At 65.6% G+C, this 41,530-nt stretch carries 43 protein-coding genes, 1 tRNA gene, 2 pseudogenes and 1 other annotated feature (1 of these 47 cut by a window edge); of the genes and pseudogenes, 18 read left to right on the top strand and 28 right to left on the bottom strand.

What is annotated here, in order from left to right; translation table 11 throughout:
• The 13 genes and pseudogenes from CZ674_RS12245 to CZ674_RS12185 form a co-directional block, all read right to left on the bottom strand.
• A partial coding sequence (locus CZ674_RS12245) for an IS3 family transposase (protein WP_143244744.1) occupies positions 1–763 on the bottom strand: 763 nt, incomplete at its 3' end.
• Positions 671–798, bottom strand: a sequence feature (AL1L pseudoknot). (Overlaps the previous gene by 93 nt.)
• Positions 757–1,083 carry a transposase gene (locus CZ674_RS12240; protein ID WP_268802405.1) on the bottom strand — a complete coding sequence of 109 codons (327 nt, stop codon included), beginning with the start codon at positions 1,081–1,083 and terminating at the stop codon, positions 757–759. It overlaps the preceding feature by 42 nt. The genes CZ674_RS12245 and CZ674_RS12240, both read right to left, overlap by 7 nt.
• 53 nt (positions 1,084–1,136) lie before the next feature.
• Positions 1,137–1,553, bottom strand: a pseudogene (locus tag CZ674_RS14640) (IS3 family transposase); the annotation flags it as partial.
• Complete coding sequence (locus tag CZ674_RS14635) at positions 1,544–1,834, bottom strand: transposase (RefSeq protein ID WP_086992805.1); 291 nt, start codon at positions 1,832–1,834, stop codon at positions 1,544–1,546. The gene CZ674_RS14635 and the pseudogene CZ674_RS14640, both read right to left, overlap by 10 nt.
• Entirely contained in the window at positions 1,834–2,835 is a 1,002-nt protein-coding gene (locus CZ674_RS12225; RefSeq protein ID WP_086992793.1) for an AraC family transcriptional regulator, read from the bottom strand. Before CZ674_RS12225 ends, CZ674_RS14635 begins: the two co-directional genes overlap by 1 nt.
• A gap of 79 nt (positions 2,836–2,914) precedes the next feature.
• Positions 2,915–4,681, bottom strand: a complete 1,767-nt coding sequence (locus tag CZ674_RS12220; RefSeq protein ID WP_029153868.1) for an ABC transporter ATP-binding protein — start codon at positions 4,679–4,681, stop codon at positions 2,915–2,917.
• Positions 4,678–6,279 (bottom strand): ABC transporter transmembrane domain-containing protein, encoded by a 1,602-nt coding sequence (locus CZ674_RS12215; protein WP_159456992.1) that lies wholly within the window; start codon positions 6,277–6,279, stop codon positions 4,678–4,680. The genes CZ674_RS12220 and CZ674_RS12215 overlap by 4 nt, the downstream gene beginning before the upstream one ends.
• Positions 6,280–6,443: 164 nt before the next feature.
• Entirely contained in the window at positions 6,444–8,288 is a 1,845-nt protein-coding gene (locus CZ674_RS12210) for a siderophore-interacting protein (RefSeq protein WP_086992792.1), read from the bottom strand.
• A gap of 4 nt (positions 8,289–8,292) precedes the next feature.
• Positions 8,293–9,165 carry an ABC transporter ATP-binding protein gene (locus tag CZ674_RS12205; protein ID WP_051216742.1) on the bottom strand — a complete coding sequence of 291 codons (873 nt, stop codon included), beginning with the start codon at positions 9,163–9,165 and terminating at the stop codon, positions 8,293–8,295.
• A 29-nt stretch (positions 9,166–9,194) separates the two neighbouring features.
• Entirely contained in the window at positions 9,195–10,301 is a 1,107-nt protein-coding gene (locus CZ674_RS12200) for a FecCD family ABC transporter permease (protein ID WP_051216741.1), read from the bottom strand.
• Complete coding sequence (locus CZ674_RS12195) at positions 10,298–11,236, bottom strand: FecCD family ABC transporter permease (protein ID WP_234988573.1); 939 nt, start codon at positions 11,234–11,236, stop codon at positions 10,298–10,300. Before CZ674_RS12195 ends, CZ674_RS12200 begins: the two co-directional genes overlap by 4 nt.
• A 127-nt stretch (positions 11,237–11,363) precedes the next feature.
• Complete coding sequence (locus CZ674_RS12190) at positions 11,364–12,674, bottom strand: NtaA/DmoA family FMN-dependent monooxygenase (protein ID WP_086992790.1); 1,311 nt, start codon at positions 12,672–12,674, stop codon at positions 11,364–11,366.
• A gap of 382 nt (positions 12,675–13,056) precedes the next feature.
• Positions 13,057–14,100, bottom strand: a complete 1,044-nt coding sequence (locus CZ674_RS12185; protein WP_086992789.1) for an ABC transporter substrate-binding protein — start codon at positions 14,098–14,100, stop codon at positions 13,057–13,059.
• Between the two features lie 229 nt (positions 14,101–14,329).
• Between CZ674_RS12185 and CZ674_RS12180 the strand changes: the two genes are divergently transcribed.
• Complete coding sequence (locus CZ674_RS12180; RefSeq protein ID WP_051216739.1) at positions 14,330–15,151, top strand: helix-turn-helix transcriptional regulator; 822 nt, start codon at positions 14,330–14,332, stop codon at positions 15,149–15,151.
• A gap of 28 nt (positions 15,152–15,179) precedes the next feature.
• On the opposite strand, the gene CZ674_RS12175 is transcribed toward CZ674_RS12180, so the two are convergent.
• Positions 15,180–15,419: a helix-turn-helix domain-containing protein gene (locus CZ674_RS12175; protein WP_029153863.1), complete on the bottom strand. Its 240-nt coding sequence runs from the start codon at positions 15,417–15,419 to the stop codon at positions 15,180–15,182.
• Between CZ674_RS12175 and CZ674_RS12170 the strand changes: the two genes are divergently transcribed.
• The 4 genes from CZ674_RS12170 to CZ674_RS12155 all read left to right on the top strand — a co-directional run bounded on the left by CZ674_RS12170 (position 15,412) and on the right by CZ674_RS12155 (position 19,114).
• Entirely contained in the window at positions 15,412–15,744 is a 333-nt protein-coding gene (locus tag CZ674_RS12170) for a helix-turn-helix domain-containing protein (RefSeq protein WP_159456991.1), read from the top strand. The genes CZ674_RS12175 and CZ674_RS12170 overlap by 8 nt on opposite strands.
• 217 nt (positions 15,745–15,961) lie before the next feature.
• Positions 15,962–17,080: a MobF family relaxase gene (gene mobF / locus CZ674_RS12165; protein ID WP_234988576.1), complete on the top strand. Its 1,119-nt coding sequence runs from the start codon at positions 15,962–15,964 to the stop codon at positions 17,078–17,080.
• A protein-coding gene (locus CZ674_RS12160) for an IS3 family transposase (protein WP_086992788.1) occupies positions 17,034–18,298 on the top strand; the annotation gives its coding sequence in 2 pieces (ribosomal slippage) (positions 17,034–17,379 and positions 17,379–18,298; 1,266 coding nt in all). The genes mobF and CZ674_RS12160 overlap by 47 nt, the downstream gene beginning before the upstream one ends.
• A gap of 270 nt (positions 18,299–18,568) precedes the next feature.
• Positions 18,569–19,114 carry an antirestriction protein ArdA gene (locus CZ674_RS12155; RefSeq protein ID WP_086992787.1) on the top strand — a complete coding sequence of 182 codons (546 nt, stop codon included), beginning with the start codon at positions 18,569–18,571 and terminating at the stop codon, positions 19,112–19,114.
• A 191-nt stretch (positions 19,115–19,305) separates the two neighbouring features.
• Here CZ674_RS12155 and CZ674_RS12145 read toward each other — a convergent pair whose 3' ends face one another.
• Complete coding sequence (locus tag CZ674_RS12145; RefSeq protein ID WP_159456990.1) at positions 19,306–19,575, bottom strand: helix-turn-helix domain-containing protein; 270 nt, start codon at positions 19,573–19,575, stop codon at positions 19,306–19,308.
• 104 nt (positions 19,576–19,679) lie between these two features.
• Here CZ674_RS12145 and CZ674_RS12140 point away from each other — a divergent pair, with 104 nt between their 5' ends.
• Complete coding sequence (locus tag CZ674_RS12140; RefSeq protein WP_086992784.1) at positions 19,680–20,639, top strand: hypothetical protein; 960 nt, start codon at positions 19,680–19,682, stop codon at positions 20,637–20,639.
• 834 nt (positions 20,640–21,473) lie between these two features.
• Here CZ674_RS12140 and CZ674_RS12135 read toward each other — a convergent pair.
• From CZ674_RS12135 to CZ674_RS12110, 6 genes are all read right to left on the bottom strand, one after another.
• Positions 21,474–23,750 (bottom strand): hypothetical protein, encoded by a 2,277-nt coding sequence (locus CZ674_RS12135; protein ID WP_086992783.1) that lies wholly within the window; start codon positions 23,748–23,750, stop codon positions 21,474–21,476.
• Positions 23,750–24,349, bottom strand: a complete 600-nt coding sequence (locus CZ674_RS12130; RefSeq protein WP_159456989.1) for a MobC family plasmid mobilization relaxosome protein — start codon at positions 24,347–24,349, stop codon at positions 23,750–23,752. Before CZ674_RS12130 ends, CZ674_RS12135 begins: the two co-directional genes overlap by 1 nt.
• A 328-nt stretch (positions 24,350–24,677) precedes the next feature.
• A complete protein-coding gene (locus tag CZ674_RS12125; RefSeq protein WP_086992781.1) occupies positions 24,678–24,989 on the bottom strand; it encodes a hypothetical protein in 312 nt (103 codons plus the stop codon).
• A gap of 53 nt (positions 24,990–25,042) precedes the next feature.
• Positions 25,043–26,854, bottom strand: coding sequence for a DNA primase family protein (locus CZ674_RS12120; protein ID WP_086992780.1), 1,812 nt, complete (start codon positions 26,852–26,854; stop codon positions 25,043–25,045).
• Positions 26,851–27,219 carry a helix-turn-helix transcriptional regulator gene (locus tag CZ674_RS12115; protein WP_086992779.1) on the bottom strand — a complete coding sequence of 123 codons (369 nt, stop codon included), beginning with the start codon at positions 27,217–27,219 and terminating at the stop codon, positions 26,851–26,853. The genes CZ674_RS12120 and CZ674_RS12115 overlap by 4 nt, the downstream gene beginning before the upstream one ends.
• Positions 27,220–27,538: 319 nt before the next feature.
• A complete protein-coding gene (locus CZ674_RS12110; protein ID WP_086992778.1) occupies positions 27,539–28,939 on the bottom strand; it encodes a recombinase family protein in 1,401 nt (466 codons plus the stop codon).
• A gap of 26 nt (positions 28,940–28,965) precedes the next feature.
• Here CZ674_RS12110 and CZ674_RS12105 point away from each other — a divergent pair, with 26 nt between their 5' ends.
• The 5 genes from CZ674_RS12105 to CZ674_RS12085 are packed head-to-tail and all read left to right on the top strand — an operon-like array spanning position 28,966 to position 31,835.
• Positions 28,966–29,646: an NAD(P)-dependent oxidoreductase gene (locus CZ674_RS12105; RefSeq protein WP_159456988.1), complete on the top strand. Its 681-nt coding sequence runs from the start codon at positions 28,966–28,968 to the stop codon at positions 29,644–29,646.
• Positions 29,647–29,656: 10 nt separating this feature from the next.
• Complete coding sequence (locus CZ674_RS12100) at positions 29,657–29,896, top strand: hypothetical protein (RefSeq protein WP_086992776.1); 240 nt, start codon at positions 29,657–29,659, stop codon at positions 29,894–29,896.
• Positions 29,897–29,932: 36 nt separating this feature from the next.
• Complete coding sequence (locus tag CZ674_RS12095; RefSeq protein WP_086992775.1) at positions 29,933–30,379, top strand: MaoC family dehydratase N-terminal domain-containing protein; 447 nt, start codon at positions 29,933–29,935, stop codon at positions 30,377–30,379.
• Positions 30,376–30,786, top strand: a complete 411-nt coding sequence (locus tag CZ674_RS12090) for a MaoC/PaaZ C-terminal domain-containing protein (RefSeq protein ID WP_143244742.1) — start codon at positions 30,376–30,378, stop codon at positions 30,784–30,786. The genes CZ674_RS12095 and CZ674_RS12090 overlap by 4 nt, the downstream gene beginning before the upstream one ends.
• The gene (locus tag CZ674_RS12085) at positions 30,783–31,835 is read left to right on the top strand and encodes a UDP-N-acetylmuramate dehydrogenase (protein WP_086992774.1); all 1,053 of its coding nucleotides are present in this window, start codon (positions 30,783–30,785) and stop codon (positions 31,833–31,835) included. Before CZ674_RS12090 ends, CZ674_RS12085 begins: the two co-directional genes overlap by 4 nt.
• A 4-nt stretch (positions 31,836–31,839) precedes the next feature.
• Here CZ674_RS12085 and CZ674_RS12080 read toward each other — a convergent pair whose 3' ends face one another.
• From CZ674_RS12080 to CZ674_RS12060, 5 genes are all read right to left on the bottom strand, one after another.
• Positions 31,840–32,463: a response regulator gene (locus CZ674_RS12080; protein ID WP_086992773.1), complete on the bottom strand. Its 624-nt coding sequence runs from the start codon at positions 32,461–32,463 to the stop codon at positions 31,840–31,842.
• A complete protein-coding gene (locus CZ674_RS12075) occupies positions 32,460–33,641 on the bottom strand; it encodes a sensor histidine kinase (protein WP_086992772.1) in 1,182 nt (393 codons plus the stop codon). The genes CZ674_RS12080 and CZ674_RS12075 overlap by 4 nt, the downstream gene beginning before the upstream one ends.
• A 19-nt stretch (positions 33,642–33,660) precedes the next feature.
• Positions 33,661–34,533, bottom strand: coding sequence for an ABC transporter permease (locus tag CZ674_RS12070; RefSeq protein ID WP_234988572.1), 873 nt, complete (start codon positions 34,531–34,533; stop codon positions 33,661–33,663).
• Positions 34,530–35,399, bottom strand: a complete 870-nt coding sequence (locus tag CZ674_RS12065) for an ABC transporter ATP-binding protein (RefSeq protein ID WP_086992771.1) — start codon at positions 35,397–35,399, stop codon at positions 34,530–34,532. Before CZ674_RS12065 ends, CZ674_RS12070 begins: the two co-directional genes overlap by 4 nt.
• A gap of 80 nt (positions 35,400–35,479) precedes the next feature.
• The gene (locus CZ674_RS12060; protein WP_086992770.1) at positions 35,480–36,670 is read right to left on the bottom strand and encodes a pyridoxal phosphate-dependent aminotransferase; all 1,191 of its coding nucleotides are present in this window, start codon (positions 36,668–36,670) and stop codon (positions 35,480–35,482) included.
• A 180-nt stretch (positions 36,671–36,850) separates the two neighbouring features.
• On the opposite strand from CZ674_RS12060, the gene CZ674_RS12055 reads away from it, so the two are divergent.
• The 6 genes and pseudogenes from CZ674_RS12055 to CZ674_RS12030 all read left to right on the top strand — a co-directional run bounded on the left by CZ674_RS12055 (position 36,851) and on the right by CZ674_RS12030 (position 40,025).
• Positions 36,851–36,923 (top strand) — tRNA-Trp (locus CZ674_RS12055).
• 76 nt (positions 36,924–36,999) lie between these two features.
• A complete protein-coding gene (secE, locus tag CZ674_RS12050) occupies positions 37,000–37,248 on the top strand; it encodes a preprotein translocase subunit SecE (RefSeq protein WP_086992769.1) in 249 nt (82 codons plus the stop codon).
• A gap of 24 nt (positions 37,249–37,272) precedes the next feature.
• Positions 37,273–37,980: pseudogene (gene nusG, locus CZ674_RS12045) on the top strand (transcription termination/antitermination protein NusG); the annotation flags it as partial.
• Between the two features lie 59 nt (positions 37,981–38,039).
• Positions 38,040–38,471 carry a 50S ribosomal protein L11 gene (gene rplK / locus CZ674_RS12040; protein WP_086992767.1) on the top strand — a complete coding sequence of 144 codons (432 nt, stop codon included), beginning with the start codon at positions 38,040–38,042 and terminating at the stop codon, positions 38,469–38,471.
• A gap of 62 nt (positions 38,472–38,533) precedes the next feature.
• Positions 38,534–39,235: a 50S ribosomal protein L1 gene (gene rplA / locus CZ674_RS12035; protein ID WP_086992766.1), complete on the top strand. Its 702-nt coding sequence runs from the start codon at positions 38,534–38,536 to the stop codon at positions 39,233–39,235.
• A 67-nt stretch (positions 39,236–39,302) separates the two neighbouring features.
• On the top strand, positions 39,303–40,025 hold the full coding sequence (locus CZ674_RS12030) for a hypothetical protein (RefSeq protein WP_143244741.1): 723 nt from the start codon (positions 39,303–39,305) through the stop codon (positions 40,023–40,025).
• Here CZ674_RS12030 and CZ674_RS12025 read toward each other — a convergent pair whose 3' ends face one another.
• Positions 40,026–40,628 (bottom strand): TetR/AcrR family transcriptional regulator, encoded by a 603-nt coding sequence (locus tag CZ674_RS12025; protein ID WP_159456987.1) that lies wholly within the window; start codon positions 40,626–40,628, stop codon positions 40,026–40,028.
• Positions 40,629–40,710: 82 nt separating this feature from the next.
• Here CZ674_RS12025 and CZ674_RS12020 point away from each other — a divergent pair, with 82 nt between their 5' ends.
• Positions 40,711–41,529, top strand: coding sequence for a CPBP family intramembrane glutamic endopeptidase (locus CZ674_RS12020; RefSeq protein ID WP_159456986.1), 819 nt, complete (start codon positions 40,711–40,713; stop codon positions 41,527–41,529).
• Here CZ674_RS12020 and CZ674_RS12015 read toward each other — a convergent pair.
• Positions 41,516–41,530 carry the end of an NADP-dependent oxidoreductase gene (locus tag CZ674_RS12015; protein ID WP_086992763.1) on the bottom strand. It continues 936 nt past the right edge of the window, so the window shows 15 of its 951 coding nt (coding positions 937–951); the start codon falls outside the window, past its right edge; its stop codon occupies positions 41,516–41,518. The genes CZ674_RS12020 and CZ674_RS12015 overlap by 14 nt on opposite strands.

The raw sequence follows: 41,530 nt of genomic DNA, 5'->3' as shown, positions 1-41,530 counted from the left end.
ACACTCCGGCCAGGACTACCCCATCATTGCGAGATCGGGCAGAAACAGACTGACAGTCGTAACTGTCACCGACGGTCCCGATTGATGCGATCGCTCCGACTTCCGCGAGCCGTTCTGTGTAACGCAGAGCTGTGTATTGAGAGCCGGCATCGGAATGTTGGACGACCCCGGTGATGTCCTCGCCAGCCCGATCTCGGACCCAGAGTGCCATCTCGAGCGCGTCCAGCGGCAGGTCGGTCGGCATCTTCGACATCGTCCGCCAGCCCACGATCCGGCGGGAGAACACGTCGGTGACGAACGCGGTGAACGCCATCCCTGACCACGTCGGAACATATGTGAAGTCGACCACCCAGAGCTGGTTCGGCCGGTCGGCATGGAACTCGCGCTTCACGTGATCCTCAGCCCTCGGCGCGGAGTCGTCAGGGCGCGTGGTGATGAACTGCTTGCCCCTGCGGATGCCGCGCAGTCCCTGCTGACGCATGAGACGTTCGACCGTGCAGCGGGCGACGGTGATGCCCTCGCGGCGCAGCAACCGCCAGATCTTGCGCGCTCCGCTGATCCCGCGACCGAGCCCCCGGTCCCAGAACACCCGCTCGATCTGGACGACCAGCTCTGCATCAGCACCGGCGCGGGCTGAGGCTGGTCGCTTCTTGAACGCGTAGTAACCGGACGGAGCGATCTTCACACCGTGCTCTGTGAGCACGCGGCAGATCGGCTCGACCCCGAACCGGTCACGATGATCATCGATGAACTGAACTACCACGGCAGTCGCGGGTCGAGCTCCCGCGCGAAGAAACTCGACGCCGCCAACAGGATCTCGTTCGCACGCTTGAGCTCACGCACTTCCGCCTCGAGCTGCTTGATCCTCGACGCGTCATCCGTCGTCGTTCCTGGGCGCTCGCCCGCGTCGATCTGGGATTGTTTGACCCACCCACGCAGCGTGTCAGGGTTCACGCCAACGCGCTGTCCGATCCGGATCACTGCCTGGTTCACAGACAACTCCGGATCCTCCTTCCGTGCTTCCTGCACGAGCCTCATCGCTCGCTCCCGCAACTCCGGCGGATACTTCCTCAAAGCTGGCATAGTCATCATCCTCTCGGGATTTCAGACCCTCCACGAGACCCGGGGCGATTCACGGTGATATCCACCAACCATTTCTCATCCAAACCATCAGCCGTAAAATCGCGTTGCACCAGGTCGTCACCCACCGGCGCACCAGCTTTCTGGTAGCGGCGCTTTCGTGTCGTAATGGTCGACTGAATGCCGGCGATCTTGCACAGCCGCCACACCCGTCGCTCCGAGATGACAAAGCCAAGATCATGCAGATCATCAGCGAGCACCCGGTACCCGCCCTCGGGGTCGTCCTCGTGGAGCTCACGCAATACTTGAATGATCTGCGCGTCAGCAATCTCTCGGGCAGACAACGGCTGTTTCACCCACTGGTAATACGCCTGCTTCGTAAACCCCAGCACCCGGCACGCCACCGCCACCGGCACCCGAATGCGGGCACCGGGCGCGGCCATCTCTTGGACGAGCGGGAACACTATTTTGGGGGCGTGATATGAATCTGCGACAAATACGCCGCCGCACGCCTGAGTACCTCGTTCTCCTGCTCGAGGAGCCGGTTCCGGTGCATCAATTCACGAATCTGCGCATCCTCGCCCGGGGTCACGTCTTTTGCTACCGGCAGGCCAGCGTCACGTCGGTCAGCATCAGCGACCCATTTCGACATTGCTGATTTCGAGATACCAAGATCGCGACACACCTCGCGTTGCGTGGCACCTGCCCGCACCAACGCGACGGCGTCTTGCTTGAACTCTTCTGAGTACTTCATCACTGATCATTCTCCTTCACCCCACCCGCATGCACGAGTGGACAGGAGTCAACCAAACCCTCAGCAGACCCCGGCACTTCGCCGATGCAGGTCGGTGGCGCGATCTTCCGAAACTGGGTCGGTGAGACTCCGTACCGGTGATGAAACCATGCGGCGGCGACACGTCGATCCTGCCACCCCACTCGCCGCGCCGCAGCGTCGATCGTCAGTGTCGTTTCCTCGATCAGTCGCGCGAACTCGGTGAGCCGGATCTCGATCAGCCATCGCTTGGGAGGGAGCCCGAACCGGGCAGTAAACAATCGTGAAAGCTGCGACCTCGATAACGCGACCGCCCGCGCTACCTCGTCCGTCGTCCACGGCCGCGCCAGGTCGGCCCGCATCAGATTCGCCGCATCCGACACCGCAGAACGTGCCGGGAGCACCGAGAGCCGTCCAACCATCCCGTTCGCGGTTCGCACTGGGGGATCTTGATCGGTCACCAATGCCGGAACGATCTGCTCCGCGGTCTGCGCGAATAGCGTGATCAGCCGTGCGATCGATTCCGAGCCGCCCTGATGCGGGATGACGCTCATCCGCCGCAGCACAGGTTCCAACCGTGCCAGCCGTTCCCGCCCGGCATGAAACACCATCGCTTCACCGTTCCACTGCGCCGGGTGCAGGCCGGGCAGTACCCGCTCGGGGCCGGGCAGCACCCAGATCATGTGCCAGCGCAGGAACTCCTGATCGAGGTAGATAGTCCAGCACCGCACCTGCGGTTCCGGGTTCGCTTGACACCATGCCCGAGACCCCAGCACGAACACATCGCCTGCGCTGAGCAGCCATTGGCCCGTGGAGGTCGTGACGCGGCTGGTACCTGCCATGACGTGGATGATCTTCGCGTGCGCGAACGCGACGGGTTCCACCGGTTCCGTGCGCACGGACTCGACCACTGCAAGCGGCCCCAAGAGCGGTGCGAGTTCACGAAACCGCCCCGGTTGCGGAGGATCACCGACCTTGCTCATGGGGTGCTCCCGCGGGCGCTGATGATTGAGTCGTCCGCGACATGCGCGGACGACTCAAGACAGATGGTGAGAGCGCACGTCAAACGGCCCCCTCATCACGTTCTGTTCCGCTGCTCCAAGCAGCCCACAGTGTTGCGTATGGGCCGTTGGTCAGCAGCAAGGCGTCGTGGTTGCCCTGCTCAATGATGCGGCCGTGTTCCATGACGATGATGCGGTCGCAGCTGGCTGCCTGGGAGAGTCGGTGTGCGATGACGAGCGCGGTGCGCCCTTTGGTGAGGGCGCGAGTGGCGTGGTCGAGGGCGGTGGTGTCTGCGGTGTCGGCATCCGCGGTGGCTTCGTCGAGGACGACGAGGGCAGGGTTCGCGAGGAGGGCACGGGCGAGAGCAAGATGGCTGGCGGCGGACCCGGTGAGTGGGTGCCCGCCGTGTCCGACGAGTGTGCTGAGTCCGTCGGGCAGTTGCGCCGGGATCTGGTTTGCGCCGACGACGGTGAGGGCGTCTCGCAGGAGGTCATGGTCAGCAGTGGGCTCAGCGAGGCTGAGGTTTTCGGCGAGGGTGCCGGTGAAGACGTGGGATTCCTGCGTGACGGTCACGATCTGCTCAGCGGGCACGGACCGATCGATGCGTCCGGCCGTTGGTGGGTGAATGCCCGCGATGAGGGCTGCGAGGGTAGATTTCCCCGATCCGGTGGCTCCGACGAGCGCAACGGACTCTCCCGGAGCGATAGCGAGAGAGATGTTCTGCAACACAGGGGTGCTGCCGTCGTAGCTGAACGAGACATCGTGGAGTGTGACGTTGCCATCGCTGCTACCCGTAGACCTGGGGGCGGCTTCTTCGACGGGCTGTTCGATGACGCCGATGATGCGGCCGAGGGCGGCGAGCGCGGACTGCAGTTCGTCCATCACGAAGAGCAGTGCGGCGATGGGTGCGACGGTGCGGAGGAACAGGAGGGCTGCGGCGGTGACATCGCCGGGGGTTGCTGAGTCCGTGTAGGCGAGCCAGATACCGACGGCGAGCACGGCAAACAGGCCGATGGCTTCGGTGAGGTTGACGCGGCCGAAGAGGCGGTTCTGAATGATGCGCGTTCGCATCGCCCACCGCACGGTCTGCCAGGCCGCGTCGCGGATGCGGGTGAGCTGGCGGTGTTCGAGGCGGTGGGCGGTGACGGTGGGGAGTTCGGTGAGGGTGCCGAGGATGTGCTGTCCGCGCACGGATTCCGCGGCCCGGTCGGCGGCGTACACGGCCGGTGCGGTGCGCAGGTACCAGCGCAGGGTGAGTGCGTAGAGCGGCAGGGTGAGGGCGAAGCCGATGAGGTAGCGGGGGTCGAGGGCGGTGAGGCTGACCCCGACGATGACGATGGTGAACGCGGAGATCGCCACGCGTGGCAGGGCGTTCGGGAGGGTCTCGGCAGCTTGGGCGATGTCGTCGGAGGCGCGAGTGACGACATCCCCGGTGCCCGCGGTCTCGATCACCCGGCGCGGCAGGCCCAGGGCGGCGGCGACGTAGTTTTCGCGCAGTTCCGCGATGACGGTCTCGGCGAGCCTCGCCAGGGCGATCGCGCCGGCCCAAGCGAGGATCCCGGCGGCGATCGCGGCGCCAGCGAGCGCGGCGAGCTGCCACCAGAACGATGCGGGCACACTCCCGCTGGTGTGAGCAACGGCATCGACGAGGCTTCCGACGATGAGCGGGAACACCACCGCGGTCGCGGCCTCCAGCAAGAAGAGCAGCAGCAGCCCTACCAGGCGCAGGCGTCGCCCGGCGAGCATCCGCCAGAGGGTGCGTGCGACAGTGCGGCCGGTCGCGATCGGCAACGGGCCGTCGAAGGCGGTCTCAGCTGAACCTGTCACGAGGGCTCACCGCCTTCGTATGGCGCAATCAGGCGATCGGCGACGGCACGGAACGCGGGCGAGGAGGTGAGGACGATTGTGGTGCGCCCGACCCGGTGAGTGCGGAGGGCGGCGGCGATGTGCTGCTCGGTGACGGCGTCGACCGAACTGGTGGGATCGGTGAGCACGAGCAGGTCAGGGTCGGCGGTGATCGCGCGGGCCAGGGCAATTCGCTGCCGCTGACCACCAGAAAGTTCACGGCCACCGTCGCCGACCCGGGTGGCGTCGTAGCCCGAGGGCAGTTCCGTCTCCGTCAGCGCGGCGACCCTGAGCGCCGTCCGCGCGATGGCCTCGTCGAGCGGCTTGTCACCGGTGGCCCGCGCGTTCTCGAGCACGGTTCCGGCGAACAAGCCTGCTGTGTGCGGCACGGCTAGGACGCGCTCGCGCAGGGTGGTCGGATCCCAGGCCTCCACGGCCACCCCATCGAGGAGCACCTGCCCGGTCACGGGTACGGCCTGTGCGGAGAGCACGTCGGTGAGGAGGCGTTGCCCGGCCTGGGGGAGGTCGATCACGACGAACTCCCCGGACGACACGGTGGTATTCAGCAGCGATCCGTCCGGGAGTGCGAGCCGATCCACTCGCAGCAGGTCTTCGGCAGTGCCGACCCGCTGGGTGGTGTCGCCGGTGTGTTCTCCGAGCCCGGCAGGATTCGCGGGCTCCGAGAGTAGGTCGAGCACGCGGCGGGCGGAGGCCTGCGAGATCGCCCAGAAGGTGCCGAGGGTGCCGACGAGTCCGTCGAGCGGTCCGATCAGGCTGACCGCGACCCCGGCGACGGTCACAAGTTGCCCGATCGTGAGCTGCCCGGTGAACGCGAGTATCGCTGCAGCGACTACCACAGCCGCGGCGAAGAGTTGCGCGGTCGCGGTGCTGATGCCGTCGAATCCGGCTCGGGCGAATTGTGCCGCGAGGGTGCCGCGCAGCGCTTCCCGGCTGACCGTACGGTAGCGGCCGGCTGCGGTGGCCTGGGCGTTGATCCCGCGGATCACCCGATACCCCGCCACCAGGTCGGCCGCGACGGCGGCCGCATCCGCGAGTCCCGCCTGTTCGCGGATGCTCCGTCGTCGCAGCGGGATCGCGGCGAGTTGCATGAGCACGACCACGATCGGCAACGCCACCACGACCCCGAGACCCAGCCACGGGTGGATCGCGAACAGGATCACGGCGGCGGTGAGCAGCCCGACGATCTCACCCGGCGGGTACACCGTGACGTAGAGCACGAGACACGCGCGGTGCACGTCACCGGTCGCGACCGCGAGCAGCCCACCCGGCGCACGCGCCGCTCCCACCATCCCGCGCGGGTCAAGCACACGCGAGAGCACCGCCTGGGAGAGCTCGAACTGCGAGCGCTGCACCCCGAACCAGCCAAGCCTGCCCCCGAACCGATACGACAGATTTACCACCAGGTAGACGCCGACGAGTGCGAGCCCCCACCACACAAGCGGGCCGGTCACCGAAGCGAACCCCACCCCCGCAGCCGACGGTGCGACGACCTTGTCGACGAGCATGCCGATCACGACCGGCAGCAGCATCCCCGCGATCCCGTGCACGATCAGCAACACTGACCCTGCTGCTATCCACGGCCATACCCCGCGGATGATCGACCCGCTCAGGCGTGCGGCCGACCAGGAGGGGTCTATTCGCAGCCGGTCGGTGGTGGGTGGCGCTACGGGTGGTTCGAAGAATCCCGCCCGCGTTCCTGCGCCCCGCCCGCCCATCGATGACCTCAGCCGATTGCGGTCGCGGCATAGAGGGTGTTGCCCCAGCCGATGGTGGAGCGTGCGGGTTCGCCGAGTCCGGCGGCGGCGAACAGTGCCAGGTGTTCGTCGTGGGTGCGAGCACCGCCGCCGGTCAGGGCGAACTCGATGAGGTCGTCTTCGTACTCGTGCTCGTCGGCGAGTACCGGGTCGAGCACCTCGCCGAACACGAGCACTCTTCCTCCCGGTTGCACGCTCGCGGCGGCCTCGCGCAGCGCGTGGGCGGCATCCGCATCCGGCAGACTGCTCAGCGCGCCCACAAGCAGGACGGCATCGACGGGCTCAGGAAGCCGAGACAGCAGCGTGCCGGGGGTGTGGCTGACGCGGGCGTGCTCGCCGTGCAGGGCGCGCAGCGCGTCCAGCTCCGAGGGGGCAGCCACCACGAGTGCCTGCACATCCTCGCGAGCAGTGACGAGGGCCTCCGCAAACGCGCCGGGAGCACGCCCCACGACCACGACCGTGCTGAGTCCATCGAATACGGGGGCGGCTGCGACAGCGCCTGCCTCGTACTCGGCAATACCGGCCTCCTCCTCGACCCGAGCGGTCAACAGCGTCGCATCGCTCACGGTGCGGTCGGCCCATTCCGCACCGAACCAGCGGTCGTGATCCCCTCGGCCGGTGCGCACCGCGGCTAGCAGGGAGAGTAGGCCGCCGAGTTCGCGTTGCGCATACAGCCCGGTAAGGCTCAGCGCCTCGGACACATAATCGTTCTCCAGACTCCGCCCGAGGCTCGTGAGCCGGTAGCCTCCGTCGGTCTGTTCGGTGATCCGGATGGCGGTGAGGTAGCGCAGCAGCTTCTCCACTCCGGCAGGGGCGGTATCGGTCGCCTCCGCAACCTCCACGACCGTGCGGGCCTGGTCGCCGAGCGCACCAGCGAGTCCGATCGTCGCGGCGACCCGTAGCACGAAACCGGGGGCGAGTTCACTCAACTCGTGGAACGCTTCACCGTCGTCCTCGGTGGCATCGAGATCCAGCGCACCCGATTCATCCACGACAACTTCCTGTCGCCGCCAGTACCCGGTCACCTCGACCTGCTCCTTCGGCAGGCCCTTCTCGTTCCGCAGCCACCGGCGGATCGGGGTGAGGGTGAGGGTCTCTCCGGCGACCCACGCGAACACCGTGCCCTCCCACCAGTGGGCGGCCCGGATCGCGTCGAACAGCAGTGTCGTGGTGCCCGGCTCGGCACCGTCGCGGGTCAGCCAGGTGATCTCGACCCCATCGGGAACCGGCAGGTCGAGTTGCCGGTGCGAGGCCTCGGCGACCTCGATGAACACCTGCCCACGCGCACCCTCGGGCCATTCCTCCAACCAGCGCCCGATCGCGGGCAGCGCGGTCTCGTCGCCAGCGACAAGGGTCCAATCCGCCCCGACCGGATGCGGGGCGGAGGATTTCGGACCGGCCCAGGTGACCCGCTCACCGGGCTGTACCGAGTAGGCCCACGATGTCGCGGGTCCGACGCCGTGCTTGACGAAGTCCAGATCGACCTCGCCGGCGGCCGGGTCCCAGCGGCGGATCGTGTAGGTGCGGAACAGCAGGTGCGGGTTGTCGCGGGGCCAGTTCAGCACCCCGTCGGCCTGCGTCGGTGCCACGGGAACCTCCGCGTCCGGATGCTGAAGGATGAGCTTGCCCTCGTCGTCGAACCCGTCGGAGCGGAACGCTGCTACCGGGTACCCGTTCGCTGCGGTGTGCGCGGCGAGCTCCGCACCGCCGAGGGTGACGCGACGCATACCCGGGGTGACGTCGGCGACGCGGAGCACGTCGAGGGTGCGGACGGTGATCGGATAGACGTCCAGGGGGCGAAGACTGCGAGCCATACGGTTATTCCTGTTCCACGGGGGCCTGGGTGGGGGTCTGGGCGTCTTGTCCGGTGAACTCCACCGGCGCGAGTGTGGCGGTGCGGGGATCCAGTGGAACGACGTTCGGGGTGCCGGTGACCGGATCGGGCACGATCAGCGCGCGTAGCCCGAAGACTTCCTCGATCAGCTCCACGGTCATCACCTCTGCGGGGGAACCGGTGGTGACGACCTGTCCGTGCTTCATGACGATGAGGTGGTCGGCGTAGCGGGCGGCCTGGTTCAGGTCGTGCAGCACGGCGACGAGGGTCTTGCCGTCGTCGTGGAACCCGCGGAACAGTTCCATCAGCTCGTACTGGTGCGCGATGTCGAGGAAGGTGGTGGGCTCGTCGAGCAGCATGATCGGGGTGTCCTGTGCGAGCAGCATCGCCACCCATACCCGCTGGCGCTGGCCGCCGGAGAGCTCATCCACCAACCGTGAGGACAGCTCGGTCAGGCGCGTTGCCGTGAGCGCCCGCGCGACCGCTGCCTCGTCCGATTCGCGCCATTGCTGGATGAGGTTCTGGTATGGCGCCCGGCCCCGAGCCACCAGATCAGCGACCCGGATGCCGTCGGGCGAGAGCGAGGTCTGCGGCAAGAGCCCGAGCTGCCGGGCGACCTCCTTCGACTTGTACGAGGCGATCGCACGACCATCCAGCAACACTCGCCCCGAGACCGGGTTCAGCACGCGCGCGAAGGCCCGCAGCAGGGTCGATTTGCCGCAGCCGTTCGGTCCGATGATCGCGGTGAACGACCCGTCCGGGATCTGCACCGACAAGTCGCGGGAGATGATCCGCTTGTCGTAGCCGATGGTCGCGTTCTCAATCACGACGCGGGCAACAGCGTTTTCAAGGGTCATTGTGTCCTCAGGGGGAGAAGCTGGTGACGTCATCGTGGAGTTCCGTAGTGTGCGCGGGTTTCTCGGATGAGCAGGAAGATCAGATACAGCCCGCCGATGCACACCGTGATCAGTCCGACCGGGATCGCCCGGTAGAACTGTGCGATCACGAGCGAGAGCAGGTGCGCGAGGGAGAGGAGTGCCGCACCCATCGCCCCCGCAGCGAGCAGATTCACCCCGGGCGAACTGGTGATCCGGCGGGCGAGTTGCGGCGCGGCGAGCGCGATGAACCCAATGGGGCCTGCGGCGGCGGTCACGAGTGCACCGGTGGCGACACCGATAACCATGAGTCCGAGGCGGGCACGCCCGACCCGGGTGCCGAGGGTCACGGCCGCGTCGTCGCCGAGTTCCAGACGCCTCAGGGCGGGAGCGAGGATGGCGGCTGCGAGGAGGATCACCGCGGCGATGATCAGTGAGGGAGTCATGGATGACCAGGAGACGCGGTTGAGGGATCCGGCGCCCCAGAAGCCGACGCTCATCGCGTCGTCGATGTCGGCGCGGGTGATGAGGTAGGCGTTGATGGAGCCGAGCATTGCGGAGACACCGATGCCGACGATGATGAGCCGGAATCCGTGCATGCCGCGCCGGTATGCGAGCACATAGACGAGGAACGCGGTGACCAAGCCGCCGATGATCGATGCCGAGGCGATCGTCCAATAGTTGGAGGTGCCGACGACGAGCATGGTGATGACGACCGCTGTATACGACCCGGCGTCGAAGCCGATGATGTCGGGCGAGCCGAGCGGGTTGCGGGTCAGGGATTGGAAGATCGCGCCACCGACGCCGAGAAGGAGCCCGAACACGACGGCCGCGAGCGCGACGGGGAGGCGCCACTCCCGCACGATCGTTTGGTGGAACTCTTCACCCGCACCGGTGATCGCCTGCCACACTTGCAGTAAGTTCAACGGGTAATCCCCGAACGTGATCGCGACTCCCACCGCGATGACCGCGAGCACGAGTAGGAGCACCGATACGACGGCAATGCGCACCGGCAGCAGGAGCGAGAACCAGCGTGTGCGTGTCCGCTTCAGCGAGTAGCCAAAGTCGACACGGGAGAAATATGCACCGTGCGAACGTTGTTCCTCTGTTGTGTTCACAGCCCGCTCGCTTTCCGGCGGCGTACCAGGGCGATGAGCACGGGGGCGCCGATGACCGCGGTGACGATGCCTACCTCGATCTCGCCGGGCCGGGCGACCACCCGGCCGAGCACGTCGGCGGCTAGCACGAGCGTGGGTGCGGCCAGTGCGGAGTAAAGGATGATCCACCGTTGGTCTGGGCCGACGAACCAGCGCACGATATGCGGCACCATGAGCCCCACGAACCCGATCCCGCCGGTGAGTGCGGTCGCCCCACCTGCGAGCAGGGTGACGGCGATGATGCCGAGTACGCGGGTGCGGCCGACTTTCGTGCCGAGGGAGGCTGCGAGGTCGTCGCCTAGGGCGATGGAGTTCAGTGAGCCGGAGAGGATCACCGCGAGGATCAGTCCGACCACAAGGAACGGCAGCACGCTCATGGTGTCCTCCAACGAGGTGCGGGCGATCGATCCGAGGCCCCAGTTGCGGATCGACCGGAACGTGTCCTTATCGATCAGGGTCAGGAAGGTCGAGAACCCGCCGAGCACAGCGCTCAGCGCGACACCGGCGAGCACGAGCGTGACCGGGGATGCGGTGCCGCGCCCAGCCGAGCCGATTAGGTACACCAGGGTCGTCGCGAAGGCCGCGCCGATGAACGCGAACCAGATGTACCCGGTCACCCCTGACAGACCGAACAGCCCCACCCCGAGAGTGACGGCGAAGCCGGCACCCGCGTTGACTCCGAGGATCCCGGGGTCGGCGAGCGGGTTCCGGGTCAACGCCTGGATCAGCGCACCCGAGGCTCCGAACGCTGCTCCGGTTATAAGGCCGACGATCGTCCGGGGGATACGCAGCGTCCATACGATGGTCGACGCGTCCGAGTCGTCCGGCTGCCACAGCCCCCGCCACACGGCGTCCAGCGAGAGCGGATTCGCTCCGAATGCGAAACTTGCCAGCACCGCCACCACCAGTGCGGCGAGGATCAGTAGAAGGCCCGCACTGCGCCGCCTGTACAGTGACCTTCGTGAGACGAGAGCTTCCGCAGACCGCCGTGGGATCGCCGTCACAGTCATCGCGCTATTCCGTTCATGCCCCGGCCTCGGTGTGTTGTGTGAGCGTGTGGTTCTTCGTCTCGACCGCGGGTGGCGACAAGGGTGGTTGAAGGCCGAGGTGTTCGCGCAGGGTGGCTCCGGTGTAGGCGGTGCGGTGCAGGGCGCGGCGTTGGAGTTCGGGCACGAGGGTATCGACAAGGTTCTCGGCCTCGGCGAGGTTCAATGGGGTGCTGAGCACGAACCCGTCGATGCCACCGTCGACCAGATACGACTCCAGCTTGTCGGCCACCACCTCCGGCGGGCCGTATGCGACAGTCGTCTCCTTCTCCGTTAGCTGCCGGAGGGTGGGGGCGGTGGCGTGGATCTCGTCGAGCAATCGCTGCGCCCATCCGGCCATGCCCTGCTCCGATGTTTTGCGTGGGAAGTCGCTCGACCTCAGCGGGATGTCGAGGCCTTCGGGCACGGCGCCCGTACCGCCGAGTGAGGCGAGCTGTGCCCTCAGGCCGTCTAGACGCTGCTCTGGCGACACCGTGCCGAGCAGGGCAGCAGCTTCGTCGGCATCGTCGCGCACGGCGACCGTCTGACTGGCCATCACCCGAATGTCGCCCGGAGCACGCCCGAGTGCCACGGCCTGTGTCTTGATGTCGCGGGCGATGGCGTTCACCTCGGCGGGGGTACCGTGTCCGATGTAGACGGCATCGGCGAAACGGGCAGCGAAAGCGCGACCCGGCACCGAGACACCGGCCGAGAACCGCACCGGTCTCCCCTGTGGGGTGCGCGGAATGTTGAGCGCCCCATCGACATCAACGTGCGCGCCGTGGTAATGGACGGCATCGATCCGGTTGCCGCCGTCCCACGAGTCCCAGAGCTGTTCCACCACCTCAGCGAACTCCGTCGCCCGGGCATAGCGTTCGTCGTGGGGCATCGGCGCCCGACCATACAAGCCCGCGGTCGCCTCGAAGGGCGAGGTGACCATGTTCCATCCAGCGCGACCATTGGAAAGGTGATCCAGCGAGGCGATCGCCCGGGCGACGGCATAGGGCTCGTTATAGGTGGTCGACAGTGACCCAACCAACCCCAACCGACTCGTGCTCCCCGCCAAACCCGACAACAACGTCACCGGCTCTGGCAGGAAACCCCCAACGGGTTGCGGCTGTGCGAGGAAGTCCGCGGCGAACAGGCCGTCGAACAACCCTGCCTCCAGAATCGACACTAGTTCCCGGTGATAACCGAGGTCGCCGCGTCGCGAGGCCTCACGCTCGTTCCCAGAGTGGTCGAGCATCAGGCTCGTCGGGTACAACACCATCGAGGCGATCGGCCCTTGGGTGCGGGCAGAGGCTGTCATTGCGTTTCCTTATTCCTGCCGGGCGACGCGTGCATGGGCCCGTTGTGCTCTTCGGACTCGCTCAGCGGGAACGCTCGAACAATCGGTGGGCTTCCTCTGCATCACTTACCAGGTTTTCTGAAGTCGTCGTTCGTGAGCTGCCGCAAGGACGCAACCTTTCGAGCTTCTAGTCTCTACTGGCGCTTCGATAAGCGGTTCGCTTCTCGCTCCTAGGATCGGTCTCGGCCTCCGTGCCAAATGGACCCGTGGGGTGCTGCACGAGAAGACCTGTCGGCTTATCTCCCTATGAGCGTTCCATCGCCCCGCACCGGCTGTCACGTTTCAGTTTCGAGAGCAGGGCTGTTCGTGCCCAAAGGTGACAGCCGACGGGGATAGGAAGTCATCAATCGACGAGGCCTGCGGCGTGCAGGCGTTCGGCGAGTTGGGCGCCGAAGGTGTCGACGAAATGCTGGGCTCCGAGTGGCGTCAGCGGATTGCTCGTCGAGGTCTCCAGCTCAGGATCTCCTTGATAGAAAACAAGATCATTCTTGACGGCAGGTAGATCCGCCCAACGAGGATCCGCTTCGAGAACCGCGCGAGTTTCGTCCGGGACAATACTCGCGATGAGGAAGATGTCGGCTTGCGCCAGATCACCGAAGTTCTCCCATGAGAGTGTCTGGGATTCCCCGGTGCTTTTCACCTTGGCCGTCAGCGGTCCGCGCTCCAGACCTGTTTCGAAGTAGATTTTCGAGCCGAAGTTGGGTGAGCCGAGGTCTTCTTCGTCGGCGCGGAAGTAGTCAAGGACCAGCTTGGTGCTACCGAAGGTGGATTCGCCATAATTGTGCAGAATGTCCACGGCCGCGTCATGAAATGCTGCAGCGTCTTTCTTGGTCTTTCCCAGCGCCAGGAAGGTGTTTTCGACGATCTCCTGGTCATCATCGTTCCCGGAGGCCGTCGTCACGAGCGGCGCAATGGCATTGAGTTTTTCGATGTCGCTCTCGTCGAGGTAGTCGGGGCCGATGATGAGATCCGGATCGAGCGCGGCAACCGCTTCGGGCGAGATCGTTCCCGGGTTGGCCGGGATCAATCCATCATTGAATTTCTCCCCGCCGCGAAGAAATTCCGCCGGTAAGTAGGGTCGGTCGACGACTGCCTCGGGCTGGGCGTAGGCGATCACGTGGTCAGAGTAACCCAGAAGATCGATGACCTCGATGGCCTGGTCCTGCTCCAGGACCACGATGCGTTCGGGGGCCTTGTCGATCGTCACACCGCCATCGAAATTCTCGACCGTGATCGGATAGGGTCCCGATGGGGTGGAACTGTCGCCAGGCGTCGAGTTGTCGTCTGCGGCGGTGCAACCAGAGGTGAGTAGAACCAGCATCGTCGTGGTGGCCACGACGAAGCGCTTCCATGGGGCGCGGGTATCGGCGGAGGGGGAAACGGACATGTGGAACTGGACCCTGCTTTCTTCGGAGCAATGGCGTGGGCGGGTGGGTGTTGTCGCATTTGGCTACGGCCCGTAAGGGCCGATTCAGTCGCCGCAGGCATGCGTGGAATGGCTCGTACAGTCAATGATCGTACCGAAATTAGGTTAGGCTAAACTAGGTGACGGAACGGTGCTCGATTCGACAGGTATCTAGCCGAACACGACAACATCGACACGCGGAGAGGCAACGGTGAAGATCGACCAGGCTGTGGACACTGATTTCTCATTGAGGATCCCCAGCGTCGACGTCATCGATCGTCAACACGTAGATGAAGGCGTGGCCTTCTGGCAGGTCGCCGGCTCTTCGCGCTTCTTTCTGTCAAATCAACAGATCGAACTGTCGGCTAATGACGTCCTGTGGCTTCCAATGGGGACTCGACACTCGGTACGGGTGCAGGCCGATTCGATCCTGCTTCCTTTCTGGTTCGAGTATCGGCTCACCGCAACGGTGCTGTCGGATATCACGGTCGTCCAGATAACGGATCGAGAGAAGATCTGTTTTCTGGCCCTGCACCAGAGTTACACGACCACGCTCATCAGGCCGCAGGCTAATGTCGAGCGTCAGGTGCTCTCGATTTTGGAGCGGCGAATACTAGGCGGCGGCGCGTTGCCGCTACCGAGCACTCCGGCTGCACTGACGGTGGCCAATGCGTTGCTGTTCAACCCCGGCGATGATCGATTGATCGCCCGCTGGGCTTCCGAAGTGCATCTCAGCAGCAGGAGCTTGGAGCGTACTTTCCTCGCGGAGACCGGTTACACGCTGCGTGAGTGGCGGCGGCGCAATCGTCTCCAAGCAGCGGCGCGTCTGCTGAAGACGGGCGCGAATGTCACCGCAGTCAGTCACCGCGTCGGTTACGAGAGCCCCAACAGTTTCTCGCGCGCCTTCAGCAACTTTTTCGGCATCGCGCCGTCTCGCTACGCCGCCGAAGCAGTCACACCTCTTACCGAAATCGGGAATAACGCGGCCTTGGGAAAAGGCTTGCCACATGCCAATAGGTCCGCGGGGGATTGATGCCTGCCTCTCGCTCTTGAGCATCGGTTTAGGCGGCCGCGTGCTCTGCCGTCAACTGGTCGATCGGGGTACCGCATTCGCGGCTGAGTGCCCGCAACAATCCTTGCTTAGTTGAGAATGTTGAGGCTCCCATCGCGGTGCCGAGGTTGTCTTCGGTACGGAGACTGGCGATCGCTTGGTTGAGGCGGGCGCGGTTGCGCCACTGCGCGAATTTCAGTCCGGTCCCCTCGATGAACAGGCGCTGGAGCTGCCTGGCGCTGATGGACACGTCAGCGGCGAGTTCTTCCAACGTAGCTTCCGAGAAGGACGCCTCCAACGCGGACGATTGGGCTCAAGCGCTCGGCACCAAGTCGCGCAGCATCAGACGTGCCTTCACTGTGCACTCCGATTTCACCTTCGCCGAGTGGCGTAATGGACTGCGCATGCAGCGCGCCATGAGCTGGCTCTATGCGGACCAACAGGCAAATTGGGTGTCGCACCACCTCGGCTTCGCGTATGTCTCAGCGTTCAGCCGGGCGTTTCGCCGCTACAACGGTAGCACGGTTGGCGACCACCAGGCTGAGGCGAGAGTGACGGTGCGACTGCTTCGCTGAGCGTTGAAATGAATCAGGGTGACGAATGTGTGCCCTTGCAGAGTAGCTTGAACTACCATGCGCCGGTCACCTTTGATATCGCGCGACTCTTGTAGTTTCAGTTATGAGGAGTCTCCCCACACGTCTGGCACTAGGAGTGCGAGGCCCGCGCTGCGCGCGCACCTGACCCCTGATATCGCCCCTTCCGCGGTGGTGTCGGGGAGGGGCCGCTGTGGTCATGACGATCCGGGTGATGTCGTCCGGTAAGGGCTACGAGTACCTGCTGCACTCGGTCGTTGTCGGCGACGGCGACCGCGATATGAGTAGTCCGTTGACTCGGTATTACACCGAGTTGGGCAGCCCGCCAGGTACCTGGGTCGGTACTGGTCTGGTGAGTCTCCAGGATGGCCGTTCGTCCTCCCTCGCGGAGGGTGACAGGGTGACCGAGGAGCAGCTGGCCCGGTTGCTGGGCGAGGGTATCCATCCGGTCACGGGGCAGAAGCTCGGCAAGAGGTTCCCGGCGCTTCGGCCTTTGGGTGAGCGGGTTGCGGCGAGGGTTGCGGAGCTTGATCCCGGATTGCAGGGTGAAGCGTTTGCGCAAGCGGAGGCGCAGATTCGTGAGGAGGAGGTTGCGAAGGCTCCGCGCACCGCGGTTGCGGGTTTCGATCTGACGTTCTCGCCGCCGAAGTCGGTGAGCGCGATCTGGGGTGTGGTGGATGCGGGAACGCAAGCGCTGATTGCGCAGGCGCATCACGCGGCGATGCGTGACACGATCGCGTTGCTGGAAGATCGCGTCGCGGTCACGCGTGTGGGTGCGGGAGGGATCGCGCAGATGCCGATCACCGGGGTGATCGCGACCGCGTTCGATCATTACGATTCCCGTGCAGCCGACCCGCAACTGCACACGCATGTCGTGGTGTCGAACAAGGCGCAGGGCGTAGACGGGCGCTGGCGCACCCTGGATTCTCGTCGCCTGCACCGGGCAGCAGTTGCCCTGTCGGAGTCCTACAACGCGTTCGTCACCGACCACACCGCACGACTGCTCGGCGTCGCGTGGACGGCGGTCGACCGTGGCAAGGATCGCAATACCGGGTGGGAGATCCGGGGCGTTCCAGCGGAACTGATCGCGGCGTTCTCCCGCCGCACGACCGGCGGTGTGGGGATCGAGAGTATCGAGCAGGTCAAGAACAGTCTCATCGAGGAGTACGTCGCCAAGCATGGGCGGCAACCGTCGGCGGTCAAGCGGGGCCTGACCCTTGTTCGTGGACACGCTGATTCCAGCATCTGCTGGGGAAGCGAGATTATGAACCATGGCCAGGAAGAACTACTCCGAAGAGTTTCGCCAGCAGGCGGTTGACCTGTACGAGTCGACACCGGGAGCGACGCTCCGCGGTATCGCGGAGGACCTCGGGATCGTCCGGGGCACGCTGCGACAGTGGCTCGAGACCCACGGGAGTGGGAAGAAGACCGCGGCTGACGGCACGCTGACCGATAGTCCGTTGCGGTCCGCGCCGACGCCCAGCACGGCCGATCCCAATGAGCCGCTCGAGCAACGCGTCGCTCGCCTGGAAGCAGAGAACGCCCAGTTGAGAGCGGAGACGACGAAGCTCACCACGGAGCGGGAGATCCTCCAGAAAGCCGCTAAGTATTTCGCTGGGGAGACGCGCTGGTGAGTCGCCTCCAGTTCGTCGCCGACCACCACGCCACCTACCCGGTGAAGCGACTGTGCGAGCTCGTCGAGATCGAGCGTTCCTCCTACTACGCCTGGCAGGCAGGCGCCCCGGCACGGGCCGAGAGAGCCGCCCACGATGCGGAGCTGCTGGAGCGGATCCGCATCATCCACGCCAAGGACGACGCTCAGGGTGTCCCACGGATCACGGCCGAGCTCAACGACGGTGCCGCACTCGAGGACCGCGTGAACCACAAGCGGGTCGCCCGCGTGATGCGGACCGCTGGCCTCGCCGGGTTCGTCAAGAAGCGCCGGCACCGCACGACGGTGCCGGAGCCTGCCGACCAGGTCGTTCCTGACCTGCTGGGCCGGGACTTCACCGCCGAGGCGCCGAACCGGCGCTACGTCGGTGACATCACCTACCTGCCGCTGTCCGAGACCGGCGGGGGTGGGAACCTGTATCTCGCCACGGTGATCGACTGCTACAGCCGCCGCCTGGTGGGCTGGGCGATCGCGGACCACATGCGAACCGACCTCGTCGCTGATGCACTCAAGGCCGCCGCCGCGACCCGTGGATCTCTGGCAGGAGCGATCTTCCACAGCGACCACGGTTCGGTCTACACCTCGAAGGCCTACGCCGATCTCTGCGCCCGGCTCGGCGTGACCCAGTCGATGGGAGCCGTCGGCTCCAGCGCCGACAACGCGATGGCGGAGTCGTTCAACGCGACGGCGAAACGCGAGGTCCTCCGCGACGCCGCGTGCTTCACCGACGAGCTCACCGCCCGCCGCACGATGTTCCGCTGGCTGACCCGCTACAACACCAAGCGCCGCCACTCCTGGTGCCGCTACCAGTCCCCGAACACCTACGAACGCACCTACACCGATAAACTCGCGCTCGCAGCGTAAACAACCCGCGTGTCCACGAACCGGGGGTAGGCCCCGCAGATGGGCCGCAGATGGGCCATTTCTGACCAGACGCTCTTCTTCGGTCGTGAGTGGTCACTTCCGGGCCAGATTGTGCCCACATTCGGCCCACATAGCGCCCAGGCCGCCGGAGGCGGCTCGGGATCTCTTCTGAGAGGGCGAGCGGGTGCTATGTAAGTGCGCCGATTCCCTGAGCACGGCTGCCAGCGGCGCCCGCCGTCCTCTCCACCACTACGACTTAGGAGAGACGTCATGACCACCACGACCGCGCCCGCGATGCGGGTCTGGATCGGATGTATGAGCTGCTACAACTCGGGTCGGCTCGTTGGCGAGTGGTTCAACGCCACCGCCGCCGACGAGGTCACCATTGCGGACGTGCACCGAGGCTCTGGTGGCAGCCGCGCCAGCTGTGAGGAGTTGTGGTGTCTCGACGTCGACGACATGCCGGTCCACCGCGAGATGAGCCCGGCCGAGGCTGCTGAGTGGGGTCGTGTCGTCGAAGAGGTCGACGAGCACCTGCGCCCGGCCCTGATCGCCTGGGTCCGGAGCGGCAACTATGTCGCCGAGGGGACCGGCGACCTGCCATCCGTGTCTGACTTCGAGGAGCGATTTGCCGGGGAATGGGGGTCGTTCCGCGAGTACGCAGAGAACCTCGCCGAAGATATCGGCCTACTCCGTGATGTCACCGAGGAAGTTGCGCGCTACTTCGACTGGGAAGCTTGGACTCGGGACCTGGCCTTTGACCACACCGTCGAGGACGCGCCCGGGTCCGGTGTCTTCGTGTTTCGGAACCTCTGATGTCGGATAGGGGTCTGAGGCTCTGCCTGTGCTTCGAATGCTCGCCGCCCGAGCTCACTGACCGCGCCTATGTCTTCGTGCCGGACCGCGGTATTTGGCGCGTACACACGTGTTTCCTCCACGGCCCTGTGTCGGTGGCGGAGGTCGCCGTCAAGCCGGCCGGTGCCTTCGAGGAGGGGTAAGAGACCGACCTAGCTGTCGGAGCCCCTCGTCTGATCCCGGCGGGAGCCGGACAGCATCTCGATCGGGTCCTCACCGAGGGCGTACGCGACCTGCTCCATCGTTCGCAAGGTGATGTTTCCGGCCCCGGTCTCAAGCGTGCGCAGATACCGAGAACTCAGCTCCAGCTTTTCCGCCAGCGCTTCCTGCGTCAGACCCCGAGACGTCCTCCATGCACGCAGGTTCGAACCGAACTCGCGCTGCAAGCGGGGTTCGAAACTCAGGCTCTCGTCACTGGACACACCTTCCAGAGTCAGCCTGATCAGCCACGTGAACCAGGATCTATGTGTTCCGGTCGCGATAGAATAGAACACGACACGACCTACGACCAGAGAGGCTCACCACCATGCGCCGCACCACCACGATGACGACCATTGCCGCCCTGGGAGGCACCGCCCTGCTGCTGGCGGGCTGCTCAGGCGGCTCCGACGCCTCCGCAGGCACCGACGAGACCGGCGGCGAGGCCGCTGCCAATGTCTTTGAGTTCCAGGTCAACGGGATCGAGCCGGCCGAGGAGATCGCGGTCCGGGTGCCTGATGACCTGCGCGAGGCGATGGGCTCCGAGGCCGACGGGCTCGTGCTCAACGGCTTCACCGTCCGCGCCCACGACGTTGAGGGCGCCGAGTTCTGCGCCGCTGAGCTCAACCTCGACTGGGCCGACGGGCAGCCGTCCGGTTTCATCGAGAACAACACGGAAGACCTCGCCCGCGCCGAGGGCGAGCAGCAGCTGCTCGACGCCACCGGCGAAAGCTCGCTCGACTCCCTGGCCCGCACGCTCGATGAGGTCTACAGCAGCGCTGGCGTCCTGGGCGACGACTACTCTTCGATCGGTCAGGACTCTTGGGACGACATCAGGACGGGTCTGGCAGAGAAGGGCGAGGGGTACTCGATCTTCTCGGAGTACGCCACCGTCCCCGACACGCTCACCGGCCAGGAGATGATCGATACCTTCCTCGACACCTCGGCCGAGAACTCCGGCCTGGACGAGTCCTCTGCCGTTGCAACGCTCCTCGGTCAGGATTCCAGTGACGCCACCTCGATCGACGAGTTCGATCCCAACGCCACCGAGGAGGGCACGTTCGTCGCGGCTGACCACTCGTCGGCCATCGTCGTGGGCGACTGCGCTGCCTCTGCGACCGACCCGGACAACGCCTTCGAGGTAGGCCTTGGCTCCGTTGACTCCGACGGCGAGGCCAGCTCGATCGCTGAAGTCCAGCTCTCCGTCATGACCGACGGGACGGTCGGCGTCGCCGGCGAAGTGGAGGGGTACATGCGGGACGCGAACGAGAATTGGATCAAGGGCTGAGCAGGCTAAGACCACGGCAATCAGCACCGAGAAGCCCCGGCGGGAGAGCATTTGCTCTCCTGCTGGGGCTTCTTCTTTCGCTCTCTCAAGATCCCCAGAGATCGCCCTCGTCGAACCCGAATCCGGTATCGATCGATTCGAGGTGTTCCGGCAAAGGCAGATGATTGCCGATCGGCTCGGGATCGCGACCGTCGACATTTTCCTGAGCTGGAGAAAGAGAACGACTGGTCGCCGAAGTCTGCCGGTCACGGATCGGCGAGAGAGCCGAGATGGTCGCCTGACTCAGGGTGAGGCAGCAGTGCGCTGCGGCAGTATGTGGCAACCGCGGATGCCTGCCGGCCACGGAGTGGTGAGGGAGCACGTTCTGTAGCCAAACTCACGGGGTGTGTAGCGGCCCTGTAGCGGGCCTGCGCTACACCATGTTTGCCCAGGTCAGACAGTGTTTTCAGGGGTGTTTGTAGCGATGTAGCGGTGTAGCGCACCGAAAATTTTCTCGTTAGGCGCCCACATGTTCAACGGGTCGCCTGTATGTAAACCATATTTCTGCGCTACATGCGCTACATCGCTACAAATCAAATATTTCCCCTGGTCAGAGAGCTTTTCCGATGTAGCGCATCTGTAGCGGGGGCAAGACCAACCGCTACAGGCACCGGCACCACGAGCCGGGCTCTCCACCCCGAGCGCACGTTCCCACCCGAGCACCCATGGCCGGCTGCGGATGCCGGGTAAGACCGACCGTTACAGACGCCGGCACCACGAGCCGGGCTCTCCACCCGAGCGCACGCTCCCACCCGAGCACCCATGGCCGGCTGCGGCCACCGGGCAAGACCGGCCTCACCCGAGGCTCGGCCCGTCCGGCTGGCGCTGCTGATCAACCTGCTCATCATGCCCGGGAGCAACGCCGGGAGCCTTGCTACGGACGTCCTCGTACACGCCCTGCGCGATCTCCTCCCGAAGCTTGTCCCGCCGCCGATTCGCGACGTTCCTCTCCCGGATCAGCTCCTGCGTCGTCTCGGAGTGCTGCCACATCCCCGTGAGGTCACCACCGTGCTCGGCATTGGTCTTGACCCCGTCGATCGCAGCCTGGGCCTTCTTGGCCTGCTCGAATGCAGCGTTGACCTTCTCCTTCTTCGCCTGGCGCAACCGGAGCTGCACGGCGACGGTCGGATCGAGCTGCTGTCCGAACGCATCGAGGAACTTTGCGCCGATGCCCTTGGGCACGGTCTTTTCGTCGATCCGCTCACCACGGGCCAGCACCTTGCGGGCTTCCTCGTCGAACGCAGCCACGCGGGCGTACAGCGCCCGACTCTTATCGCTCTTCGAGGGCATCTCGCGCATCGGCGACCGGTACTCCTCGTCCTCACCAGAAGTCGACGGAATGGGAGCGACCGAGGTAGTCGTGACGACCGGAGCCGGAGCGGACGACGTGTCCTCGGCGACTTCCTCGTCGTCTTCTCGGGCCCGAGCAGGAGCGACGGGCACCGTCTCCTCGGTCTCATCGTCCTGGTGCTCGTCCCGGGCAGCAGGAGCCGTCTCGGAGCGATGGGGCGCTTCCTCGACCCCCCACCGCTGAAGGAGAGCCTCGGCTGCTGTTCCCGACTCCTGCATCTGGCGGTCGACGTCGGCGCTGATGTCCAGAACCACTGCGGCCCGCCGGGCAGGCTGCCGCGAGCCCGCTGCGCTGGGACTCTTGCCCTCGGGCTTGCTGGTCGCCGTGGTCTGGGGCATCGACGCGGTGTGATCCTTCTGCCGGGCTGCCCTCCATGTGTGCATGGAACGTCGGAGCTTCTCACGGTCGCCTTCGTCGTCGATCGACATCCCCCGCTCGTCCAGAAGCTCTTCGACGGAAGTATTCTCTGCACGAGCCCAGTCCTCGACCCAGGCGTCGAGCTCTTCCTCGCGGACGAGTTCTTCGATCGTGGCCCTGGCCTCGGTCAGCTCGTCGTCGGTCGGCTTCGTGACCTGGCGTGCTGGCCCCACGACGGCGCTCTCGACACGTGGCTCGATCTCCCGGCCAGCGGCGACCGCGCACAGCTGCCGGTAGATGAAGTCGGCTTCGTACTGTTCGCCAAGCGTCTCGCCACGGACGTTCGTCGCCATGCCGTCGAGCCGGTAACTGATCTTGCGCCGCTTCGGCGGCTTACCCCGGCGCCAGCCCGGGTCCTCGACCGACAGACCATGATCGGCCCCGTACTCGGCCATGACGGCCTCGAACGCGCTGCGGTCGACCGTGCGGGGGTCGCTCATCGTGCCCCGGAAGGCGTCATCGACAGATCGAGGGTCGTGCAGCGCGGACCACATTGCGTCGCGGATGATGTCGTGGTTCGACCGTTCACCGCGCGAACGCATGCGACGGTCCATCACCGAGCGGCGCTCCTTCTTCTGCTCGGCGACAGACTTCGCCTTCTGCGTGAAGCCCCATTCCGGGTTCTCACGCATGAAGACGTCATGCCGTTCGCGGACGCTGTCGATGTCCGTGAGTGCACCGGACATCTTCGACCCCGCCTGCCAGACGCGGCCTTCGACATCCATGTCCTCATAGACAACGGCGTTCGCTACCGCGTGCACGTGGAACTTCCCGCTGACCTCACCGGTCGTGGGATCGGGAGTCATGCCCTTGCCATCGGCCTGCCCAACCAGGTGGACCTGGAGCCCGGGCATGGTCTCCCGGAAGAGCGCCACCGTGTACTCGAATGCGTGAGCGACCTGTTCGGGATCCTGCGGGTTCACCTCATCGGGGCCGAAGCCGATGATGAAGTGCACCGCCTCGTTCTGGCGCACGTAGCCGCCCTCGTGCTTGACGTGGGTCGCAGTCTCATCGCCCCGAGCCTCACGCCAGTACCTGCGGCCACCGGGGCGAGTGTCGCGCACGTGCGTGGCCTCCTCGTCGTGTTCGGGAAGCTCGAAACGGGCCGGCGACTTGCGCATCGCACCCTGCTTCCCATGACGACGCCGCACTGCCGCGAACTCTTTCGCCGAGGACTCAGGACGGCAGTGCAGGCCCGCTGCATGCAGCACGCGCTCCGTCTTCGTCGAGCCAGGCTTCGGCTTCACCGTGTACCGCAGCAGCCGCCACGCGATGGGTGTTTTGCCGATCGTGATCGAGGGCATCACAACCACCTTCGGAGCATCCGGGACCGAGCGCCATCACGGTCGGCCAGGAACTCCAGCAACTCCTCGATACGCGCCAGACGACGCGAGACCTGCTTCAGCGCCGCAGCAGGAACGCGGTCGCCTGAGTTCGCTGAGCGCGCGAGCTGGTTCACGTTGTTGCCGATCTTCTGGAACTGGAAGGTCGCGTCCGAGTAACCGGTTGCGTTCCGGTCCAGCGACTCCTTCAACGAGGCGATCTGACTCTCGTCGAGGTCGACAGTGCGCGACTCCTGTGCTCGTGAGGCATCGGTGTACTTCTCGTCGCGCAGTGTCGCAGCCATGATCTCCACCATCTTGCGAACTGCATCGGATGATGACGACTTCCTGCCGACCAGAGCCGACTTCACGAATGCGAAATCCTCGGACCCAGATTCGTCGAGTCGAGCGGAAACAACGGTGTTCTTGACCGGTCGTGCCGACCGAGGCTGGACACTCCCCGTCGTGGCGGCGGGTCCGTCGCCACCATCGCGAGTCTCAACGCCGGAGGCGTCTCGACCGCGAGGACGGTGCTCGTCGGACACGTCCTCCTCGCCGGCAGTCGGGTGCTCTATGTTCACTCGTTCCTCGTTCACTGCACCCTCCCACTGGCCAGGGCCCTGGGGCTCCATTCGTCAACGACGCATTCTGGCGAACGACTCGTACTTCCATTTTGCCCCAGGGCCCTGGCTACTGGCAAGCAATCCGACTGTAAACGCTCTCGCTTCGCTCGAACGTTTACAGTCGGCACGGCAGCCGTCGCTGGCGCGACGACTACCTTTGCTTGCGAGGGGCTCCGTGTCCGCGCTCCGCGCGTCCCCTCTGCCCCTTCGAACCCCGCGGGCATGACGAAGCCCCGGGCACCAGAATCGGTGCTCGGGGCTTCGGCCAGAGGGTCTCCGCCCTGCACTACTCCGTAGCGGGGAGACCCAGTGCGTCACGCAGACTCGACAGCCGCTGGCCTTCGCCCAGGTCGCCGGTGATCGCCTCGATGCCGTGCAGCTCGTACAGTGCCTCGACGATCTCGACGCACTCACGTGAGCGCTGAGCAGCGACCTGCTGCTTCAACGTCTCCTGCTGGCGCATGACGTCTGCGAGACGCTCCCGGGGAGTCTTCGGCTTCCGGCGACTCGGGGTCTTCTTCGGCTTCGACGACGCCTCCGCCGTCACTTCGGCGGTCTCATCCTGCTGCCCGCTCATCTCTTCGGTCTGGTAGTTCATCTCTTCTTTCCTCTCTAGTTGTCACCCGGCGTGTGGGTGTCGGTGTGTATCGGTTACTGGCGCTCAAACCCCCTGTAATTGGGCTTCAGCGGTGAGGGAACGCACTTGCCGTGGATGTTCGGACCCCGATAAGTAGGGTTCATCCAGTTCGTGAGGTCGTACTCGGCGATCAGCGGTTCGGGGTTGATCATCGACGTCCCGGGGCGCTTGCAGTCGGTGTACTTCCAGGTCGACGAATCTGCCAGGAGGATCTTCGACTGATGCGTGAACTCGTTGCGACTCAACGGAATACCGGAGGGACGGGTCTTCGCGAACCACGTCATGAACAAGTCGTACAGGAACACGGTGGGAAGCAGATCCCAGACGAACTGGTCCTCGAACTCGGTCCAGAAGTCGGCAACCGGGTCGTTCATGATCCGGAACTCGTCCATCACCGCCGTGCATGCCTCGGGCTCGCTGAGAGTGGTGTGCTGCATCTGAAGCGCCCGCCGCAGCACATAACGGAGGACGTCCCTACGAGCGAGGTAGTCGCTCTTGATGTACCGCCGCTCGCCGCCCGTGAAGTTCTTGGGGAACGGCACCATCAGCGGCCTGCGGTTGAACGACTGGGACTTGTCCTTCACACGAGGGAAGCCGTTGAAACAGGCCACGACGATGCCCTGCACACGGACGCTGACCGGCCGGCGGTTCTTTCGGTCGATCTGGATCGGATCCCCCGTGACGACCGACTTGAAATCCGCAGCGGACTTCACGAAGTCGCCGACGTCGTTCTCATCGGAGAGCACCGCCGTCGAGGTCAGGAGGGACTCCTTCGAGAACCGGTCACCGAACGCCTTGATCGACAGGGTCGCAGCACCATCGTCACCGACGACGTTCCTCAGCAGCTGCATCAGCGTTCCCTTGCCGTTGCGACCGCTCGTGCCATACAGCCACGGTGAGCGGTTCCACCGCTCATTGGGACGCAGTACCGCCGAGATGATCTCCCACAGCAGCTCGGGAACGCCCTCGTCGTCGGAGAGATCGGCGATCCACGACTCGACATCCCAGGTCTGGCCGTCGGGCATCGTGATGACGGGGTTCGGCGCGTCGGCGATGTAGTCGACCGGTGACTTCGCCAGGAAGACGCGCTCCGGAGTGAACGGCTCCAGCTCCTGCGTGGTGTGGTTGAAGATGCCGTTGTTCACCGGCGACAGCGCCGGGTCGTCGCACCGCCGCACCACCTTCGCATGAGCATTCAAGCGCTTGATGACCGACTCGACATCGCGCTGACGCATGCTCGGTGCCAGCTCGCTGACGAGCCGGACGAACACGCTCTCGCTAGTCGCGTACGTGCCCTCGGCGTCGCCCGACGACTGGTACATCGCGAGCAGCGACAGGTCGTCGCCGTCCCTGCTGTTCGTCAGGTTGACCGCTGCGATGTCGTGGAGATCCAACAGGATCTTCACGATCGTCAGTTCATCGAGATGGCTAGGCGTCGGGTGGACGCGCAGCTTCTGAGCCTTACGCCACGTGTTCTCCTCCGCGAACCGCTCCTCGATCCGAGCCAGGAGGCCGTCCCGATACTTGCCCAACTCGATCTGCCGACCGGACAGGGCTGCACGGTGTTCTTCGTAGGCCATCTCGATCAGGCTTTCGGGCGAGGGCCGCACCGTCGTGTCTACGCTCTGAGTGCCCACCTCGACCTGCGGGGTCGGCACCGGACCTCCCCGCTGCGCCTCGGCCAGCTCGCGCTCCAGACGGGCGATCTCGTCTTCCGCCGAAGGAGGCACAGGGGCCTCGCTATCGGTAGAATGGTGGGAAGAATCCGCCCGATTCTGGATGGCCGTCTCGGTGTTGCCGCCGGGGCGGCTTTCTTCTGCGTTCATGCCGACGCACCTCCCGAGACAGCCAGGCTCTTCAGGGGACTGATCAGCGTTCCGAGCAGAGCCTTCTGCTCCTCCGTCAGCGGGGTCTCCGCGAGCTTCTTGCCGGCTGCCTTGCCCGCGGCGATCGCGGCCGCGATGTCATCCGACGCGCCAGTGGAGCGATGCTCGGCCAAGAACGCGTCGAGGTCCGCCTTCAGATATGCGACGCGCGAGTGCTTTGCGCCGAACCACACGAACGTCGGCCCGGTGCCGCGATTGCGCCAGTTGGAAAGCGTCCTCGGCGAGCATCCGATGTACGCGGCGGCTTCCTTCGTGGACAGCGGCGAAGTCGCTGCGACAGGACTGAGATTGGATGAAACGGGCATGTTGAGACTCCCAACACTTCGTTGGGAGTTCCGGCGTCCCGTCATCCGGCGGCCATCGGGCCCTGCGACTTGCGATCCTTGCGAACGCTACGGGCCTATCGCTCTGGCCCGGCCTCTCGGCCATCACTTTCGGGAGTCGTCCGGCAGGTGTCTCACCCCCGCGGCGCGAGGTTCACTCCGTTGCCTGCCTCATGGCCCCTGCCGTCGCTACCCCCACGGTGACGACGACGTGCCATCTGCCCGTCGAACCATCTTTCCGGATCGACTTCGTGGCTTCGATCCTACCGGGCTGTCAACTCGCGGTCAACTCGCAGTCGACTCATTCGTCCTCCGAGTCGCCCCTGAGTTCACGAGCGTCGCTCGGGCTCAACCGTTCGATCCGAACGGACTCGGGATCGAACTTCCGGCCCCGGGACTCCTTCGGAAGGATGGTCACTTTCATGAGTGAGTCGACGACGAGCCGACGTCGCGTGAGGTCCATTTCGCGCCACGTCGCCTCGACATCGGCGGACTCGATCAGCTCCTCAATCGGCGGAGCGCCGGGTGTGCTGAGGCGACCGTCGATCTCGTTGATCTTCTGACGCAGCATGGCGCTCTGACGTCGCACCGCGGGCCCGTCGAGCACGCCGTCCGCGTAGAGAGCCGCAAGCCCGTCAATCTTGGTCTGCGCCACCATCCGCTCAGAACGGAGCGCGTCCCTATCTGTCTCGTCGGCGGCGGGGCGCAGGATCAGCTCCCGAGCATCCTTGCTCGACAGTCGTTCGATGACCGCCGCGTTGACCATCGCATCGACCTGGCGCTGGCTCCGGCTCACGTGTCCGTCGTTGCATCGATAGAAGACCCAATCCGCTCGGCCGACCTTGATGGATCGTTTGTTGCACACTCCGCAGTAGGCGATGCTGCTGAGCAGCTGTGTCGGCTCGTTGCCGATCGACTTCCGGCGGGCGGGGTCGTCGAGCTTCGTCTGGACGGTGTTCCACAGGTCCTCGTCGACTATCTCAGGGAACCGCCCCGCGTACATCTCGCCGGTCGAGTGGTGGAGGATCTTCCCCATATAACGCGGATTGCGCAGCATGGTCCTGACCGAGTGGCCGTTGAATGGTCGACCTTTCGATGTCGTGAAGCCCTGTTCGTTGAGGTCCCTGGCCAGCTGGTTCAGCGAGACGCCGGCCAGAAAGTCATCGAAGACCTTCTTGACGGACTCTGCCTCCTCTTCGATGACGTCCAGCCCGTCGCGCGTGTACCCGAGGATCTTGAGCGCGACCATCGTCGGTGTGCCTTCATCGCGACGACGGGCGTTCGCCCGCCTGCGGCGCTCCGCCTTGTGTCGCACTTCAAATCGCGCGAACGCGGTCAGCATCGTCGCCCGCAGCTCGCCATCGGGAGTGCTCAGGTCGATCTCACCATCGAGGGTCACCACCTTGGCCCCCGCTTCGATCAGGGTGACAAGGTCCTTGGTCTGGCGGAGTAGACGATCGAGGTCGACCGCAACGATGACGTCGAACTGACCAGTGCCCGCCGCTTCGAGCATGTCGTGCCACTTGGTGCCCTTGCCTCGCGCCTTCGACGCCGAGACCGAGTTGTCCTCGAACTCTCGCACCAGCGTCCATCCGCGCTTCTCGATCTCAGCCGCGATCCGTCGCCGCTGGGTCTCTACGCCGAAGCGTTCACCATCGTGGTCCTGGGAGATGCGTAGGTATGCGGCTGCCCTCGTCGTCATGTCTCTACCCTAGTCTTAGAGGAGAGATGTTCACGAGCGCCAAGGGCGCCTACTCGAAGCCTGTCGCACAGCACGGCCTGGCGCTCACGCTGGCGCTGATGAACGACCTGCACCGCCGCGCTCGCGCATCCGAATGGGATTCCGTGCAGACCGGCGAGATGCTCTACGGCAAGCGGGTCACGATCCTGGGCGGCGGCGGCATCGCAGAGGAGTATGCGCGCCTCATCGAGCCGTTCGGCTGCACCGTGACCGCTGTGCGTCACTCGTCGACGCCCATGCCCGGTGCCGACCGCACCGTGCCGACGAGCGAGTTCGCTGGGCTGCTGCCCGAGACCGACGTGCTGTTCCTGGCGTCGGCGCTGAACGACGAGACGCGCGGCATCGTGAATGCCGAGGCGTTCAAGGCCATGCCGAACAGCGCAGTGGTGGTCAACATCGCACGCGGGCCCATCATCCACACGGATGCGCTGGTCGCCGCCCTGCAGAACGACGAGATCTTCGGTGCGGGGCTCGATGTGACCTACCCCGAGCCGCTGCCTGCAGGGCACGCGCTCTGGAGCGAGCCGCGCGCGATCATCACACCGCATACCGCTGACACCGAGGTGCAGGTCGTCGAACTGCTGAGCGACCGGTTCGTCGAGAACATCCGCAGGCGTGCGGCTGGCGAGAGCCTCGACGGCGTCGTCAGCCCCGAGCGCGGCTACTGAGCGAGGAATCATGACCAACGAGGCAGGGCCCCAGACCCCAGAGCAGCGCGTTCGCGCCGCCAACCTCATCGCGGGCGCGATGTCGACCTCGACGCTCGTGGTGTTCGGCTTAGCCGTGTACTTCTACTTCACTGCTGACGAGCTGATCGCCTATGTGCTGCTCGCGTTCGCGCTGCTGATGATCCCGATGATCTTCTGGCTGCGCAAGCGACTCATCCGCGGTGACATCAAGCGGCCGCCCAACGGCTGAGCCGACGCCAAGAGAGCCGACGCATAGACTGGAGGCGTGGCAGTGAATCCAGAACTTGCAGGCAAGGTGTATCCGCCGACTGAGCCGTACTTGGTCGGTCGCGAGAAGATTCGGGAGTTCGCGCATGCTGTGCAGGCGACGAACCCCGTGCACTTCGACGTGGCGGCAGCGAACGAGGCGGGCTACGACGATCTCGTCGCACCCCCGACCTTCACGATCGTCGTGCAGCAGCGCGGCCTCGACCAGCTGCTGGCTGACGAGAGCGCAGGCATCGAGCTGACGCGCGTCGTGCACGGAGACCAGCGCTTCGCCTTCGAGCGTCCGATCGTCGCAGGCGACGAGCTCACGGTGCAGTTCAAGGTCGCAGGCGTTCGCGCGCTCGGCGGCAACGCGATGGTCACGACTGAGGCAGACATCTTCGACGCGGCCGGCGAGAAGGTCGCCGCCTCGTTCGCAACACTCGTGGTCGGAGGAGACTCGTGAGCTTCGCACTCTCAGAAGGCCAGGTCATCGCCAAATACGACGCGCACTTCTCGCGCGACTCGCTCGTGCGGTACGCCGGCGCATCCGGTGACTTCAACGCGATCCACTACCGCGACGACGTCGCGCAGCAGGTGGGGCTTCCGGGCGTGCTGGCACACGGCATGCTCACGATGGGCACGGCGATCCAGCCGGTGGTCGACTTCTTCGGCGACCCCGGGCGCATCGTCGACTACCAGGTGCGCTTCACGCGACCGGTGCCCGTCGACACCGAGGCCGGGGCCGACGTGCACATCACCGCGACTGTGGCCAAAGACCTCGGCGAAGGCCTGTGGCGCATCGATCTCAAGGTCACGCTGGGCGAGCAGACCGTGCTCGGAAAGTCCCAGGCGATCGTTCGCGCCGCATGAGGCTGTCTGACCTGACGACGATGCGGGTCGGAGGCGAGATCGCCGACCTCGTCGAGGCCGAGAGTGCGCAGCAGGCCGCAGAGGCCTACGAGCGGCTGGTCAGAACCGGTGCTGAGTTCATCGTGCTGGGCGGCGGCAGCAACACGGTCGCGAGCGACGACCCGTTCGCCGGAACAGCGCTGCTCATGCGCACGCGCGGCTTCGAGGTGCTCGATGAGACCGACGACGCCGTCACGGTGCGCGCGCAGGCAGGCGAGACGTGGGACGACCTGGTCGCCATGTCGGTCGAGCGCGGCTGGTCAGGCATCGAGGCGATGTCCGGGATACCCGGCTCGGTCGGGGCGGCACCCATTCAGAACATCGGCGCATACGGGCAGGAAGTCGCCGAGACCCTGGTTGCCGTCGAGTTCCTGAGCGCAGAGACGCTGGAGGTGCAGCGGCTCGAGGCGGCTGACCTCGAGCTCGAGTACCGCAACAGCGCCATCAAGAGCGGCAGCCTCACGGGTCTCGTGCTCTCGGTCGAGCTGCGGCTGCGCAAGGCCGACGGGCAGTCCGCGCCGATTCGATACGGGCAGCTGGCGACGAGCCTCGGGGCAGAGACCGGCGACCGGCGACCCCTTGCGGACGTGCGCCGATCGGTGCTCGAGCTTCGCGCATCCAAGGGCATGGTGCTCTCTGACGACCCCGACTCGGTCTCGGCCGGCTCGTTCTTCACGAACCCGATCGTCTCGAAGGCGTTCACGCACTCGCTGCCAGAAGACGCGCCGCGATTTGCGGCTGCCCCCAAGACTCGAGCCGATGGCGGCGAAACCGAGGCCTTCAAGCTCTCGGCCGCGTGGCTGATCGAGCGTGCGGGCATCGAGAAGGGCTTCAGCCTCGGCACCGGCCGTGCCGCGATCTCGTCGAAGCACACCCTGGCCATCACCAACACCGGCGGTGCAACGGGCGAGGAGGTCGCCGAGCTGGCGCGCTACGTGCAGATCAGAGTGCTCAGTGAGTTCGGCGTGCAGCTGGTGAACGAGCCGGTGCTCGTCGGCCTCGAGATCTGAATCCTCAGGCGCTCAGCAGGCCGAGATCGATGCCGGTCGCGACGGCGCTCGTGCGGTCGCGCACCCCGAGCTTGTCGAAGATGTGCTGCACGTGCGTCTTGACGGTGGCCGCGCCGATGCCGAGCTCTGCTCCGATGCTCGCGTTGGTGCCGCCGGCGCGCATGAGGCGCAGCACCTGCACCTCGCGGGCGGTCAGCTGCTCGGAATCCTGCAGCTGCGACAGCCGCTGCGCGACGGCAGGTGACATGGCGCGCTCGCCGCGGGCGACTGCGCGCACCGCCGCCAGGATCTCGCGGGGCTGAGCCGCCTTCAGCAGGTAGCCGCTTGCACCTGCCTCGACCGCCTGCATCACGTCGGCGGGGGAGTCGTAGGTGGTCAGGATCAGCACACGGGGCGGATGCGCGGCCCGCCGAATCTGCCGGGTCGCGTCTGCGCCGCCCGTGCCGGGCATCCGCAGGTCTGTGACGACCACATCGCACGCGTGCTGCCGGGTCGCCGCGACGAGCGCCGCGCCGTCGGCCGCCGTGGCGACGACGGAGATGCCGGGGTCGGATTCGAGCATGCTCACGAGCCCGCCGAGGATCACGGGGTGGTCGTCGGCGACGATGACGCGAATGGGATCGGTCATGCCCGCGCCTCCTGCGCGCTGGTCTCGGCCGGCAGTCGAACGGTGACGGCTGTTCCGCCGGAGGAGGCCACCTCGACCGTGCCGCCGACCGCCTGCACGCGCTCGTGGATGCCGCGCAGGCCCCGCGCATCCGCTGTGCTCGCGGTTCTTGCCTCGTCGATGCCGCGCCCGTCGTCGACGACGGCGAGCGAGACGGAGCCGCCCGCGGCTTCGAGGGTGACTTCGACGCTGCTGGCCTGTGCGTGCTTTCGCACGTTGGCGAGCAGCTCCTGGCAGACGCGCAGCAGCACGATCTCGGATTCGAGGCCGAGTCGGAGGGGCTCGATTCTGGTCGTCACGGTCACGGATGCCTCGCGCTCGAACCGGTCGGCCAGACGCTGCAGCGCGGCCGGAAGCCCGCTGTCGAGCTGCGAGGGGGTCGCCTTCAGCAGCAGCGCTCGCGTCTCTTCGAGGGCTTCGCTCGCGAGCTCTTCGATGAGCGCAGGGTCGTGGTTCGGCAGCCGCGACTGCATGACGATCGCGGTGAGATTCTGGGTCACGGCATCGTGCACGTCGCGCAGCACGGCAGCCCGCTCGGCTTCGGCGGCACGCTCAGAGCCGAGTGCGACGATCTCGTCCTGCTTCTGCTGCAGTTCGCGAACCAGCTGCTCGCGCTCGAGCACCTGCTCGTGCAGCTTCGAGATCGAGAGCCCGATCGCAGCGCTCAGCCCGACGCTGAAGATCACGGTGAAGATCGCGTAGCCCGGCGAGGTGAAGCCGCTGGCCATCATGCCCGTGCCGGCTGCGGCGACCAGCACGCCGCTCCAGATGATCGCCGCGCGATTGGTCGGGGTGGCGAGCCAGGCGAGCGGCATGATGAAGCTCATGGCGCCCGCGAGACCCGGCTGGGTCCAGGTGCTCACGCCGAGCGTGACGGTCATGAGGATCATGAGCGGAAGGTGCGCCGCAGGCCGCTCGGCCACGCGAGGGCGCACCCACAGCCACAGGGCGATCACGGCGAGCGGGGCGACGATCGTGAAGATGCCCTGCGCCCACTGCAGCGTCGTGAGCGGGCCTTCGCCGGCTTCGAGCCACAGCATCCAGACGGCGACGGCGGAGGTCGCAGGCCCCAGCACCAGCACTGCCCAGTGCCAGATGCGGGTGCCGTCGGTCTCCTCCGCGGTCGACTCGGTGTGCATGCTCACAGTCTGGCAGGGGTCAGCTTCGCTTGACCCAGCGGAACGTGAAGAGCGCGATCGCGGTGCCGACGACCGTCCAGGCCGCGAGCATCAGGAGCGCCGTGCCGAGATCCCACTCCTGGTTCAGCTCGGCGAACCTCGCGGCGTCGGGCATGAAGGCGAAGCGCATGGCGTGTGCCAGCCACGCGACCGGAAACACGTTGGCGATCTGGATCAGCCATTCTGGCAGCATCGTGATCGTGAGGTAGATGCCCGAGATGAACTGCAGCAGCAGCACGACGGGAATCACGATGGCGGATGCGGAGTTCACCGATCGCGGAAGCTGCGCGAGTGCGAGCCCCAGCATCGAGCAGCACAGCAGCCCGAGCCCGTAGGCCCAGCCGAACACGCCCCACTGCTCGCCCGACTGCGGCAGCTCGAAGCCGAAGACGCCGATGCCGACGGCCAGCAGTGCCGCCGTCTGCACGATCGAGGTCACGAGCACCTGGCCGAACTTGCCGATGAAGTAGCTCGCGACGGGAATCGGCATGGCTGAGAAGCGGCGCAGCGTGCCGTCCCACTTCTCGATCGCGACGCCGATGCCGAGGTTCTGCGTGCCCGAGAGCAGCACGCCGGCCGCCAGCATCGCCGGCAGCATCATGGCTGCCGGATCGATCTCGCCCTCCGGTGTCTGCACGGGGTCGGCGCTGCCGAATGCGCTCGCGAAGATCAGCAGCAGCATGATCGGAAACGCGAACGTGAAGATCATGTTGTCGACGCGGCGAACGTACTCGAGCAGTTCGAGACGGATGCGGTCGATGCCGACCCGCAGCGTGTGGCCCGGTGGCAGCGTGCGATCCAGGCCGGTCACAGGTGTGACGGTGTGCATCGCGGTGTTCGCTGCAGTGCTCATGATGTTGCCTCCTGCAGCATGTCGTGGCTTCCGTGCTCGCGCAGCATGCCGAGGTAGATGGTCTCGAGGGTCGGCCTGATGACCTCGAGCCGGGCGAGTTCGCCCCGTTCCTCAGCCAGTCGGGCGACAAGGGAGGTCGGATGCTCGGTTCGCTCCTCGTGCACGCGGCCGCCTTCCTGCCACCTCACGACCGGCACTCGCGCATCCGCCCCTCCTATGCGGTCGACAGCATCGACCGTGACCAGTTTTCCGCCGATGATGACGCCCGCGCGACGTGCGAGCTGCTCGGCTTCGTCGAGGTAGTGCGTCGTGAGGAGCACGGTCGTGCCCTGGTCTGAGAGGTCGTCGATGAGATCCCAGATCTGACGGCGCACTTCGGGGTCGAGGCCCGTGGTCGGCTCGTCGAGGAAGAGCACCTCTGGCCTGCCCATGATGCCGAGCGCCAGGTCGACGCGGCGCTTCTGGCCGCCCGAGAGCTTGCGCGTCAGCTTGCCGGCGTGCTCGCTGAGGCCGACGATCTCGAGCACCTCGTCGACGCTTCGAGGAGTCGGAAACACCCGCGCGGCATGCGAGAGCAGCTCGCGCGTCGTGAGCATCGTCTCGGAGCCGAGCGACTGCGCCACGACGCCGATGCGGCTGCGCCACGAGAGGCCGCCGCGCAGCGGGTCGGTGCCGAGCACGCGCACGTCGCCTGAGGTGGGCTTGCGATAGCCCTCGAGTGTCTCGACGGTCGTCGACTTGCCTGCGCCGTTCGGGCCGAGCAGCGCGAACGTCTCGCCCTGCTCGATCTCGAAGCTGACATCGTCGACGACCGTGTGATCGCCGTACTTCTTGGTGAGGCTCTTGACCTGTATTGCCGGTTGCATGACTCAAGCATGCGGCGGCGCACCGTTCGGCGGATCAGCCGATCGGTTGACGGGAATGCAGCGTCAGCCGGAATGCAGGGTCAGCTGAAGAGCTGCTTGAGGCGGCTCATGCCCTCTGCCAGCTGGTCGTCGCCGAGAGCGTACGAGAAGCGCAGGTAGCCGCTGGGGCCGAACGCCTCGCCGGGAACCGCCGCCACGAGCGCCTTGTCGAGCACGAGGTCGGCCAGCTCGAGCGAGGTCGTGGGGGTGACGCCGCTCCACTCCTTGCCCAGCAGCCCGTTCACGTCGGCGTACGCGTAGAACGCGCCCTCGGGGGTCGGAACAGAGACGCCCGGGATGCTCGCGAGGGCCTCGACGATCGTCTTGCGGCGGCGGTCGAAGGCGGTCAGCATGTCTTGCACTGCATCCTGCGGGCCGGTGAGGGCCTCGGCAGCGGCGATCTGGGCGATGTTGTTGACGTTCGAGGTCAGGTGCGACTGCAGGTTTGCGGCCGCCTTGATGGCGTCTGCGGGGCCGACCGTCCAGCCGACGCGCCAGCCGGTCATCGCGTAGGTCTTCGCGACGCCGTTCAGCAGCAGGGTGCGGTCAGCGAGCTCGGGGACCGCCTCGGTGACCGAGACAGCGCGGACGCCGTCGTAGGTGAGGTTCTGGTAGATCTCGTCGGCGATGACCCAGAGGCCGTGCTCGAGTGCCCACTGGCCGATCTCGCGAACCTGCTCGGCCGAGTAGACGGCGCCGGTCGGGTTCGAGGGCGTGACCATGAGCAGCGCCTTGGTCTGCGGAGTGCGCGCGGCCTCGAGCTGGTCGACCGTGACGAGGTAGCCCTGGTCGCTGCCGGCGAAGACGTCGACCTGCTTGGCGCCCGTGAAGCCGATCGCCTCGGGGTACGTGGTCCAGTAGGGGGTGGGGACGATGACTTCGTCGCCGGGATCGAGGATCGTCTGGAACGCTTGGTAGACCGACTGCTTGCCGCCGTTGGTCACCAGCACCTGCGAGGGGTCGACCTCGAGGCCGGAGTCGCGCCTGGTCTTCTCGGCGATCGCCTCGCGCAGCAGGGGGAGGCCCGCGGCTTGGGTGTAGCGGAAGTTCTTGGGGTCGTCGAGTGCGCGTCGAGCTGCGTCGACGATGTTCTCGGGGGTCGCGAAGTCGGGCTCGCCGGCTGCGAAGGAGATGACGTCTTTGCCCTCTGCCTTTAGTGCCTTGGCCTTTGCGTCGACCTTGAGCGTTGCGGACTCGTTGATTGCGGCGATGTGTGCTGAGATTCGATTCACGACACCAGACTAACCACCGGAGCATGCGCTGTCAGCACGCGGGCGAGTCAGAGTTGGACATGCAGTACGGGATGCGCGTATAGTTGTCCGATGGTGGTTGATATCCGCCATCATTTCCTATGCCCAAAGAGCGAAGTTCTGCGGGTGTGGCAGATGGTGCAGATGTCGTTCACCCAGCCTAGGGCGGTGGCGCAATTGGTAGCGCAGCGGTCTCCAAAACCGCAGGTTGCAGGTTCGAGTCCTGTCCGCCCTGCGAGTGCAGTCGCGAATGCGACAGTGCCGGGCTCAGAGCAGGTCCGCAGGTCCGAAGAGCTAAGGAAAGGTGCCTCGTGGCAGAGAAAGCAAGCGTGCAGAAGCGAAACAAGGCACGCAACCCCTTTGTCGCGGTCGTCACCTTCATCAAAGAGGTGTTCGCTGAACTCTCGAAGGTGGTCACTCCCACGAAGCGCGAGCTGATCAGCTACACCACGGTGGTTCTCGTGTTCGTCGCCCTGATGATGCTGTTCGTGTTCGGCCTCGATGCGCTCTCGGCATGGATCATGGCCAACCTCTTCGGCAATGGCGTGGTCCTGAACTAGCATCCGCGAGTTCAACGATTTGAGAAGGCAGAATCAGTGGCAGACAACGTCAATGACCTCAACAACGAGCTGAACAAGGCGCTCGACAACCTCACCGAAACTGAAGAGTCGGCTGAGCCCGCTGTCGACCCCTACGCCGAGTTCAAGCGCGAGCTGCGCCTCAAGCCTGGCAAGTGGTACGTCATCCACTCGTACGCCGGCTACGAGAAGAAGGTCAAGGCCAACATCGCCAGCCGCGCTGAGAACATGCAGGTCGAAGGCGTCCACGAGATTCAGGTTCCGACCGAAGACGTGCTCGAGGTCAAGAACGGCGTCGGCAAGCGCGTCACCCGCGTCCGTGTTCCCGGCTACGTGCTGGTTCGCATGGAGCTCAACGAAGACACCTGGTCGATCGTCCGTCACACGCCTGGCGTCACCGGCTTCGTGGGCAACGCCCACAACCCCGCACCGCTGCGCTTCAACGAGGCGTTCAACATGCTCAAGCCGCTCGCAGACGCCGAGATCGCCGAAGCAGAGCGCGCAGACGACAGCAGTGTCGCGGCCCAGCCCATCGTGGCCGAGGTCGACTACGAAATCGGTGAGACCATCACCATCACGGAGGGCTCGTTCGCAGGCTTCCCGGGCACGATCTCCGAGATCCAGCCCGCGAGCGGCAAGCTCACCGTCCTCGTCTCCCTGTTCGAGCGCGAGACTCCTGTGGAGCTCGGATTCGGCCAGGTCAGCAAGCTCTAGCCACCACGTGGCTGGAAATCCGGTCCGGGGTGGATCGGAGAGAAAACTAAGGAAGAAGAATGGCACCTAAGAAGAAGGTTTCTGGATTCATCAAGCTCCAGATCCAGGCTGGCGCCGCAAACCCCGCGCCTCCTGTCGGTCCGGCGCTCGGTCAGCACGGCGTCAACATCATGGAGTTCTGCAAGGCGTACAACGACGCCACGGCAGACCAGCGCGGAAACATCGTTCCCGTCGAGATCACTGTCTACGAAGACCGTTCGTTCGACTTCGTTCTCAAGACTCCTCCGGCAGCCGAGCTGATCAAGAAGGCAGCTGGCGTGAAGAAGGGTTCGGGCGTGCCCCACACCGACAAGGTGGGCAAGCTGAACGACGCGCAGGTCGCTGAGATCGCAGAAGCGAAGATGAAGGACCTCAACGCAAACGACATCGACGCTGCGAAGAAGATCATCGCAGGCACGGCCCGCTCCATGGGCATCACGGTCGGCAACTAACACCAACGCATTCAGTGGCAGCGTCTGCCTGACGCGCACCACGAACTCTGAAGGAGTACAACATGGCAAAGAAGTCAAAGGCCTACATGGCCGCACTCGACAAGCTCGAGCCGGGCAAGTTCTACACCCCCGCTGAGGCAGTCGCGATCGCACGCGAGACCGGTTCTGCAAAGACCGACTCGACCGTCGAGGTCGCGCTGAAGCTCGGCGTTGACCCTCGCAAGGCAGACCAGATGGTTCGCGGAACCGTGTCACTTCCTCACGGAACCGGCAAGACCGCTCGCGTCATCGTCTTCGCGCAGGGCCCGGCAGCTGAGGCTGCAATCGCAGCAGGCGCAGATGAGGTCGGCAACGACGAGCTCATCGAGAAGGTCGCTGGCGGCTGGACCGACTTCGACGCAGCCGTTGCGAGCCCCGAGCTCATGGGCAAGGTCGGACGCCTCGGAAAGGTCCTCGGACCCCGTGGCCTCATGCCGAACCCCAAGACCGGCACCGTCACCCCGAACGTGGCACAGGCTGTCACCGACATCAAGGGCGGCCGCATCGAGTTCCGCGTCGACAAGCACTCGAACGTGCACTTCATCGTCGGCAAGGCTTCGTTCTCAGAAGAGAAGCTCGTTGACAACATCACCGCTGCGCTCGACGAGGTCCTGCGTCTGAAGCCGTCGTCGTCCAAGGGACGCTACGTGCAGAAGGCTGCTGTCTCGACGACCTTCGGCCCCGGGATCCCCGTTGACCCCGCCGCTGTCGTCGCCAGCAAGTAGCAACTGAACCTCAGAGAGGGCTCGGCTTCGGCCGGGCCCTTTCTGCGTGCAACAGAAAGTGATTGCCATGACTGAGCCATCTGCCCGCAGGGGCGTCGGTCGTGCCTTTGTCGCCGCATCCGTCATAGGAGTGATGCTGGTCGGATGCTCGACCGACGGCTCCGAGGAGGAGTCGGCTGCGCCCTCGGAGGCGACTTCCTCTGAGACCGAAACAGGCGGCGTGGCCTCGACTCCAGACGAATGGCGCGCCGCCATGGAAGCGGCGGCGGAGGATGACGTCGCCATCGAGCTCTGCGGAGCGATCTTCGCTGATGACGACGTCGCGCGAGCAGCGATGGAGTACGTGCCGGTCGTGAAGACGGCAGGCGGACACTCCACATCGCAGGGCGGGCAGGACATCGCGGTCTGCAGCATCGACACCGATCGTGACCACGGAGATGCGCTGCTTGCGGTGATGGTTGCTGGCTTGGGTGCAGAGCTGCTCGATTCGGGCGTCAGCTTCGACGACGAGCTGTGCCCGCCTCTCGAAGAGGGCTCGGTCGACCACGGCACCGAGGGGGGCCTGCACTGGACACTCGGGGGCGGCGAAGGACGGGTTCCGAGCGCCACGCTGACGACGTGCTGGGCTGATGGCGTGCACAGGATGAACATCGATGTGATGTCGCACAAGCCAGAGGGCCTGCCGGACCCATCCATGCTCGACTCGCCTGACTACCTGCTTGAACTCGGGCAGCTGCTGACTGACAGCCGCGACAGCTGGATGCCGACCGTCGCATCGTCTTGGGAGTGACTACAGCCGCTGGCAGCTGAGGCCTATGCCTCGCAGAATGGCCTCGGCCTGCTCGTGTCTGTCGGCGGCGTCGCGGTCGGCAATGCGCGGAAACTCGGGGAGGGGCTCGGATGCGCGGATCTCGTCCGTGCCTGAAGTCCACCCCTCGGAGTCGAGCACGGAGCTGCCGTAGAACCAGCCCACGATGAGGTCGTGCGCATTGCGCGGGCTGATCGACCCGTGCTCGGTCAGCGTCATGATCGTCTCGCTGAGCGCGAAGGAGTTGCGACCGAGCACCGGCTGGGCGCGCAGCAGTGACAGGGTGCCGGGCGCGGCGGCCATGGCGCCAGCCCGATCGACGAGCTCGAGCACGGCGCAGTGGCTGCAGCCGATGTCGAGCAGCTCGGTGGGGCGCAGCAGCCCGAGGCGCTCGTCGGCGAGGTCATGCCAGATCGCCCGCAGCGACGGGAAGTACGTGTAGAGGGCGTTGACGGCAACGCCGACCTCAGCTGCGATGCTGCGCAGCGAGATCCGGTCGATGTCTCCTCGCTCAGCGAGCAGCGCATCCGCCGCACGCAGAATGCGAGCCTCGTCGATGTCGCCGCGGGGGCCTCTTCGCTGCATCTGCACCTTTCCGTCTGAAGACACTGTACTTCGCGGCCCTCTGTTTGTACACTGTACAAACAACGAACGCGAAGGAGCCGCCATGCACACCAGACCCGCCCATCCGCTTCGCACCACCGCGATCTTCGTCGCAGCTGCGACCCTGCTGTGCTTCGGCATCGCGTCGCCGGTGGTCTTCGGAGCACTGCCTGAGGAGTTCGCAGGGCTGATCGTTCCCGTCGCTCAGCTCACGCCATTGCTGACAGCGCTGGTGCTGTTCTTCGTGCTGCGGCCCGGAAGGCTCAGCGATGTCTTCGCTTTGCGGTGGGGCCGCTCGTGGTCAGGTGTGGGCGTGAGCCTCGCGGCCGTCGTCGCGATCGGGCTGCTGCAGCTCGGCGCGGGGCTGGCCACGGGGCACACGCTCTCGTCCCCGGATGCGGTGCTCATTGCGGCAGCGGCGGTTCCTGTTCTGCTCGTGATGCAGAGTGTCTTTGCCGTCGGCGAGGAGCTTGGCTGGCGCGGGTGGCTGGTGACGCAGCTGCGCGAAAAGCCGTTCTGGCTGATCGCAGGGGTGTCGGCTGCGGCCTGGGTCATCTGGCATCTGCCGGCGCTGCCCCTCATCGTGGGCGACGGCGGCTGGGAGCCGGGGGCTGCCTATCTGCTTGCGATCGCATCGTGGGCGCCGTTCATGGTCGCGCTGCGACTCTGGTCGGGGTCGGTGTGGCCGGCGGTGATCGTGCACGGCGCGCTCAACAGCGTGCGGGTGTTCCTCACCCAGTCGATCGCCTCGGGGGAGGGCGTCAACTGGCTGGTGGAGCTTGCCGGCTGTGTGCTGTGGCTGGCCGCGGCTGCGGTGCTGCACTCGCGCATCCGCTCTCGTGATGCTCGCCGAAGCGAGCACGCACCGGTCAGCGCACTTTGAG

The organism is Agrococcus casei LMG 22410, from assembly GCF_900163565.1.
GTDB classification, from domain to species: domain Bacteria; phylum Actinomycetota; class Actinomycetes; order Actinomycetales; family Microbacteriaceae; genus Agrococcus; species Agrococcus casei.
The sequence above is the reverse complement of the archived record's forward strand: the minus strand, read 5'-3'. Positions and strand labels throughout refer to the sequence as shown.

What these genes read in the sequence shown, in the direction of transcription:
- CZ674_RS12240 (WP_268802405.1), bottom strand. Translation starts at nt 1,083, where the DNA reads ATGCCAGCTTTGAGGAAGTATCCGCCGGAGTTGCGGGAGCGAGCGATG.
- CZ674_RS14635 (WP_086992805.1), bottom strand. Translation starts at nt 1,834, where the DNA reads ATGAAGTACTCAGAAGAGTTCAAGCAAGACGCCGTCGCGTTGGTGCGG.
- CZ674_RS12225 (WP_086992793.1), bottom strand. Translation starts at nt 2,835, where the DNA reads ATGAGCAAGGTCGGTGATCCTCCGCAACCGGGGCGGTTTCGTGAACTC.
- CZ674_RS12210 (WP_086992792.1), bottom strand. Translation starts at nt 8,288, where the DNA reads ATGGCTCGCAGTCTTCGCCCCCTGGACGTCTATCCGATCACCGTCCGC.
- CZ674_RS12205 (WP_051216742.1), bottom strand. Translation starts at nt 9,165, where the DNA reads ATGACCCTTGAAAACGCTGTTGCCCGCGTCGTGATTGAGAACGCGACC.
- CZ674_RS12190 (WP_086992790.1), bottom strand. Translation starts at nt 12,674, where the DNA reads ATGACAGCCTCTGCCCGCACCCAAGGGCCGATCGCCTCGATGGTGTTG.
- CZ674_RS12185 (WP_086992789.1), bottom strand. Translation starts at nt 14,100, where the DNA reads ATGTCCGTTTCCCCCTCCGCCGATACCCGCGCCCCATGGAAGCGCTTC.
- CZ674_RS12170 (WP_159456991.1), top strand. Translation starts at nt 15,412, where the DNA reads ATGGACACGTCAGCGGCGAGTTCTTCCAACGTAGCTTCCGAGAAGGAC.
- mobF (WP_234988576.1), top strand. Translation starts at nt 15,962, where the DNA reads ATGACGATCCGGGTGATGTCGTCCGGTAAGGGCTACGAGTACCTGCTG.
- CZ674_RS12155 (WP_086992787.1), top strand. Translation starts at nt 18,569, where the DNA reads ATGACCACCACGACCGCGCCCGCGATGCGGGTCTGGATCGGATGTATG.
- CZ674_RS12140 (WP_086992784.1), top strand. Translation starts at nt 19,680, where the DNA reads ATGCGCCGCACCACCACGATGACGACCATTGCCGCCCTGGGAGGCACC.
- CZ674_RS12135 (WP_086992783.1), bottom strand. Translation starts at nt 23,750, where the DNA reads ATGCCCTCGATCACGATCGGCAAAACACCCATCGCGTGGCGGCTGCTG.
- CZ674_RS12125 (WP_086992781.1), bottom strand. Translation starts at nt 24,989, where the DNA reads ATGAACTACCAGACCGAAGAGATGAGCGGGCAGCAGGATGAGACCGCC.
- CZ674_RS12120 (WP_086992780.1), bottom strand. Translation starts at nt 26,854, where the DNA reads ATGAACGCAGAAGAAAGCCGCCCCGGCGGCAACACCGAGACGGCCATC.
- CZ674_RS12115 (WP_086992779.1), bottom strand. Translation starts at nt 27,219, where the DNA reads ATGCCCGTTTCATCCAATCTCAGTCCTGTCGCAGCGACTTCGCCGCTG.
- CZ674_RS12110 (WP_086992778.1), bottom strand. Translation starts at nt 28,939, where the DNA reads ATGACGACGAGGGCAGCCGCATACCTACGCATCTCCCAGGACCACGAT.
- CZ674_RS12105 (WP_159456988.1), top strand. Translation starts at nt 28,966, where the DNA reads ATGTTCACGAGCGCCAAGGGCGCCTACTCGAAGCCTGTCGCACAGCAC.
- CZ674_RS12100 (WP_086992776.1), top strand. Translation starts at nt 29,657, where the DNA reads ATGACCAACGAGGCAGGGCCCCAGACCCCAGAGCAGCGCGTTCGCGCC.
- CZ674_RS12085 (WP_086992774.1), top strand. Translation starts at nt 30,783, where the DNA reads ATGAGGCTGTCTGACCTGACGACGATGCGGGTCGGAGGCGAGATCGCC.
- CZ674_RS12080 (WP_086992773.1), bottom strand. Translation starts at nt 32,463, where the DNA reads ATGACCGATCCCATTCGCGTCATCGTCGCCGACGACCACCCCGTGATC.
- CZ674_RS12075 (WP_086992772.1), bottom strand. Translation starts at nt 33,641, where the DNA reads ATGCACACCGAGTCGACCGCGGAGGAGACCGACGGCACCCGCATCTGG.
- CZ674_RS12070 (WP_234988572.1), bottom strand. Translation starts at nt 34,533, where the DNA reads ATGAGCACTGCAGCGAACACCGCGATGCACACCGTCACACCTGTGACC.
- CZ674_RS12065 (WP_086992771.1), bottom strand. Translation starts at nt 35,399, where the DNA reads ATGCAACCGGCAATACAGGTCAAGAGCCTCACCAAGAAGTACGGCGAT.
- rplK (WP_086992767.1), top strand. Translation starts at nt 38,040, where the DNA reads ATGGCACCTAAGAAGAAGGTTTCTGGATTCATCAAGCTCCAGATCCAG.
- rplA (WP_086992766.1), top strand. Translation starts at nt 38,534, where the DNA reads ATGGCAAAGAAGTCAAAGGCCTACATGGCCGCACTCGACAAGCTCGAG.
- CZ674_RS12030 (WP_143244741.1), top strand. Translation starts at nt 39,303, where the DNA reads ATGACTGAGCCATCTGCCCGCAGGGGCGTCGGTCGTGCCTTTGTCGCC.
- CZ674_RS12025 (WP_159456987.1), bottom strand. Translation starts at nt 40,628, where the DNA reads ATGCAGCGAAGAGGCCCCCGCGGCGACATCGACGAGGCTCGCATTCTG.
- CZ674_RS12020 (WP_159456986.1), top strand. Translation starts at nt 40,711, where the DNA reads ATGCACACCAGACCCGCCCATCCGCTTCGCACCACCGCGATCTTCGTC.